Origin of the sequence: Methanomassiliicoccus sp., assembly GCA_033485155.1 — an archaeon.
In the GTDB taxonomy this organism is placed as follows: Archaea; Thermoplasmatota; Thermoplasmata; order Methanomassiliicoccales; family Methanomassiliicoccaceae; genus UBA6.
In genome coordinates this window covers 512,402-568,927 of the sequence record JAWQJJ010000001.1, presented here as the reverse complement: position 1 = coordinate 568,927, position 56,526 = coordinate 512,402, and the positions used below count along the sequence as shown (strand labels likewise).

At 62.4% G+C, this 56,526-nt stretch carries 54 protein-coding genes (1 of these 54 running past the window's edge); 25 read left to right on the top strand and 29 right to left on the bottom strand.

Translation table 11 applies throughout. From position 1 onward, the window contains the following. The 3 genes in view from pdxT to SA339_02875 are tightly spaced (at most 38 nt apart) and all read right to left on the bottom strand, a layout consistent with a single transcriptional unit that may run on beyond the window. A protein-coding gene (gene pdxT, locus SA339_02885; protein ID MDW5562146.1) for a pyridoxal 5'-phosphate synthase glutaminase subunit PdxT crosses the window boundary here: on the bottom strand, positions 1-519 show its 5' portion. 72 nt of this gene lie to the left of the window's left edge; only the first 519 of its 591 coding nucleotides appear in the window; its start codon is at positions 517-519; its stop codon lies off the left edge, out of view. Positions 520-543: 24 nt separating this feature from the next. Further along, positions 544-2,019, bottom strand: coding sequence for an AMP-binding protein (locus tag SA339_02880; protein ID MDW5562145.1), 1,476 nt, complete (start codon positions 2,017-2,019; stop codon positions 544-546). A 38-nt stretch (positions 2,020-2,057) separates the two neighbouring features. Continuing rightward, entirely contained in the window at positions 2,058-6,119 is a 4,062-nt protein-coding gene (locus SA339_02875; protein MDW5562144.1) for an MEDS domain-containing protein, read from the bottom strand. 147 nt (positions 6,120-6,266) lie between these two features. Between SA339_02875 and SA339_02870 the strand changes: the two genes are divergently transcribed. Next, a complete protein-coding gene (locus SA339_02870) occupies positions 6,267-7,043 on the top strand; it encodes a DUF169 domain-containing protein (GenBank protein MDW5562143.1) in 777 nt (258 codons plus the stop codon). Positions 7,044-7,104: 61 nt separating this feature from the next. Continuing rightward, on the top strand, positions 7,105-7,410 hold the full coding sequence (locus SA339_02865; protein MDW5562142.1) for a hypothetical protein: 306 nt from the start codon (positions 7,105-7,107) through the stop codon (positions 7,408-7,410). A gap of 50 nt (positions 7,411-7,460) precedes the next feature. Here the strand turns inward: SA339_02865 and SA339_02860 are convergent, their stop codons facing one another. From SA339_02860 to SA339_02845, 4 genes are all read right to left on the bottom strand, one after another. Next, positions 7,461-8,834 carry a radical SAM protein gene (locus tag SA339_02860; protein ID MDW5562141.1) on the bottom strand — a complete coding sequence of 458 codons (1,374 nt, stop codon included), beginning with the start codon at positions 8,832-8,834 and terminating at the stop codon, positions 7,461-7,463. Between the two features lie 124 nt (positions 8,835-8,958). After that, positions 8,959-9,405: a hypothetical protein gene (locus SA339_02855; GenBank protein MDW5562140.1), complete on the bottom strand. Its 447-nt coding sequence runs from the start codon at positions 9,403-9,405 to the stop codon at positions 8,959-8,961. Between the two features lie 10 nt (positions 9,406-9,415). Next, a complete protein-coding gene (locus tag SA339_02850) occupies positions 9,416-10,498 on the bottom strand; it encodes a uroporphyrinogen decarboxylase family protein (protein ID MDW5562139.1) in 1,083 nt (360 codons plus the stop codon). A gap of 255 nt (positions 10,499-10,753) precedes the next feature. Further along, positions 10,754-12,118 carry a rhodanese-like domain-containing protein gene (locus SA339_02845; protein MDW5562138.1) on the bottom strand — a complete coding sequence of 455 codons (1,365 nt, stop codon included), beginning with the start codon at positions 12,116-12,118 and terminating at the stop codon, positions 10,754-10,756. Between the two features lie 121 nt (positions 12,119-12,239). On the opposite strand from SA339_02845, the gene SA339_02840 reads away from it, so the two are divergent. Further along, the gene (locus tag SA339_02840) at positions 12,240-12,962 is read left to right on the top strand and encodes an HAD-IB family phosphatase (GenBank protein ID MDW5562137.1); all 723 of its coding nucleotides are present in this window, start codon (positions 12,240-12,242) and stop codon (positions 12,960-12,962) included. Here SA339_02840 and msrB read toward each other — a convergent pair. Then, positions 12,917-13,330 (bottom strand): peptide-methionine (R)-S-oxide reductase MsrB, encoded by a 414-nt coding sequence (msrB, locus tag SA339_02835; protein ID MDW5562136.1) that lies wholly within the window; start codon positions 13,328-13,330, stop codon positions 12,917-12,919. The two genes, SA339_02840 and msrB, sit on opposite strands and share 46 nt — an antisense overlap. Before the next feature lie 220 nt (positions 13,331-13,550). Here msrB and SA339_02830 point away from each other — a divergent pair, with 220 nt between their 5' ends. Further along, complete coding sequence (locus SA339_02830) at positions 13,551-13,733, top strand: hypothetical protein (GenBank protein MDW5562135.1); 183 nt, start codon at positions 13,551-13,553, stop codon at positions 13,731-13,733. Between the two features lie 59 nt (positions 13,734-13,792). On the opposite strand, the gene SA339_02825 is transcribed toward SA339_02830, so the two are convergent. Next, a complete protein-coding gene (locus tag SA339_02825; GenBank protein MDW5562134.1) occupies positions 13,793-14,365 on the bottom strand; it encodes a flavin reductase family protein in 573 nt (190 codons plus the stop codon). A 102-nt stretch (positions 14,366-14,467) separates the two neighbouring features. On the opposite strand from SA339_02825, the gene SA339_02820 reads away from it, so the two are divergent. The 6 genes from SA339_02820 to SA339_02795 all read left to right on the top strand — a co-directional run bounded on the left by SA339_02820 (position 14,468) and on the right by SA339_02795 (position 20,412). Further along, on the top strand, positions 14,468-14,710 hold the full coding sequence (locus SA339_02820; protein MDW5562133.1) for a 4Fe-4S dicluster domain-containing protein: 243 nt from the start codon (positions 14,468-14,470) through the stop codon (positions 14,708-14,710). Continuing rightward, on the top strand, positions 14,707-15,762 hold the full coding sequence (vorB, locus tag SA339_02815; GenBank protein ID MDW5562132.1) for a 3-methyl-2-oxobutanoate dehydrogenase subunit VorB: 1,056 nt from the start codon (positions 14,707-14,709) through the stop codon (positions 15,760-15,762). The genes SA339_02820 and vorB overlap by 4 nt, the downstream gene beginning before the upstream one ends. After that, positions 15,759-17,159, top strand: coding sequence for a 2-oxoacid:acceptor oxidoreductase family protein (locus SA339_02810; protein MDW5562131.1), 1,401 nt, complete (start codon positions 15,759-15,761; stop codon positions 17,157-17,159). The genes vorB and SA339_02810 overlap by 4 nt, the downstream gene beginning before the upstream one ends. A gap of 151 nt (positions 17,160-17,310) precedes the next feature. Then, complete coding sequence (locus SA339_02805; GenBank protein MDW5562130.1) at positions 17,311-17,874, top strand: cupin domain-containing protein; 564 nt, start codon at positions 17,311-17,313, stop codon at positions 17,872-17,874. A 9-nt stretch (positions 17,875-17,883) separates the two neighbouring features. Continuing rightward, complete coding sequence (locus SA339_02800; protein MDW5562129.1) at positions 17,884-19,536, top strand: AMP-binding protein; 1,653 nt, start codon at positions 17,884-17,886, stop codon at positions 19,534-19,536. A 45-nt stretch (positions 19,537-19,581) separates the two neighbouring features. After that, positions 19,582-20,412 (top strand): alpha/beta fold hydrolase, encoded by an 831-nt coding sequence (locus SA339_02795; protein MDW5562128.1) that lies wholly within the window; start codon positions 19,582-19,584, stop codon positions 20,410-20,412. Between the two features lie 85 nt (positions 20,413-20,497). Here the strand turns inward: SA339_02795 and SA339_02790 are convergent, their stop codons facing one another. Beyond that, positions 20,498-21,019, bottom strand: coding sequence for a hypothetical protein (locus tag SA339_02790; GenBank protein MDW5562127.1), 522 nt, complete (start codon positions 21,017-21,019; stop codon positions 20,498-20,500). Between the two features lie 339 nt (positions 21,020-21,358). On the opposite strand from SA339_02790, the gene SA339_02785 reads away from it, so the two are divergent. Further along, positions 21,359-22,891: a carboxypeptidase M32 gene (locus SA339_02785; GenBank protein MDW5562126.1), complete on the top strand. Its 1,533-nt coding sequence runs from the start codon at positions 21,359-21,361 to the stop codon at positions 22,889-22,891. Positions 22,892-22,964: 73 nt separating this feature from the next. Next, on the top strand, positions 22,965-24,575 hold the full coding sequence (locus SA339_02780; protein MDW5562125.1) for a hypothetical protein: 1,611 nt from the start codon (positions 22,965-22,967) through the stop codon (positions 24,573-24,575). On the opposite strand, the gene SA339_02775 is transcribed toward SA339_02780, so the two are convergent. Beyond that, positions 24,572-25,717, bottom strand: coding sequence for a hypothetical protein (locus SA339_02775; protein ID MDW5562124.1), 1,146 nt, complete (start codon positions 25,715-25,717; stop codon positions 24,572-24,574). The two genes, SA339_02780 and SA339_02775, sit on opposite strands and share 4 nt — an antisense overlap. 61 nt (positions 25,718-25,778) lie before the next feature. Between SA339_02775 and SA339_02770 the strand changes: the two genes are divergently transcribed. Genes SA339_02770 through SA339_02755 form a run of 4 tightly spaced genes read left to right on the top strand, consistent with a single transcriptional unit; the run spans position 25,779 to position 27,168 of the window. Then, complete coding sequence (locus SA339_02770; protein ID MDW5562123.1) at positions 25,779-25,922, top strand: hypothetical protein; 144 nt, start codon at positions 25,779-25,781, stop codon at positions 25,920-25,922. After that, the gene (locus SA339_02765) at positions 25,915-26,130 is read left to right on the top strand and encodes a hypothetical protein (protein ID MDW5562122.1); all 216 of its coding nucleotides are present in this window, start codon (positions 25,915-25,917) and stop codon (positions 26,128-26,130) included. The genes SA339_02770 and SA339_02765 overlap by 8 nt, the downstream gene beginning before the upstream one ends. Before the next feature lie 26 nt (positions 26,131-26,156). After that, positions 26,157-26,759, top strand: a complete 603-nt coding sequence (locus tag SA339_02760; protein ID MDW5562121.1) for a TetR/AcrR family transcriptional regulator — start codon at positions 26,157-26,159, stop codon at positions 26,757-26,759. A gap of 49 nt (positions 26,760-26,808) precedes the next feature. After that, on the top strand, positions 26,809-27,168 hold the full coding sequence (locus tag SA339_02755) for a hypothetical protein (protein ID MDW5562120.1): 360 nt from the start codon (positions 26,809-26,811) through the stop codon (positions 27,166-27,168). A 55-nt stretch (positions 27,169-27,223) separates the two neighbouring features. Here the strand turns inward: SA339_02755 and SA339_02750 are convergent, their stop codons facing one another. Further along, a complete protein-coding gene (locus SA339_02750) occupies positions 27,224-27,634 on the bottom strand; it encodes a pyridoxamine 5'-phosphate oxidase family protein (protein ID MDW5562119.1) in 411 nt (136 codons plus the stop codon). A 70-nt stretch (positions 27,635-27,704) separates the two neighbouring features. Between SA339_02750 and SA339_02745 the strand changes: the two genes are divergently transcribed. Further along, positions 27,705-28,478, top strand: coding sequence for a winged helix-turn-helix domain-containing protein (locus tag SA339_02745; protein MDW5562118.1), 774 nt, complete (start codon positions 27,705-27,707; stop codon positions 28,476-28,478). Then, a complete protein-coding gene (locus SA339_02740) occupies positions 28,468-29,262 on the top strand; it encodes a DUF1638 domain-containing protein (protein ID MDW5562117.1) in 795 nt (264 codons plus the stop codon). The genes SA339_02745 and SA339_02740 overlap by 11 nt, the downstream gene beginning before the upstream one ends. 22 nt (positions 29,263-29,284) lie before the next feature. On the opposite strand, the gene SA339_02735 is transcribed toward SA339_02740, so the two are convergent. From SA339_02735 to SA339_02720, 4 genes are all read right to left on the bottom strand, one after another. Further along, positions 29,285-29,641 (bottom strand): NifB/NifX family molybdenum-iron cluster-binding protein, encoded by a 357-nt coding sequence (locus SA339_02735; GenBank protein MDW5562116.1) that lies wholly within the window; start codon positions 29,639-29,641, stop codon positions 29,285-29,287. Between the two features lie 97 nt (positions 29,642-29,738). After that, positions 29,739-30,365 (bottom strand): helix-turn-helix domain-containing protein, encoded by a 627-nt coding sequence (locus SA339_02730; protein MDW5562115.1) that lies wholly within the window; start codon positions 30,363-30,365, stop codon positions 29,739-29,741. 51 nt (positions 30,366-30,416) lie between these two features. Then, on the bottom strand, positions 30,417-32,192 hold the full coding sequence (locus SA339_02725; GenBank protein ID MDW5562114.1) for a cation:proton antiporter: 1,776 nt from the start codon (positions 32,190-32,192) through the stop codon (positions 30,417-30,419). A 151-nt stretch (positions 32,193-32,343) separates the two neighbouring features. Continuing rightward, a complete protein-coding gene (locus tag SA339_02720; protein MDW5562113.1) occupies positions 32,344-32,487 on the bottom strand; it encodes a hypothetical protein in 144 nt (47 codons plus the stop codon). A 44-nt stretch (positions 32,488-32,531) separates the two neighbouring features. Here SA339_02720 and SA339_02715 point away from each other — a divergent pair, with 44 nt between their 5' ends. Both SA339_02715 and SA339_02710 read left to right on the top strand, forming a co-directional pair. Then, positions 32,532-33,278 carry a nitroreductase family protein gene (locus SA339_02715; GenBank protein MDW5562112.1) on the top strand — a complete coding sequence of 249 codons (747 nt, stop codon included), beginning with the start codon at positions 32,532-32,534 and terminating at the stop codon, positions 33,276-33,278. Positions 33,279-33,455: 177 nt separating this feature from the next. Then, the gene (locus tag SA339_02710; GenBank protein MDW5562111.1) at positions 33,456-33,596 is read left to right on the top strand and encodes a hypothetical protein; all 141 of its coding nucleotides are present in this window, start codon (positions 33,456-33,458) and stop codon (positions 33,594-33,596) included. A 113-nt stretch (positions 33,597-33,709) separates the two neighbouring features. Here SA339_02710 and cooS read toward each other — a convergent pair whose 3' ends face one another. The 6 genes from cooS to SA339_02680 all read right to left on the bottom strand — a co-directional run bounded on the left by cooS (position 33,710) and on the right by SA339_02680 (position 43,137). Then, positions 33,710-35,647, bottom strand: a complete 1,938-nt coding sequence (cooS, locus tag SA339_02705) for an anaerobic carbon-monoxide dehydrogenase catalytic subunit (GenBank protein ID MDW5562110.1) — start codon at positions 35,645-35,647, stop codon at positions 33,710-33,712. A gap of 51 nt (positions 35,648-35,698) precedes the next feature. Further along, positions 35,699-36,490, bottom strand: a complete 792-nt coding sequence (locus tag SA339_02700) for a P-loop NTPase (GenBank protein ID MDW5562109.1) — start codon at positions 36,488-36,490, stop codon at positions 35,699-35,701. Next, positions 36,491-36,682 carry a CooT family nickel-binding protein gene (locus SA339_02695; GenBank protein ID MDW5562108.1) on the bottom strand — a complete coding sequence of 64 codons (192 nt, stop codon included), beginning with the start codon at positions 36,680-36,682 and terminating at the stop codon, positions 36,491-36,493. 73 nt (positions 36,683-36,755) lie between these two features. Further along, positions 36,756-37,337 carry an NADPH-dependent F420 reductase gene (locus SA339_02690; protein ID MDW5562107.1) on the bottom strand — a complete coding sequence of 194 codons (582 nt, stop codon included), beginning with the start codon at positions 37,335-37,337 and terminating at the stop codon, positions 36,756-36,758. Positions 37,338-37,362: 25 nt separating this feature from the next. Then, the gene (locus SA339_02685; GenBank protein ID MDW5562106.1) at positions 37,363-41,457 is read right to left on the bottom strand and encodes an AAA domain-containing protein; all 4,095 of its coding nucleotides are present in this window, start codon (positions 41,455-41,457) and stop codon (positions 37,363-37,365) included. A gap of 96 nt (positions 41,458-41,553) precedes the next feature. Further along, positions 41,554-43,137, bottom strand: coding sequence for a PKD domain-containing protein (locus SA339_02680; protein MDW5562105.1), 1,584 nt, complete (start codon positions 43,135-43,137; stop codon positions 41,554-41,556). A gap of 639 nt (positions 43,138-43,776) precedes the next feature. Between SA339_02680 and SA339_02675 the strand changes: the two genes are divergently transcribed. Then, entirely contained in the window at positions 43,777-44,742 is a 966-nt protein-coding gene (locus tag SA339_02675; GenBank protein MDW5562104.1) for a zinc-ribbon domain-containing protein, read from the top strand. A gap of 3 nt (positions 44,743-44,745) precedes the next feature. Here SA339_02675 and otsB read toward each other — a convergent pair whose 3' ends face one another. Next, a complete protein-coding gene (gene otsB, locus SA339_02670) occupies positions 44,746-48,741 on the bottom strand; it encodes a trehalose-phosphatase (GenBank protein MDW5562103.1) in 3,996 nt (1,331 codons plus the stop codon). 164 nt (positions 48,742-48,905) lie between these two features. Here otsB and SA339_02665 point away from each other — a divergent pair, with 164 nt between their 5' ends. The 4 genes from SA339_02665 to SA339_02650 all read left to right on the top strand — a co-directional run bounded on the left by SA339_02665 (position 48,906) and on the right by SA339_02650 (position 52,059). Beyond that, positions 48,906-49,085 (top strand): hypothetical protein, encoded by a 180-nt coding sequence (locus SA339_02665; protein MDW5562102.1) that lies wholly within the window; start codon positions 48,906-48,908, stop codon positions 49,083-49,085. Positions 49,086-49,171: 86 nt separating this feature from the next. Then, positions 49,172-49,339: a hypothetical protein gene (locus SA339_02660; protein ID MDW5562101.1), complete on the top strand. Its 168-nt coding sequence runs from the start codon at positions 49,172-49,174 to the stop codon at positions 49,337-49,339. A 165-nt stretch (positions 49,340-49,504) separates the two neighbouring features. Then, the gene (locus tag SA339_02655; GenBank protein ID MDW5562100.1) at positions 49,505-50,653 is read left to right on the top strand and encodes a zinc-binding dehydrogenase; all 1,149 of its coding nucleotides are present in this window, start codon (positions 49,505-49,507) and stop codon (positions 50,651-50,653) included. Between the two features lie 122 nt (positions 50,654-50,775). Continuing rightward, positions 50,776-52,059: a methanogenesis marker 16 metalloprotein gene (locus SA339_02650; protein ID MDW5562099.1), complete on the top strand. Its 1,284-nt coding sequence runs from the start codon at positions 50,776-50,778 to the stop codon at positions 52,057-52,059. Here SA339_02650 and comE read toward each other — a convergent pair. The 6 genes from comE to SA339_02620 are packed head-to-tail and all read right to left on the bottom strand — an operon-like array spanning position 52,028 to position 56,443. Beyond that, positions 52,028-52,585, bottom strand: a complete 558-nt coding sequence (comE, locus tag SA339_02645) for a sulfopyruvate decarboxylase subunit beta (GenBank protein ID MDW5562098.1) — start codon at positions 52,583-52,585, stop codon at positions 52,028-52,030. The two genes, SA339_02650 and comE, sit on opposite strands and share 32 nt — an antisense overlap. Before the next feature lies 1 nt (position 52,586). After that, a complete protein-coding gene (comD, locus tag SA339_02640; GenBank protein MDW5562097.1) occupies positions 52,587-53,081 on the bottom strand; it encodes a sulfopyruvate decarboxylase subunit alpha in 495 nt (164 codons plus the stop codon). A gap of 4 nt (positions 53,082-53,085) precedes the next feature. After that, positions 53,086-53,694 (bottom strand): (Fe-S)-binding protein, encoded by a 609-nt coding sequence (locus SA339_02635; GenBank protein ID MDW5562096.1) that lies wholly within the window; start codon positions 53,692-53,694, stop codon positions 53,086-53,088. A gap of 22 nt (positions 53,695-53,716) precedes the next feature. After that, positions 53,717-54,415 (bottom strand): GTP-binding protein, encoded by a 699-nt coding sequence (locus SA339_02630; GenBank protein ID MDW5562095.1) that lies wholly within the window; start codon positions 54,413-54,415, stop codon positions 53,717-53,719. Continuing rightward, positions 54,412-55,176 carry an ATP-binding cassette domain-containing protein gene (locus SA339_02625; GenBank protein ID MDW5562094.1) on the bottom strand — a complete coding sequence of 255 codons (765 nt, stop codon included), beginning with the start codon at positions 55,174-55,176 and terminating at the stop codon, positions 54,412-54,414. The genes SA339_02630 and SA339_02625 overlap by 4 nt, the downstream gene beginning before the upstream one ends. Position 55,177: 1 nt before the next feature. Then, a complete protein-coding gene (locus tag SA339_02620; protein MDW5562093.1) occupies positions 55,178-56,443 on the bottom strand; it encodes a cysteate synthase in 1,266 nt (421 codons plus the stop codon). Positions 56,444-56,526: the final 83 nt, after the last annotated feature.

Sequence of the window (56,526 nt, the reverse complement as noted above, 5' to 3'; positions counted from 1 at the left end):
CAGGTTGCCCTGCCTTGCCATTATTATACGCTCACCGTAGCGGGCCAGGACCTCACAGTTGCCCCAGACTTTCCTGATCACCGGGCCGCGGATGAAGACGCCGGGGAACGGTGCGCTCATCCCCTTGATGTCCAGAGGAGCTTCGAAGCTCTCCCTCTGCCGACCGAAGGCATTGCGGTCGACCGCCATGTCCATGAGGCCAAGGAGCCTGGTGTCAGTCCTCTCTACCTCGCCATCCCCTTCCTTCGCCAGCAGCACGCACCCGGCACAGGTGCCCAACACCGGCATGCCCTCCTCGGCCCGCTTGATGATGAGATCGTGCAGACCGGAGTGCATCAGCAATTTGGAGATGGTGGTGCTCTCTCCTCCTGGTATGACTGCACAGGACACCTGTTCCAGCTCCTGGGGCCTGCGCACGGTGATTACGCTCCCACTTCTCCCCAGCTCGGCCAACGCGGACTCCAGCGCCCGGACGTGCTCCGGCGCGGCTCCCTGGACGGCTATCACTCCGGCCTTCATCGGTCCCCGCTACTCCCTGACCGGTCAAGAATCTTTCGCCGGGCCAGTCGCCTGATCGTAATTTTGCCGGCGATCCTCGATGACCTTGCTCTTGGGGGCGAAGGGCACGCTGCCGGCCTGTACTATCTCGATCATCGGCTTCGTTATGAGGTCGTTCTCCAGCGGCTCCCTGATCTCGTCCAGCTGCATCAGCGCCTCAAGGATCTTGTCCTGCGCGCCTCCGGTATCGCCCTTCATCTCCACCCTGAAAGTGAGTTTATCGCGATATCCTTCTTTTTCCAGGACCAGATGATATCCCAGTACTCCGGGGATGGAAAGAAGCACCTCGTCGAACAGCACTGGATAGATCTTCTGACCGTAGCCGATCTTGGTTTGGGCATCCATGCGTCCCTGAACCTTGCCCATCTTACCGATGGTGACGAAATCACAGGTGCACGGCGGCTCGATCAGGTGAGTGAGGTCCCGGGTGCGGTATCTCAGCAAGGGGGTTCCCTGCATCCACAGCGAGGTAAAGATTAGCTCTCCCGTGGTCCTCTCCGGGAGGTGCTTCCCGGTCGCCGGGTCGATGACCTCGGCCAGGTAATCGGCTTCATCCATGTGCAGACCGTCGGCGGCCTCGCACTCGATGGCCGTCGCCAGGCCCATCTCGGTCATACCGTACTGACTCAGGATCTTACACCCCCACGCCGAACGCATCTCCCGCCGCATCGCTTCTGGCAAGGGCTCCGCCGAACAGATGATGGCCTTGATGCCGAAGGACCGAAGGTCGTACTTGTCCCTAGCGAGGACGGTGATCCGGTATAAGAAGGAGGTCAGGCCGATCATGACCTTGGTGTTCTGCTCCTTCATCGTCCTAATCTGCTCATCCACGTCCACTGAGCTGCACACCTTGGCCCGCAGTCCGGCGACCTTGCAGGCGCTCTCCAACATGAGCCCCGGATCCCAGGCTGAGACTGCCGGGAACATGATCTGTAGGTTGTCCTGCCCAGACATGCCGACGGAACGGAGGGCGGCGGAGATGGCGTCGACGATGTTGAGGACATCATCCTGCGTGTAGAACAGTCGCTTCCTCGTGCCCGTGGTGCCGGAGGTGGTGAATGCCCGCATCACCTTGCTCTGTGACACGCAGAGGAAGGTCAGCGGTTCGGCCGCCAGGTCTGCGGGGTCGGTCAAGGGGACCTTTTCCAGATCATCGTAGGTCCGGATGTCTTCCGGCCTCACCCCGGCAGCCTCGAACTTCTTCTTGTAGTAATAGGAGTTCTCCATGACGTAGGCCATCTGCTGGCGGAACCGGTGGAGCTGGTACTCCCGGAGGTCCCTCCTGGTTACCGCCCCCAGCTGGTCACGACCGATGGCTTGCCGGAACTCCCTGGAGCTATCGAACTCCTTTCTCACCTTGCCATGGATCCATCCCTCCAGGGGATTGGCGTCCCCCTTGACCTTGAGGGAGGTCAATCTCCTCCTGGCGATCGCGATCTTGACCTTATCGAGCAGAGCCATCAGGTCGGTGCATCACCTGGCGTCCGAAATAGGTTTGCTTAAGCGGAAGGCTGGCTAGCCAGGACCTCGGCGATGGTCTTGGACAGCAGTTCCGCGGAGTAGGGTTTGGATAGGGCGGCGGCGAACCCGTGGGCCTTCGGATCGGCGATCACTGGGTCGGAAATGTAGCCGCTGGTGACGATCAGTGCGATCCGGGGGTTCATCGCCACCAGGCTCTTGCTCGCCTCCAAGCCTCCCATCCCTGAGGAGATGGATAAATCCACCATCGCCAGGTCGTAGGACTGCCATATTTCCTCGGCCTCCTTGCACATGGCCACCGCCTCCTCTCCGTCTCGGGCCACCTCGACGTTGTAGCCAAGGTATCGCAGCAGGTCTCCAGTCGCCTCAAGCACGTTCTCGTCGTCATCCATCAGCAGCAGTCTGCCCTTGCCCCGGGTGAGGTTGGTGGGTACCGAGGACGCATCTAGGTGCACCTCACGGGCCGGGGACATCAGCTGGCTGGCGAGATCGCGGGCGGTCACCGAGGCGCTCTCGATCCGCCTGAGCTTGCTGTACATGCGGCCCTCGGGGATCACGTACTCCTTAGCCAGGGACACGCTGCCCATAATGACCTGGAGCGAATCGTTGAGATCGTGAGCCAAGGCCGCAGGGTTGGGTCCCTTGCTTTCGGCGGCCCTGATCGGCACCGGCTCGCCGAAGGTGAGCACCGTGCCGATGTCTTGCATCCCGTCCCGCAGGGCGGAGGGGAGCACCTTCATCTCCATCAGCTGGCCGTTCTGTTCGATCCGGATCGAGCCCGGCTCGCTGATGTCCAGCCCGGGCCACAGGTCGGCGGTAGCCCTGCCGGCCAGATCCATGGACATTATCTGCTCCATGGCCGGATTGGCAAGTATGATCTTGCCCTCCGGAGATACCATGGCTGCGGGGGACGCCAGGCCCATGAAGGCTTTGCGCAGCCCCATTGCCTCTCCGGTCGCTGCGTTCCTGGACGCCTCGAGTTCCTGCACCCTGGTCCGGAGTAGAACGTTCTCCACCCACCGGGCCCCGGCGAGCTCCCGCTCCCGGGCTGCTGCGGCACAGGCTTGGGCCAACGCGGCCTCGTGCTCCGCCTTCGCCTGGGCCAGATCTTTGCCGCCCCGATGCATAGCTTCCCTCAGGCCGCTGATGACCGTGACGCTGACGTTCTGGTCAGCCTCGAGCTGCCTGGCCTGAACGTCCAATTGGTCGGCCTGGCACCTACGGGCCTCGCTGATCTTGAGAGAAGCGGAGAGTTCCTCCTCCTTGAGTACGAGGATCTTGCTCAGCACATCGACCCGCGATGAGGCTTGGGACAGTTCACGTTCTCTTTCCGACAGCACCGCGCGGACCGTCGCCAGCTCGCCCTCGCGGGCGGCGAGGTCCGAGGTGGTTCGGCCCAGGACGGCGTTGAGATCGGCCAAGGCGACGTCGCGAGCCTCGATCGTGCTCCTTAGCTCGACCTTCTCTTCCTCCACCCGGTCGATGCTCTCGCGGGCGAGTTGCAGCTCCTCGGTGAGGGCGGCGAGGTCGGCTTTAACGCCCTCACAGGCGGCGACGGTCCCGGCGAGCTCCCCGCCGCGGGTCACCAGCGTCTGCTCCAGCCTATCGATGTCTTCCCGGGCTTGAGCGATCTCCTCCAGGCGGGCGTCTCGCTCGGCGGTCCGGGCCTCCAGGTCGCTCTCCCTGGATGACAGCATGGCCTTGAGGCCCTCTACCTCAGCCAGTGATCCGACCAGGGCACCATCCTTCTCCGCGACCCTGCTCTCGGCCGCCGCCAGTTCTGCGGCCTTCTGTTCCAGGGACGCGCTCATCGCTGCCAGCTCCGAGGCCCGCTGCTCCGCGAGCTCGTTGGCGGCAGCCAACTCGGCGGCCTTCTGTTCCAGGGACGCGTTCATCGCTGCTAGCTCGCCGGTCTTGGCCTCGATGGCCTCGTTGGCGGCACCAAGTTCGGAGGTCCTCTGCTCCATCAGCTGCTTGGCGGCGGCGAGGTCCGATGCAGCTCTCTCCAACCACACCTTGGTGGAGGACAGTTCGCTCTGCGTCCGCTCCAGGTCCTCTTTGACCGAGGACAGCTCGGTCGCCCTTCCCTCTGCCAGGGCGGTGACGGCGGCGATCTCGGCTACCTTTTGCTCCAACGATCCGTTGACCGTGACCAGCTCGCCGGTCTTGGCCTCGATGGCCTCGTTGGCGGCCGCCAGCTCACGGGCCCTCTGCTCGGCGAGCTCCTCTGCCCCGGCCAGGTCCTTAACCTTCTGGGCCAGCTCCTCGCTCCCTACCGCCAGTTCACCCTTAACCTGTTCCAGCGACACTTTGGCCTCGGACAGCTCCTGCTGCGCCCTGCCGAACTCCTCGCTCCTCATGGCCAACGATTCCTTGGTGGCCTTGAGGTCCGCTTCCAGGCGGTCGATCTGCTGCCGCATGGCGAAGGATTCCTGCTCCTTGTGAGCCAGGGTCTCCTCGACCCCGGATAGGGAATCCCTCGCTCCCTTGAGCTCCAAGGACTGGGCGTTGAAGCCGGAGGTCAGCTTCTCAAGCTCGGAGGTCTTGCCCAGGACTGCCAGCTGCGCCGCGGCCAGCGCGGCCTGGATACCGCTCAACTCTCCGCCCCGCTCCTCCAGCTGCCGCTTGAGGTCGGCGATCTCATCGGCCTGGGCCTCGAGCGTGGACTGCTTCTCGTCATGAGAGGCCCGCAGAGTCGAGATCTCCGCCTCACGGGCCTGGAGGCTCTCGTTCAGCCGGGCCAGGTTTTCGTTGGCCTCCCTCAGGATGTTCTCCTTTCCGTCGATCTCGCCGCGCAAGGCGGTGAGCGAGGAATCGAACTCGGCCAGAGAGCCTTTGAGCTGGACGATCTCCTGATCCAGGGCGGCGATGCGCTCGTCCCGGGCCTTGATCTCGGCCAGGGACTCCTCTGCCCGCCTCCTGCTCTCCTCGATGGCCTGCTTGGAGGCCTTGCGCCCGCTGATATCCCGGTCCACGCCACGATACCCCTGGAATTTACCATCCTGGTCGAAGCGAGGTGTCCCGTTCATCTCCAGGTACACGACGTGGCCGTCCTTGTGCCTGGCCTCCATCTCCAATGCCGAGATGGGGGCGTGGGAGGACATCGCCGGAGTCAGCAACTTCGCCGTCCGGTCGGCCGCCTCCTTGGACACCAGGTCCATGGGGGTCTTGCCGATGATCTCCTCCGGTTGCATTCCCAAGATGTCCCTGATCCTCGGGGAGGAGTAGATGAACGCTCCCTGCTCGTCCAGCTCCCAGGCCCAGTCGGAGGCCCGCTCAGCGAACTCCTTGAACCGATGGCGGGATTCGTCCAGCGCCGCCTCCAGGCTCTTCCTGGCGGCGTTATCGGCATCAGCCTGCTGGGTCAATCGCTCAATGATGCTGTCACGGTCCTGCAGGGCTGCTTCCGAGCTGTTCAGCTGCCGGATGCTGGCCATCACCATCTCCAGCTCTGCCTCGGCATAGTTGCCCATCAGCAGTCGGTCGGAGGGGATGAAGAAGCTGTTCTTGCTGATCTCCCCGTCCGCCACGATCCGTGGATGGGTCTGGATGGCCGCCATGAGCGCCTCGGGGGAGAATAGCCGCCGGTCGTACTGGCATATGATGCGCAGCGAGATGCCGGGATTTAGGGCGTTCAGCTTGGCCTCGTACTCCGGCCATCGTTCGATGCCCGCCACCATCTCCTGGGTCCACGCCATCTCGGACATGACCCGCATGGCCGTGAAGCCATAGGATCGGGCAAGATCGGCGATGTTGTTGATGACCCGGATCGTCCACTCCGGATCGAACCGCCCCAGCTTGAAGTACATCTCCCGCTTGTTGGTGAGAATCAGGCTGCCGTTGCTGACCGCCTTTTCGACGTCGATGTGCTCGGCTCTCAGCGCCTCCACGATGGCCTGATCGTTCTCCTCGTTGGAGACATACAGACAGAGCTCGCCTTTCTCCAGCCCCACCTTGATCAGGGGGGTTATGGTGGTGAGCCTCTCCTCATCCTTATGGAAAATGAGGGCTATGTGGTCCTCTACGGTGTTCCTCTCTGGCTCTGCGGCAACCAGAGCTTCATCTGCGACTTGGTCGACCATGATGTGCATCCTCCTTCGCCCGGTCCTTCCTCCGGACGTCCCTTTTAAATATCCGGGCCCCCCAGGTGTTTTTCGGGAAATAAACTCTCGCCCATCAACGCTGCTTCCAACAACAATCTAAAGACATGGGAAGGCGATGAAGAGGCGATGCCCGGCCATAATTGGAAGGCCATTACTGAGGAGCTGCGCAACAAGGTGTGCCTGCCGGCCTACCCTGTCGGAGTGAAGCTGCTGGAGAAACCGAGGGAACTGTTGGACTATCGTGATGCCCGGCTGCTCACCGATACCACCCCCTGCCACATGGCCGCCATTGCCCGCTACAACCGCGCGGAGGGTCTGGTGGGCGCGTCGAGCCAGGGGACCAAATGCCTGTGGGGGGCGGCCTGCCTCGGCCTCGTCCGCACGCCGGAACGACTGTCGGAGGGTGACCTCAACCTGCCATTCACCCAGAATGTAGAGGCGGCCAGGCGCCTACACGAGAACATGTACATGCTGGGCAATGCCGGCAAGCGGTTCTCCGGAGTGATCATGGCCCCGCTGGACATTGTGCCCTTCGACCCTGATGTTATCGTGATGTACATGAGCCCGGCGCGGGCGCTTCGTCTGGTCATCGCCTTCGCCTACGCCCGAGGGGAAGTCGTATCGGTACGCATGACCGGACAAGCCTCGCTGTGCTCGGCCATCGCCAGGGCGGTAGACGCGGGGGCGGTCACCGTGGACGTGCCGTGCATGGGCGACCGCGCCTACGGCCTGGTACAGGAGTCCGAGGTCGTGGTGGCGTTCCCCGCCCCCAGGATCGAGGAGCTGATGGAGGGACTAAGGGAGACCGAAGGAACAGCATCCTATCCGTACAAGCCATTCCTGCGGTGGCCGGCGATCTTCCCGCCTTCCATGGAGCCCAGAGAGGTCGAGCTGGACCAATGATGGACGGGGCGACCAGAAAGGCTTTTTACATTCAGACCATATAGGATGGAGAGGCAATGAGATGGTATTGACAGAGCACATGAAGGAGATGGGAGTGACCCCTGCCCTCCTCAAGACCACGAAGAAGATCAAGTGTCCCAACTGCGGCCTCGAGTTCTCCCTCTTCCAGTCGAGGGCCATAGCCTGCAAGGGTTGCCGGAAGGGCGCTTTCGGGTGTCAGCTCGCCCGTTGCCTCAGGTGCGACTCCGAGTTCCCCCTGGAGGGCCCCCTGACCAAGGATTGGGAACGCCAGAAGCTCCTGGCCGACTACATGAATAACATCGTTTCCAACTACAACAAGAGTGTGGGGAAGAAGGGCACGCGGTGAGCCGCCGCCCTCCTTCAAAATTTTAAAAATTCAGGCGTCCTGCCGGACGCCTAAGACGAGCCCCACTTGGCATACTTCTCCAGGATCTCGTGGCGATAGAGGGTCTTGCCATGCACGCTGTTTATGTTGAACAGGCAGAAGGGAATGAGCTTGCCATCCGGGGTCACGGTATGGATGCAGCATCCCTTCAGCCGATCGGTGTCCACATTCCATACGTCCTGGAAGGGCATGCTGGAGATCGTCAGGTAGTTCGTCCGGGCTCTCTGGATGAACTCATCCCAGGACCCTTTGGCCTCGCCCCCATCATTGCCCAGGCTCTCATCGATGTACCGCCATAGGTCGCTGATCTCCTTCCTCGTCTTAGTGGCCACGCAGCAGGTGTCCTTGGGCGGCCCCATGGCTCTGTGAGTAAGGGGGAAGAGGGAGCCGTCCTCCATGATGACTGACATGGATTTCACGTCGCAGTGGACGTTGGTGCAGGAGGTGGGAATGAAGTTGTCCACTCGCAGCTCGCCCTTGGTCTGCTTCTCGATCTCCTTGAGCAGATCAGGAAGCACCGTTCGGTTCTCGTCCTTGGGGACAATGGGATAGCGGCCGAAATAACTGAGAGGTTGGAAGTGAATCCCCTTAACCGTAGGCACGTTCTTCTTGGCGAAGTTGATGATGTCCCCGATCTGATGCAGGTTGATGTCCGGAGAGACCACTGTGACCAGCGTCACCCCGATCCCCAGTTCCTGGCAGTTTTTTATGGCCTGGAGCTTCGTTGCGAGGAGATCCTTTCCGCAGGTCTTCATGTAGACATCAGAAGTGAGGCCGTCGAAGGAGAAATATAGGGAGTCCATTCCCGCCTCCTTGCAGGCCAGGAGGAACTCCTTATCCTGGGCGAAGCGCACCGCGTTGGTGTTGACCTCGATGTAATCGATGCCCATCGACTTGCCCAGCTTGATGATATCGGGCAGGTCGTCGCGGATGGTGGGCTCCCCGCCACTGATCTGGATACAGGTAGGACTGTTCACATAGTCTAGCGTGGTCTGGAACATGCTTCTTATCTGATCCATGGTGGGGTTGAAGTGATAGCGCTCGTTGGCCGAGGCAAAGCAGATGGGGCACTTCAGGTTGCAGTCGTTGGTGACCTCGAGGACCACCAGGCAGGTGTGCTGTGTGTGGTCCTGGCACAGTCCACAGTCAATGGGGCAGGTGGCCTTCTTGGTGACGATATACTTTTCCGGCCTGGACGGCACGCAGGCGTAGGCCTTCATCGACTTATAATCGGCCAATCCCCTCCAGATCAATACCTTATACTTGCCGTGCTCCGGGCAGGTCTTCTCCAGGTACACATTGTCGTTCTCGGCATACTTGACCGCCGGGATGACCTTAAGGCACTCCGGGCACAGGCTGCTGCTCTCCCCTAGGTTCTCTATCATTATCGTCACCGGTCCGCTAACCTCAATCGGTTCTGGCTAATTATGTGTTGCTGAAAATCGCGTGTGGCTTGCTTAGCGTATAAAGAAAAATATTGAAAGGGGCCGCAGTGCGGCCGAAAGAGGTTTACGCCTTCTTCTTCTCGAACAGCCCTTCGGCCGCCGCGATGGTCTTGGTGGCGAGGTATTCCTCGACCCAGGAGTCGCCGCACTTCTGGCAGACGACCGCCGGTCCGGACCTGGTGATGCCCATATAGGTCATGTTGACGGTCCCAGCGATAGCCTTCTCCTTGCAGTGCACGCACTCCCACTTGGTGACCTCGGGCTCGTCGGTGGTCTTCACAGGCTCGCCCAGCACCATGCGGTGAGAGTATGCGGACTCGACGTTGCCGTGGCTGTCGTAGACGGCGTAGATGGTGACCTCGCCGATGCGCTTCTTGGCGATGCTGACCTTACCGTCGGTGATCTTCCTGTGGGAGGTCTCCGCGGTCTTGATGACGTCCGCGACATCGGCCTCCTTCAGGCCCCTCTTCCCCAGCAGGTCCTTGGCGTTAGCAGAGAACTTTGCATCCATTTGGCTCACCTCAGAACTTCCCATACGTCCCGTGGTCCGCAGCCGCCCTGGTCATGGCCAGGATGTTGCCGGGGAGCGTGTACATGGGGCATTCGCAAGCGCAGCCCAGGATGTATCCCCTGGGGCTGTCGCGTCCAGCCTTAACGGAGGCCGCAGCCTGATCGTAAACCGCCTTCGGGTTGGGGTTGATCATCAGCTTGGTGTCGACCGAGCCCATGATGGTGGCCTTGTTCCCGAACTCCTTCTTCAGCAGTTCGGTCGGGAAGACCTCACGGCCCTTGTACCCGATGTGGAACACGGTGAAGGGGGACCAGATAAGGTTGTGGAACTCCTTGTAGTCGGTCTCGTGGTTACCGCAGCAGTGGTAGAAGATCTGCGGGCCAGCGCCTCCCCTGAAGCACTTGTCGATGTAGTACCGCATGTTGTTGACGGAGTACTCACGGACAGCCTCGTCAGAGAAGATATCGTTGTTCGCCAGGACGGAACCCAGGACGAGCATGGCCATGCCATAGTCCTTAGCGGTGCACAGCGCGCCCTCGATGGCGGTGTCGGTGAACTTCTTCAGCAGCTTCTGGGCCGCCTCGGGCTCAGTGAAGGTCCACATGATGAAGTTCTCGACGCCGCAGATGTGGGAGGCCTCTCCGACCGGATCGAAACCGTAAGCGATCGGGACGAAGGTCTGCGGTAGGTTCTTCTGGACGTAAGAGTACAGCCTCTGGTACTGCGGGTAGGTGTAACCGTTCCTGATGGCCTTCTCGTCGGGCACCTCAAGGTCATCCACCTGGCCGGGCTCGCTGATGATGGGAGTCTCGGCGATTGGAGGAAGGGTGTCCTTCTGGGTCAGCTCCATCCCCAGCTCCTTGAGCCAAGGGGTCGAGTAGAACCAGTGAGTGACCGGTAGCAGGTCGTACATCTGGTAGATGTAGGCCAGGCAGTGTATGCCCAGCTCAGGCTTCTCGTAGAAATCCCTAATCGTGTAACCGCATGCGATAGCCGCATGGGACAGCATGACCGGGTCAACATCTACCCTGTCATACTTGTTGTCAACGAAGGGATTCGCAAAGCGCTTGGTGGCATGCGCATGCCACTCCATGTCATATGGCGGAAATATTTCCTCGTAGCCCATATAATCCCTATTTTCTTAACTGGTTTTACAATATTTAATCCTTGTTGTTTAGAAACCGCAACAATGTTACATATTTTGTTTCTAAAGGCTGTTAAATAGAACATTGTTACGAGAATGATGATTATAATGACCAAATATTGCCATTTTTTTTCGATTTTAAGCATGCCCCTTACACTTCATAAATAAACTTAAGTGAAACATGCTAGCTCGGAGCACACTTTCTCATTTCTCCAATGGCAAGCCCGCCTTCTTCCACCCTCCTGTCCCTCCCAGAATATTGAGCACCTCATAGCCGGCATCCTGCAAAATGCCCGCTCCCAGGCTTCCCCTCAGACCGGACGAGCACATCACCGCCACCCTCGTACCCCGAGGGACCTCGTCGATACGGTCCCTGAGGTAACCGGCGAAGATGTGCATCGAACGTTCCACCCGCTCCGCCCTCCACTCCTTCTCCGTGCGCACGTCGAGGACTAGGATGTTCTCTTCCCGGCCAAGCATGCCATGGAGCTCTGTCGGGGTGACAAGGGGGAAGCTTGCTATCGGCAGCCCTCTCTTGGCCCACCCCTCCATCCCCTCCCCCAGGTGACCGATGATATCGTCATAGCCGATGCGTATCAGCATGCGCACGACCTCGGACACCTCCTCCGGACCGTCGGTGACCAGCACGATCGGCCTGCCGTACTCGAGGACCCATCCTGCGTAACTGGGCAGGACCTCCCGGGGGATGCTGACAGAACCTTCAATGTGGCCGCCGGCAAAGGAGGTGGGGGCCCGAACGTCCAGGACCGCCGCTCCGGCGCCAATGAGCCGCTCGAACTCCCCGGGAGACAGCTGGGGTGGACGGGGCAGGGAGCCCAGCACCGGCTGCCCGGCCAGGTTGATCTCCTCCATCCGGGCGAAGTAGTACGGCTTCTCCATCACCTCCGCCTTCTTCATGGCCACGAACGCTTCCCTGCTCCCGATCGTGAGAGCTTTGTTTTGAGCCATCTCCAGGCCGATGGTGCTTTCCTCGCGATCAGATATGCTACCTCCGCAGGCAGAGCCCGCTCCGTGGGCCGGATAGATTATGGTCCCCTCCCCCAGGGAGAGGAGCTTGTCGTGCAGAGAATCGAACAGCAGGGGCGCCATCTGCCCGATGCGCTCCTCGCCGAAGAGATCGGTCCGCCCGACCTCACCCACGAACAGGGCGTCCCCCGTGAACACCCCTACCGGCTGGGGTCCGGCCGAGCGGTCGTAGAGAACATAGGACATGCTGTCGAGAGTATGCCCGGGAGTGGCAAGGGCCTTGAGAACCGCCTGACCGAGGTCGATCGTGTCGCCCTCCCGGACCGGCTGACCGTAGCCGAATGCGTTATCGCCGTGAAGTATGGCCGCTCCGGTCATCGAGGCCAGCTCCCGCGAGCCGGTCACGTAGTCCTCGTTGCGGTGCGTTTCTAGGATGTGCGTGATCCTCAGCTTCTCCCCGTCGGCGATATCCAGGTACACATGGCAATCGCGGCGGGGGTCGATCACCGCGGCCCTACCGTCCGAGCCCACCAGGTACGAGAGGTGAGCCAATCCCTCGGCCTTGACCTTCTTGATCAACAAGCGGATCCCTCGAAGAAATTACTGGTAGAGGTAGTAATTAAGGGTCGTTCGTCCCAGCCCTCGGCCTTCGACCAACCGCAGATGTCCAATCTTTATTAGCGGTGACCTGGATAGGGGGCCGATGGGTTCGGATGGAGGGCCGGGGGATGATCGCCCTGGCGGGATGAGCGTGCTCTGCGACTTCGATGGCACCATCACCCTCATCGACACCGCCGAGTATATCCTGGACCACCACGCCGCAGGAGACTGGAGGGCTGTCGAGCGCCTTCTGGAGCAGGGAAAGGTCACCATCGAGCAGAGCATGGGGATGCAGTTTGAGATGATCTCCATCTCCCGCGACGCCATGCTGACGGAGCTCGACCAGGTGGTCGTCCCCCGCCCCGGGCTCGATGACCTAATCGAGGGGTGCATCGCCCATGATGCCACCTTCACTATCACCAGCGCAGGAATGGACTTCTACATCCGGCACTTCATGGCGGCCGTCGGCTGGAGTTCGGTCGAGATCGTCGCTCCGGAGGTGACCGATGAGGGACACGGCGTTCGCTTCCGCTTCCCTCCCCTGAGGAACCCGGGGGCGAGTAACTTCAAGGAGGACAAAGTGCTGACGGAGCGGGCCCTGGGCCGCCGGGTGGTGTACATCGGCGACGGCACCTCCGATCTGTGGGCCGCGCTATCCGCCGACCTCGCCTTCGCCGTGCGTGGATCGCGTCTCGATACCATGCTCGGGCGCAAGGGACGTCAGCACCGCACCTTCACTGACCTGCGGGAGGTCGCCGGCGCGCTCTTCCCTCCCCCCGGTCACCGCTCTGGCTCGAACTCTAGCGATCCCGAGTTCATGCAGTAGCGAGTGCGGGCAGGAGGTGGACCGTCGTCGAACACGTGGCCGAGATGGCCATCGCACCGCGCGCACTTCACCGCGGTACGCCTCATGCCAAACTTGTTATCCGGCTCGAACTCCACAACGTCATCGGCAAGGGGGCGGGTGAAGCTGGGCCAGCCGGTGCCCGACTCGAACTTGTCCCGAGAAGAGAACAACGGCAGGCCGCAGCCCGCGCACTTGTAAGTCCCCTCCTCATGATTATCCCAGTACTCGTTCTGGAAAGCGGGCTCGGTACCCTCCTTGCGCAGGATCCCGAACTGCACTGGCGTCAGCAGTCTCCGCCATTCGTCCTCCGACCTTACGATCTTGTCGGTTCTCGCCTTGCTCGTCATCGACACGCGTACTCCTCACTTCGATTTGGCGTTACGGGCTATTTAACAGGTGCTCCGGGCGAACTCCAGGACGCATCTTCCCCGCACTGACGCTGGACGCTCATTCCGTTCATGCATTATCAGATTTTTAAAATTTTATCGGCAGACCGAAATGTATTTAGTGGCCCTTTCATTCCCCGGTTTTATGGTAACGCCTCAAGTTGAGAAACTATTCAATTCCATGAAGAACGGGGGCATCGTCTCCGAGGACAAGGCCGTCAGCGCCGAGAAGGTGACCTCCATGTCCAAGCTGCCCAAGGCCCAGTGCATGAACGCGTTGGCGGAATTGGAGAAGATGGGAGTGGCCAAGAAGCACAAGAACAACAATGCCGTGTCCTACTACCTGGTCAAGACCAGCCTGTAAGCATTGTCTTTGCCGGTGAGCCCCCGGCCCCTCTATTACATTATTCCGGGGAGCGCACCCTATGACTTTTCCTTCAAGTACGTTTTCCCGACCTTGAACGCGTCCGCCACCCTTGCCCCCAGCCGGTGATAGGCGGCGGCCGATGACAGGTACATCAGGGGATCCAGGACTATGGGGTCCGGTTCCTGGCCGTGGTACACTCCATCGTCGGCGTAGACCTCGACGATCTCGCCGATGATCAGGTCCGTTCCCTCCAGGTCGACTATCCGCTTCAGCTCGCACTCCATCGTCAAGGGGCATTCCTCCACCATCGGAGCGGTCTTCAGCTTCCCGTAGAACGAGCGGAACACTCTCGATTTGTCCTGCTCCCTGCCGGAGGTGATGCCGACGTAGTCCACCGGAACGGCCATGTCTGCGCTGGGCAGGCTGACGCTGAAGGTACGGTTCTCGATTATGCCGTCCTTCGTTTTCCGGTCCTTGCCAGTCACCAGCCCGATGGTCGGCGGCTCATCGTCCATCATGGTGAACCAAGCGATAGTACAGTAGTTCGGTCGTCCACCGACGTTAGCTCCCAACAGGCAGATGGGCAGAGCGACGGGGGGCATCCCCTTCCCGCGAGCGGTCTTGGTCATGATATCATATCTTAATCGTTCCCCGGGTTACTATTCCTTTCGCCGTCTGGCGGCACCTGTCCGAGGATTTAAGTACGCTGGACCTTTTTCCGGGCGGAGAACATGGCCGCCGACGTCGAGGTCCCCAGACCGGTCATCATCGAGGACGAATGTAAGGGGTGTGGACGCTGCATCGCCGCCTGCCCCAAGAAGGTCCTCCGAAAGGCTCAGCACGTGAACCGCAGAGGCTTCGTGCCCGTCGAGTACGCGGGCGAGGGTTGCACCGGCTGTGCGATCTGCTTCTACAACTGTCCGGAGATCTACGCGATCGAGGTCCACACCGCGGACAAGGGGGAGCGGCGATGAGAAAGTTCGTAAAGGGCAACGAGGCGGTGGTCATCGGGGCACTGTATGCCGGCTGCGACGTCTACTTCGGATACCCTATAACCCCGGCGAGCGAGATCGCCCACGGGGCGGCGGAGCTCTTTCCCCAGATGGGCAAGGAGTTTCTGCAGGCGGAGTGCGAGACGGGGTCCATCAACATGATCTACGGGGCGGCCAGCGCCGGGAAGCTGGCGATGACCGCGTCCTCCGGGCCGGGGATCAGCCTGATGCAGGAGGGCATCTCCTACCTGGCGGGGGCCCAGCTCCCGGCGGTCATCATTAATGTCATGCGCACGGGGCCAGGACTGGGCAATATCGGCCCGGAGCAGGGCGATTACAACCAAGCGGTCAAGGGGGGCGGGCATGGTAACTATAAGTGCCTTGTCCTCGCCCCCGGATCGGTACAGGAGATGTGCGACCTTACAACCAAGGCCTTTGGCCTGGCGTTCAAGTACCGCAGCCCGGTGATCGTGCTCGCTGACGCCGTGCTCGGCCAGATGATGGAGTCTCTCCAGCTGCCGAACGCGATCGTCGAGTCCCCGGACGCTTCCGCCTGGGCGGTGCGGGGGGACCCGGAAACGAGGAACAACCTCATTACCTCCATCTACCTTGAGCCGGACCGCCACGAGGTTCACAACCAGATCCTCCAGGAGAAGTACGAGCGCATGAAGGCCGAGGCCGCCTCAGAGAGCTACCGCACCGAGGATGCGGACATCATCCTGACCGGCTACGGCTCCTCGGCCCGCATCGCTCGCACCGCCGTGGACCGGCTCCGTGCCGATGGCGTGAAGGCAGGCCTCTTCCGTCCGATCACCCTCTCGCCCTTCCCCACCCGGCAGATGAATAAGGCGGTCCAGGACCGCAAGGTGCTGGTGGTGGAGATGAGCAACGGGCAGTATCGCGATGACGTGCTCCTGCACCTTGACCGGTGCAGTAGGTCGGACATCCGCCTGGTCAACCGCATGGGTGGGAACATGGTCAAGGTGGAGGACGTGCTCATCGCTGCCCGCAGCATGATGGAGGCGAAACGATGATCAAGCGAGCAACGGGATTCTACGAGACCTTCGACCGCAAGGACGGCAGCCGGACCACGACGTTCTGCGCCGGCTGCGGACACGGCATCGTCCACAAGCTCATCGGGGAGGCCATGGCCGACCTCGGGCTGCAGGACCGCACGGTGTTCGTGTCCCCGGTGGGGTGCGCGGCGTTCTGCTACTATTACTTCGACTGCGGCAACGTGGCCGCGCCGCACGGGCGGGCCTCGGCGGTCGCCACCGGACTTTCGCGGGTGCTTCCGGACAAGGTCGTCATCGCCTACCAGGGTGACGGCGACCTCGGTGCCATCGGGTTCAACAACGCCTTCCAGGCAGCGAACCGCGGAGATCATTTCGCCTGCTTCTTCATCAACAACTCACTGTACGCCATGACCGGCGGGCAGATGGCCCCCACCACTCTGCCCGGACAGAAGACCACCACCTCGCCGTTCGGCCGGGACGTGGTGAAGAGCGGGTATCCTCTGCGGGTGTGCGAGATCTTTGCCCAGCTCGAGGCTCCGGTGTACATCGAGAGAGTGTCGGTGGCGGACACCAAGCGTATCATGCAGGCCAAGAGGGCGGTCCGCAAGGCCCTGGAAATTCAGCGGGACGGCAAGGGGTACGCGTTCGTCGAGGTCCTGTCTCCCTGCCCCACCAATTGGAGGATGGATGCCCTCAAGGCAGCGGACTTCGTGACCCAGGAGATGGAAAAGACCTTTCCCCTGGGCTGCTTCCGCGACCGCAGCGCGGAAGAATCGTTGAAAGCGTCGGAGATAGAGGTCAAGGACCTCCTCACCCTGGTTCACGGCTCCGAGGGGGGCATGGATCCCAGACCCGATCCCGCCTTCAAGGAGCGCCACTTCAAGTTCTCTGGGTTCGGCGGGCAGGGCGTGCTCAGCCTCGGCCTCGTGGTCGCCGAGGCGGCGGGGAAGGCTGGACGATATGTCTCTTGGTTCCCCAGCTACGGGCCGGAGCAGAGGGGCGGCGCAGCCTCCGCCTCGGTGGTGATGGGGGGCAAAGAGATCGGGTCGCCGGCGGTGGACGCCCCCGACGTCCTGGTGGCGATGAACCAGCCGTCCCTGGAGAAGTTCCTGCCCACGGTGGCCAAGGGTGGCTCGGTGCTGTTCGAGGAGTCGATCCCCCTCCGGCCAGCATCACCTCCCGGGGTCACGGTCAGGCCCTTCCCGGCCATGCAGATCGCCGAGGAGGCGGGCACGCCGAAGGCGGCGAACACCGCGTTCCTGGGGGCGCTAGCGGAGCTCGACCTCCTGGGAGTGCCGGAGGCCTCCGTCCTCGCGGCACTGGACGACAGCTTTGCCGAAAAGCCCGCGCTGGTGGAGCGCAACCGCAAGGTGTATGCGGCTGCCAGGGCCTGGGCCAGGGAGCACCTAGCCTAGGCACGCGGACGCACCTGGCAGGGACGAGTGGCGACCCTTTAGACGAGCGGTGACAAGGTATATTAGCCGATTTGGAGATTTGCCCGGAGACCAGCGGCCATGGTCCCGAGCGACCGTGTCGTCCTGGAACGACCAGCACCCGGAGGATAGCATGTCAGCTTCTGAAAAACTAGGAAACCGCCTCAAGACCTACCGCGAGCGCCTTGGACTCTCCGTTGAGGACCTGGCCAAGAACGCAGGGATCGACGCCGCCCTGGTAAACAACATCGAGAACGGGACCGTGTACCCGGCCATCGGCGTACTGGTCAAGCTGTCCCGGGCCCTGGGCCAGCGACTGGGAACGTTCATGGACGACCAGTTCATTCCCGATCCCCTCATCGTCCGCGCCGCGGGGAGGAAGGAAGCCACCACTCCCCACCACGGGGCGGGTCCAGGCAACTACCACTACTACCCGCTGGGCAAGGGAAAGACAGACCGCCACATGGAGCCCATGTACATCGAGATCGAACCGACCAGCGAAAGCTCACTGTCCTCTCACGAGGGGGAGGAGTTCATCATCGTGGTGAGCGGGGAGATCGAGCTCACCTACGGGAAGGAGATGTACCGGCTGAAGGCCGGAGACTCCATGTACTACAACTCGGTGGTGCCGCACGATGTCCGGGCGGCTGGGAACGCCAAGGCCGCCATCTACGCGGTCATCTATACTCCCTTCTGAGGCCTTGACATGGTAAGGGCCGAGATAACCAGAGAGGTCACCCTGGGCCAGCTGCTGGACGAGACCGTGGCGAAGTGCCCGGACAACGAGGCCATAGTGTATGCGGACCGCGACTACCGCGAGACCTGGCGGGAGTTCTCCGATACCATCGACCGGGTGGCCAAAGGCCTGATGGCGCTGGGCGTCAAGAAAGGGGAAAAGGTGGCGGTGTGGGCGACCAACGTCCCGCACTGGGTGACCTTACAGTATGCCACCGCGCGCATCGGCGCCATCCTGCTCACCATCAATATCAACTACAAAATCTCGGAGATCGAGTACGTGCTCACGCAGTCGGAGACGGAGAACATCTTCGTCATCGACGGCTACCGAGATACCGACTACGTCGCCACCATCTACGAGCTCGTCCCCGAGCTGAAGACCCAGCCGCGGGACAAGCTGCACTCGGAGAGGTTTCCGCACCTGAAGCGGGTGTTGTTCCTGGGGCCGGAGAAGCACCGGGGCATGTACTCGATGAATGAGGTCATGGCCATGAGCGTGGAGACCTCCGATGGCGAGTACAAGGAGAGGCAGGCCGCCCTATCCTGCTACGATGTCGTCAACATGCAGTACACATCGGGCACCACCGGCTTCCCCAAAGGGGTCATGCTCACCCACCACAATATCGGCAACAACGGATATTGGATCGCGGCCAACATGAACTACACCTGCGAGGACCGCATTTGTCTGCCGGTGCCCCTGTTCCACTGCTTCGGCTGCGTGCTGGGGGTGATGGCTTCGCTAAACTCCGGGGCATGCCTGGTCATCCTGGAGAAATATGATCCGGTGAATGTGATGATGGCCGTGGAGAAGGAGAGGTGCACCGCGCTGTACGGCGTGCCGACGATGTTCATCGCCGTCCTCGAGCACCCTCTGTTCAGCAAGTTCGATTTCTCCACCCTGCGTACCGGAATTATGGCCGGATCGCCCTGCCCGGTGAAGAGCATGCATGAGGTCGTGGAGCACATGAACATGCGCGAGATCACCATCGTGTTCGGCCTTACCGAGTCGTCGCCGGGGATGACCCAGACCCGCTTCGACGAGCCGTCCATCGAGAAGAAATGCGCCACCGTGGGCCGCGTTCTGCCGGGGGTGGAGATGAGGCTGTTCAACCCCGATACCGGCCTCGAGTGCGCGGTCGAGGAGCACGGCGAGGTGTGCTGCCGCGGCTACAATGTGATGAAGGGTTACTACAACATGCCTGAGGAGACCGCCAAGGCCATTGATAAGGATGGCTGGCTGCACTCCGGCGACATCGGGAAGGTCGACGCCCTGGGCTATCTGTCTATCACCGGGCGGCTCAAGGACATGATCATTCGCGGCGGGGAGAACGTCTACCCCAAGGAGGTCGAGGACTTTATCCACCACATGGACGGCATCCAGGACGTGCAGGTGGTCGGCGTCCCAAGCCAGAAATACGGGGAGCAGGTCGGCGCGTTCATCATCCTGAAGAAGGGCATTCAGATGACCTCCGAGGATGTCCAGGACTTCTGCCGGGGCAAGATCGCGTGGTACAAGACCCCCAAGTACGTGGCCTTCGTCAATGAGTTTCCCCTGACGGCCTCCGGGAAGATCATGAAGTACAAGCTGAGGGAGGACGCCCATAAGCGGTGGCCTGAGGCGTGAGCCGAAAAAAGCAGTAAATAGTACCTCGCGAATCGGTGCGGTCGGATGCCTAAGATCAAGGTTGGAGACGCCGTCATCCACTACCACGAGAGCGGGGAGGGGGAACCCCTCCTCCTCATAACCGGTTTCTACGGGGACCTGTACAACTGGAAGAAAGCGATACCTCTGCTCAGCAAGTCCTATCGGGTCATCGTCTTCGATAACCGGGGCAGCGGGCACACCGAGGACCCTGGGACACCGTTCACAATGGCCCAGATGGCTGACGACGTCGCCGGCCTCCTGGACGCGCTGGGCATCGAGCGGGCGCACATCCTGGGCTGGTCCATGGGCGGGAACGTGGCCCAGGAGCTGGTCTTTCGCCACCCGGAGAAGGTCGCCAATCTCATCCTGATGTCCACCTACACCTACGAGCCGAACCGTGCCCGGTTCGCCATCGACGCCATGATCCACGCTGTGCGGGAGGGTGCCAGCATGGATACTTTCCAGACGATGATGCAGACCTGGTGCTCGACCGAGGCGTTCTTCCGGGGCAAGGTCTCGGTGTGCGAGCTCGGAGAGGGATGCGACATCAGCGTCCTCAACGGCCTGGACCGGCAAAAAAGGGCCCTAGACGGGTTCGACAGCCGGGAGCGGCTCCACCTCATCACCATGCCCACCCTGGTCGTCCATGGGGACGAGGACATCATGGTCCCCATCGGCTTCGGCGAGAGACTGGCCGCCGGGATATCGAACGCCGAGTTCAACGTAATCGCCAGCGCGGGGCACTTCCTCCCGCCATCTGGATATGCTCCCCTGGTGCTGGACTTCCTGGCCAAGCATCCCATGGAAGAGATGGTCGGCCAGGTGCGGTCGGAAGGCGTGAAGGAAAGGAACTGATCCTGACAGGGCCGCCGGCTCCGCCGAGCCCGATCTTGTCATCCACCGCGGCGCGGGGTTCGCCGACCGGCGACCAGGTGATCGCTTAGAGCGTCCACAGGTCTGGGACGATCGAGTATGCAGCCCCGAGGACCAGGGCGGCGTCGGCGATGATGTGCAGTAAGAACAATGGGACCATGGACCTGGTGCGTTGAAACAGGAGTAGGTACCCCACGGTCATCACGAACTGGGCGGAGAGGAATATCTGGGACAGTGGGAAAACACTCCTAAATCCGGGAAGGAACTCACCCCAGAACAGGGCGTGGATGAGGCCGACGAATATGATCGTCATCAGCACGCCCACCACCGTTCCCGCGACCCTCCCCACCCCCTTCTTCCATCGGGTTTGGAACGCCTCGAAGATGTACACCCACAGCAGCTGCTCGGAGAGGGCGTTGATCGGCACCCACAGCGCGAGGGACACCGCCACGCCCGGCAGGGGATCGTACCCGGCACGATGGTCAACACGGCGAGGGTCTGGGCCACCAGCTGCACGGCGAGAAGGATGAGGAAGAGCGGCCAGGCCCAGGTCCGAGGGCGGACGTACTGCAGCGAACCTTTCCGCCACTTGACGATGCCGACGCAAAAGACGCCGTAGTATAGCGCCAGCGGCAGCAGGGCCCCGGTCCATCGAAAAAGGAGGGCACAGGCCACCGGCAGCAGGAAGGTGGCCACCAGGGCGATGACGATGTCGAGGTTCGTAGCGCGGAACGTATGTTCGGAGGATGCCTCCTCGGAGCTCACACGGCAGTAAATGTCCGTCGGCCTACAAGTCGTCTTCCATGTGCTTTACCAAATCTTCGGACCGACCCTGTCCCACGGAGCCAACGACGGCCGACCATACCAGTTGCTTCGATAATCGTAACTAGAGTTAATAACTCCCTTACACTTCCCCTATCTGATCAACATGGTCTCCCCACTCCAGAAGCACTACGACCAGCTGCTCGAAAGATACAAGGAAATGACCGTCCTCCGCACCGCCGGGGACATCATCTACTGGGACATGGAGACCAAGATGCCGGCCAAGGGCCTGGAACTGAGGAGCGAACAGCTCTCTTTTATTGGGCTGACCACCCACAAGATGGTCACCGACCGCAAGATCGGCACCCACCTGGACGCTATTGAGAAGGACAAGGGATTCTCCGGTCTCAGCGACGAGCAGAAAAGGAACGTCCACCTGCAGCGCAAGATGTACGACGAGGAGTCCAAGCTCCCTGACGCCCTAGTCGCGGAGATGTCCAAGCAGCAGATCTTGGCGGTGGGGGCGTGGAAGAAGGCCAAGGCGGCCAAGGACTATGCGCTGTTCCGCAACGACCTGGCTAAAAACATCGAACTGAAGAGACGGGCCGCCGAGATCCTCATGGAGGCCAAGGGGGCTAAGACGCCCTACGACGCCATGCTGGACCTCTACGAGCCGGGTATGACCGCTGACCGTATCAGCAGGATGTTCGGGGGAATGCGCACCGGCCTCATCAAGATCCTGCAGCGGGTGGACGCAGGGGATCGACCGGACCAATCGTTCCTCTTCAACCGAGTATCTATCGACGCCCAGCGAAAGATTAGCCAGATGGCCATGGACTTTCTGGGCTACCAGACCACCGGCCCCGAGGCCTGGGGCCGGCTTGACGAGACCGAGCACCCGTTCTCTAACGGTTACTACAACGACGTCCGGGTCACGACCCACTACTATGAGGATAACTTCAAGTCCAGCCTGTTCAGCGTCCTCCACGAGTGCGGGCATGCGCTCTATGAGAGTCAGATGCCCGCGGCTTGGATCTACCAGCCCATTGGCAGTGCGGCCAGCTACGGCATCCATGAGTCACAGAGCCGGTTCGTGGAGAACATGGTCGGCCGGAGCCCGGAGTTCCTTGCCTACATCCTCCCCAAGCTGAAGAGGGTAGCCGGGAAGGCGCTGGCCGGGGTAGGTTTGGAAGATTTCGTCAGGGCGGTCAACGTGGCCGAACGGTCGAAGATCAGGATCGAGGCGGACGAGGTTACCTACGGGCTGCACATCATCATCCGCTTCGAGCTGGAGAAGGACATCTTCGCTGGCAAGGTCACCGTGGACGAGCTGCCTCAGGCGTGGAACGACAAGTATGCCAAGTACCTGGGGGTAGAGATCGAGGATGACGCCGAGGGCGTCATGCAGGACACCCACTGGGCGGGCGGGAGCTTCGGCTACTTCCCCAGCTATGCCTTGGGCAACATCTACGGGGGCATGTTCCTGGAGAAGATGGAACGGGACGTCCCCGATTGGAGGTCCGCCGTTGAGCACGGGGACTTCTCTCCGGTGCGGACCTGGCTCCGCGACAACGTGCACGCCAAGGGCAACATGTACGACCCCGCCGACCTGATCAAGGTGGTGACGGGGAAGAGCATCAGCACCTCGCCCTTCCTCAACTACCTGGGCCGCAAGGTGGACATGATATACGGGCAGTAGGCCGGACGAGTGATTGCTCGCCCGTGCCAACCACGTGGCGAGGATTAATATCCAGGCCCTCATGCACCCGTCGATGAACGGCCAGACCGAGGACCGGGTCGCCCTCCGCATCAGGCGGGACGTTATTGTTCCCCCGGGGGAGCGGACCTCTCGGCAGGAGGACATGCTCCGGTCGATCACTTCCCAGCTACAACGTTCGGCCGTATACGCCGGCCGTACCTGGGAGGTTTCCGACCTGGAAGCCTTGTCCGATCTCCCGCTGACTCCTTATTCCATGATCGAGGCGGCGATGGCCGCCGAGGGCCCGGAGCGCTGCCTGCTGACGCCTGCGGACCAGGTCTTCAAGACCTCGGGCTCCACCGGCAGCCCCAAGTGTATGTACTACACCAAAGGGGACGTCGACCGCCTGACCATGGACTTCGCGGTGCTATGCCGCATGGTTGGAGTACGCCAAGGAGACGTGGGATGGAACCTGGGGGGCGCCCGACCGAACGTCTCGGGAGCGATGCTGGAGCTGACCAGCGACCTCGTGGGGCTGGAGAAGCTGACCACCCTGCTGACCCGGGACTCGGACCTCATGGGGGCGCTGCGCCAGGCGTCCCGCGCGGACCGCATCGATGTTTTGTCCTGCCCCTCGCTGGTCCTCTACTTCCTGGCCCGCTCGATCGCGGAGCCCGGCTTCCTGGAGGGAGTGGTAAAGGAGAAGCTGAGGCGCGACTACCATCTGCCCGGGGCTATGGCCGACGTCGCCACTTCGCTGTACCTCTCCCGCATTGATCTGAATCGGCTCCGCCGAACGCTATCCTCCACCCGACTGGCCCTTACCTATGCGGAGCCGCTCACCCCATACGTGCAGGACCTTCGGGCAGCCTTCCCCCACATGATCTTCCACGATGTCCTGGGTAGCACCGAGAACCCCGTCCTGGCGGCTCAGCTGGACCACCGGGACCGGGGGTTATATCTCTTCGTCCATGCAATGGTGCCGGAGCTGGCTGATCCCGCCGAGGTGGTCAGGGGATTGCGGGAGGGTACTTCGGTGAGGGGCGTTCCATGGCCCGCCTGGGAGGCAGGGATGAGGGGTGAGCTGCTGATCACCCGCCCGGGGGAGAGCCTGCCCCTGGTAAGGTACCCCACCGGAGACATGATCGAGGTACTGGACCCCGCCGCGAAGGTCCGCATCGACGTCGATGGCGGGATATGGGCCACAATGCCTCTCATCAAGGTGCTCGGCCGGTCCGTGGAAACTCTCGACTTCGAGGTCCCCGACGAGATGGGGTCCTTCCTGGGCAACAAGATCTACTCTCATCACATCCACGAGGCGCTGCAGAGGCCGAACAACGTGCGATGGTGGGAGCTGTACAACATCAAAGGCGATCCCGGACGGCTGTGCTTCCTGGTCATCCCGGACAAGGACGTCGAGGACCGGGACCGGTTCTCGAAGGATACCCTCCGCCACCTACTCCGGGAGTGTGACGACCCCCACCACACCCTGCAGATCGGCCACGAACTGGGCCGGGTCGAGGTCGTGGTGACCGGGTCGGGCGCGTACAGCGTTGTGCAGCGGGAGATCGATCGCCGGGTCAGGGAGGGCCGGTCCCTGGGTCAGCTCAAGCCGAAGCGCATCTACAAGGTCGAGGGAGAGGCGGAGTTCCGCACCATGGTCAGGGAGAAGCTCGAGGCCTAGCGGGCCCTCTCCTCGGTCATGATCGGAACCTCGGCCGGAACCCACACCCGAAGAAAGCCATCCGGCACCAGACTGGTGGCGAGCATTACCGTGTCGATGTCCTCATGCTCCCGCCACAGGTCATTGTCGCGGTTGCGGAGATCGGACCAGAACGCCTCGATCCGCCTTCCCAGGGGTGCGTGGCTCCGCAGGATGTCGAACTCATCAGCCAGCACCTCGTCCATCCCTCCCGGGCGGGCGTCCAGACGCTCCGCCGCGTGCAGGCCGATGGATAGCCCCAGCTCCCGGAAGGCCAGGCGGTGCGTGGCAGGAATGTCGCAGTCCATCTCCCCGACCGCCGCCATGCTCACGGCAGACTCCGCGGAGATGTGCCGCAGCAAACCGAGGGTGGTGCCGTCCTCCATACTCGCCACCCTCCAGGCATCAATGAGCAGCGACCCCACCCCCAGCGGATCATCGGTCGCCCAGCTGCCTTTCCTGCACATCGCGGTGGCGTCCTCGATGGCCGGCCCCAGATCGGGAAACGAGGCTTCGGGAAACTGCTCCTCGGCCAGCTGGAGCTCGCGGTAGGTAACGAAGGCGTCGAGGGCGTCGTGCTGACCCATGGACAATACGAGGGGGCGGTCGAGGCCGATGCTCATCTTCCAGAACATTCTCCTCCCCCCGCTGGGATGGTTGTAGGCAAACCTCTCCTGGGCCACCGCGGCCAGCTCAATAGCCCACCTCAGATACCGGGGCTCAGCGGCTACCTCACTCACCCGAGCCAGGGCATGCATCCACTTGGTGAGATAATGCAGGTACTGCCCGTCCCGGTCCCATTCCTCCCGTGGATCCATTGATTCCCCGGGGGCACGCTCCGACACTTTCTTCCCGATACGCAGCCCTCCGGCGGTCGGGTGTTCACGGCCCTCATCCTCGGGAAGGCCGCTGATCCATCCCCTCCGCCCGTCGTCCCCTCGGTGGCGACCCAGGACGCGGTGCACCTGGTCCACCAGGCGAAGCGCGAGCCTACGGAACCTGTCCTCCCCGGTTAGGCGGTGGAGTTCGAGAAAGTTGCACACCGCAAAGGAGTCGGTCCACAGGTACCGCCGCGGTCCGGCGCCCTCCGGTTCCAGGCCGGTTCGGGACGCAAACTTAGTCATGAGATCGATGGCCGTCGATAAACCGCCGTTCCTCATACCTCTCGGGCATCCTTCAGCGCGGATGCATATTCAAGGTGCCGGTACCGGCGTCGTCGCCGACCTCGTGGTGCTCGACGACCCGTCCGGGCCGCAATGGCCGTTCGCCCTCCCCGCGTTCGTGTTCATCCACGCCCAGGTCATCTTCAACTGTCTGGTGTATGCATGACGCACACATCACTCTGGCCATCGGAATCATCGGGCGGGCCTTCCTCCTCCACTTTCCCGGCGACGTGGACATAGCCATCCTTCACGACCGATCGGCACGGGGGTTCAGAGCGCATGATCGCCTACCCGACGTCCATGTGGAATACGGCTTTCGGCTGATACCTGATGGCCTCCGCGAGGGGCAGCAGGGCGGCGACAACCACATTTAAATCGAGGCCTCGTCATAGGCGGTCACATGCCTGGGACCAAGAAGAAAGCGGACCCCTCGAAGATCATCAAGCCGGCCATGGAGCTCTTCGCCAGCAAGGGCTTTTCCAATGTCACCCTGACGGATATCGCCAAGGCGTCAGGCGTGCCGGTCGCCGAGGTCAGAGCCCTCTATCCGACCAAGGAGGAGCTCCTGATCGCCGCCTTCCGCATCGGCCAGAGGAAGATGGAAGAGCGTTTCCGGACGATTCACACCGGGGACCTGGAATCCCATATCGAAGAGATGTTCGATGGCATCAAGGACGGGCTGATGCCTTTCGGCCCCGAGCTTCATCTCAACATCATCTATCAGGCCACCGAGGACCGGACGCTGATGGAGATCGTCAAGCGGTCCTCGAAGAACGTCAACTTCGCGGTCAAGGCATACCTCATGCAGATGGTCAACGACTCCATCATCGACGAGGTGGAGGGAGTGGAGAAGGTCAACGAGGACATGGTCACATCATTCATCGAGTACACTGCCCAGCTTCTCCAGGGCAAGAAGCTGCCGGCTGTCAAGAAGGCGTGGGTGGCGGGCGTCCGCGCCAAGCTGAAGCCTTCCACCAAGACCGCCGTCCCTATGCCGTTCTGACGTCCCAACGGGCGCAACCGTTTTATACGGTGGGTTCCGAGGCGCTGGCATGCCCGGAACCACCATCGAAAGGATCGTGGAGGCTCGGCTCAGGATGCTGGAGCACGAGATCCCAGGCACGAAGACCGACTACAACATCTTCCTCGAACGGAGGGGAGAGAGGGGAGAGATAATCGTCTCCGATCTGTGGGACCGCGTCATATACGTGGAGTTCGTGGAGAGCGAGGGGAGCCTCGACCGCCCGGAGGCCCTGGACCAGTTCACCGAGGTCACACTGGCCGGGGGGAAGGCGCTGGTCATCGTTCCGGATGAGGCCCATTCCGCCGCCGCGGACCTCCTGGCCAAGGATGGGAACCCGTCCATCGAACTCGTCAGCTATGGCGTGGTGGGGATCGCCGTCCTCATCTGAGGCGGAAGCATGTTGAAAAAAGAGGGAAGTGGTTTACTGGAGGGATATGCGACCTTCAGACCATCCTCTTGCCCGCATCGTAGGTCGGGCTCTCGTTCCAAACCTCTTCCACCTTCAGCAGCCACAGGCCCTTCAGATCGAACTTCATAGACTTGAACACCCCGGCCATCTTGTCGAACACCGGGCCAGAGGTCATGTAGTCCTTCACCGAGGCCTTGACCTCGTAGGACTTGAAGCCCTGGGACACCAGTACGGAGACCTTGGTCTTCTCCTTCTGGGCCAGCTTCAGGTTCTCGCTGGTCTTGTGCATGAAGATCTCACCGATGAAGATGGTCTCCGGGTCGATGGCCCCAGAGCCACCGACGTTGATTATATGCACATCGTTGTTGGCGCTCCTCGTTCCCAATACCTTCGCTGCCTTCTGCTCGTTCAACAGGGCGAAAACGTCGTCAGGTAATGCAACCATTTTCTCACCGAGTCATAGGAGGGCATACAAAATACTTTAATATTGCCAAACAATACTTTTCTATTCAACCATGACCAGTCAAGACATGATAGAGGAGATAAGGTCCCTGAGGAGCGAGATGGGCACCTTGGGCGACCATATGGTACGTCTGCGCTATGCTGATATAAAGAGCGCGTTCCTGGAACAGATCAGAGTGGCCGTGGGGGAGGAGGGGCGCCGTACCTTCCAGAGCGAGGCTCCCACGCTCACCGCATCCTCCCAGTGCGAGCTGAAGTCGGTATGCCTAGCCAAGCTGGAGGGAGCGGTAGACGCGGCCGCGGACAGGTTCATGAGGGACGACGTCAAGGGCGCCAAGGAGCTCCTGGACGAGGTGGAGGGCCTCATCTCCGGCGAGTGCTCTGCCTGCCAGGACGACGATTGCTCACGGGGGGCCAAGGAGACCGTGCGGAGGGTGAGGGCGGTGCTGCAGGTGTACGATGGACTCATCACCAGGCTCGGGCCGGGACCTTCAGCGGTAAGGGCCGCCGCTCCCCGAGAGCCCGTCCCCGCCGACCGCGCCGAGAGGATCCTCGACCCTCTTGCCAACGCCTGGCGGATCAAAGTCCTCACCACCCTGCGCCGGGGGGAGCGAAGCCTGAGCGAGCTTGGCCGGGCGGTGGAGCTGCGCACAGGCCACTTACAGTTCCACCTCCGGGCACTCATCGAGGCCGGGTACGTGGAGGCAGACCGCCGCAGGCATCTGTACCGCATCACCGAGCGTGGGGTCGTCGCCCTCCAGTGGACCGAGGAGATCGTCCACCGTCTCGGGCCGGGTCCGGATGCGGAGGACGGCGATGCCCGCTGACCAGGTGCTCGGAATCATCGGCTGCCCCATCCTGGAGGACGAGCTTGTCTACGCGGTGCGCGGTGATCGCAGTATCTCTAGATTGTTCGTGGTCGACAACGAGGATTCCAAGAACCTAGTGAGGAAGCTATTAGCCCTGGACCGCCGACCACCGGTCACACTCATCGGCGAGGATGAGATCGAGCACCTGTCCCCGGAAGGGTTCGCTCTCCTGGTGTACATGAAGTCGATGGCCCTGCACGAGCATCCCGAACGGTTGCGAGAGGAGGTCTCGGCTACCGCCGCCGCTATGGCCCTGGTTTGCCGTTCCATCCTCCTCTTCTACGGCCTGTGCGGCAATGCTTTCAGTGACGTGGGCTCCATGTCCCGGACGGTGGGCCGACCGATAACCATCATCTCCGACCAACAGCAGAGACCAGTCGATGACTGCATCGCCGCGGTCCTCGGCGGAACGGACGGGTACCTGCGGCTTCTTAAAAGATACCCAGGCGTATTCTATCTAACCCCGGGCTGGGCCGAGAACTGGCGGACGCTAATGAAAAAGATGGAGATCACCCGGGGCATCGATGGGGACGACCTCGCCACCATCAAGTGGTTGTTCGAAATGGCCGGGTACAAGCTGGCGCTCAAGATCCAGACCGGACTGGGGGACCAGGAGGGGTTCGACGCCCGTATCGACGAGTTCGTCCGCACCTTCGGCTTCCAGCTTAGGGACCTGGAGGCCGAGCATATCAATCTGGATTGCGTGGACCGGTCGTACGCCGAAGCCAAGTCCCGGCTGTGACGGGGAGCGCCGGGACCAATGGTCAATGGCGCTGACATATCAGGCCTGGGTCGGAGGACGATAACCGACCCTCCCTGACCTGCTCCATGACGTCCCTCACCCTTCCCCGGGCCCCGCACAGCACGGTGATCCCCAGCTCAGCACAGCGGTCCGCGGCCTTCGCTCCCAGGTGACCGACGGCCACGGTGTCCGCCCCCGTCGACCTGATCAGCTCGGGCGGGCTCACCGCACCGCCCATATGATCGCTGGTATTGTCGATGATGGTCAATCCTCCGGTCTCCAGGTTCAATAGTGTGAAGGTAGGGGCCTTCCCAAAATGCTCGTACACTCGGTCGTCCATCCCTTTGCTGCCCTGCGTCGGTATGGCTATGATGGTCATGGTCAGCCTCCGGGCATCTCTCAGCCAGGGAACCTGGCCCATGCCCGCAGATGGTCATCCCATTCCCAGGCTTGGGAATTGTTCCGGATATGTCCGGTCAGAGCTCTCGCAGATGTTCCTCGATGACCGTCCGCTCCGCTCTCTTGAGCAGCTCGCCCAGCGAGGACGGGGAGATGCCGAGCCTCTTCGCCAGCTGGGAAAGGTGGACGCGCTTTGGCATGTCGTAATAGCCCTCTCTCAGCGCTAGGGAGAGGACCTCCTCCTGCCTCCTCGTCAATATGGACTTGTCCTTGATCGCTCTCACCCGCTCGATATCGACCCTGCTTCCCGCCCTCCGGAGTTCATCGACCAGCGCCTGCAGGGAGCCCTCTCTTCCCGTGATCAGCTTCCACCTCACCCGCCCCCCGTCGAGGCTTTGCGCCCCCACCATGAAGCAGTCGGACGCGGCCAGAATCTGGCCGGCTCGGCATGTCCGGTTCACCACTGTCGCCGCGACTTTGCCCCCGTCAGTGCGGGTGATCTCCACTCGTTCCACGGCCGGATGCTTCTGGATCTCGCCCACGATCATCCCGGGGTCCTCGCCCTCGTCGATCTCGATGAGGCTGCGTCCGCCCGTCGACCCGTACGGTAGGCATCGCTGGATATGGATGGTGGTTTTATGGCGTCCGCATATGTCGGACATCCAGGTGTCGGGAAGCTCGATGATCAGAGAGGCCTCCATCATGCCTAGGAAATGGACATTGGCTACTTCAAACCATGACCGAAAAGGCAGTGGTCATCGTGCATCCTTGATCTCATCCTCGTCCTCGGGGTTCACGATGTTCAAGTTGATCGTGGAGCGCACCCGTTCATACACTCTCTTGTAGCGGTTCCAGACCAGATAGAGGATGACCATCCAGGTCATGAGGAGGAAAATCAGAGCGGGGTACATCCCGACCCCGAACTCGGTCACGAAGGGGGCGAACAACAGGATCAGCACCATCGCCAGGGCCATATCCCCCAGGTTCCGCACCAGGCGGTAGGTGGCGGTCGGGCTGCCCTTGGCCTCCCCCGGCGCCCCTCGGGTCATCATGGCGGCCATCCGCCGGACGCTCATCATGGTGTTGAACACCGCCGGGGTGATGATGATCAGGCCGACCAGGAAGAGGAGGAGAATCGGCAGGATGTGGAATCCCTGAGCCGCATCCTTCAGCTCCTCGCTCATGGTCGACAGGAGGTTGACCAGCAGCATGACGCTGATGATGACCACCAGGTCCAGGGACAGCAGGAGGAGCTCGGACTTGGCCTTCTTCCTTATCTCCGCCGAGGCTTCGAAGCGCTTCCCCGCTTCATCCTTGAACTTGTTGAACCTCAATAACGAATACATCGCCTTCTGAGGTACACAACGGACGAGGCGGTCGTAGAGGCGGTCGGAGTGGCGGGACAGGACCGGCAGAAGGACCATGGTGATGAGGGCCGCCCCGAACACCGAGGAGTAGAAGCCCTGATCAATCAACCCTGCGTCCAAGGCGGTCTTGGCGATGATGAACGCGAACTCACCCATGGCTACCAGGCTGACTCCGACCCTGAAGCTGGAGCGCATTCCCATCCCGTTGATGTACGAGGCGAGGGTGACGCTCGATATCTTGGCCAGGGTGAAAGTGGAAGCGATGATCAGAGCGAGAGGTAGGCCGGAGAGGACCAGGGTGGGGTCGATCTGCATCCCGATGGAGATGAAGAACACGGCCATGAACAGCTCCTTCATCGGCTCGATCTTTGACTTGAGGACGGAGACGTAGGCGGACTGGGAAACAATCACCCCCATGAGGAACGCTCCGATGGCAATGGATAGTCCGATCGTGCTGGAAGCCAGGGCCATGGCGAAGCACAGGGCCATGGCGACGAGGAGGAGCGTTTCCCCGGAATAGTTTCGGGCGATCCAGTTCAGCAGCCTAGGGATTATGGTAATGCCCAGCACGATGCTCAGGGCGATGAACACCAGGATGACGAGGACCATGCTCAGGGTGGAGCCGAGGGTCGGGGACTCCCCCACCAGCAGGGGCGCCGCCAGGGTCAGGATGATGACCTGGCCGATGTCCTCCAGGACCGTGATACCGATGGCGAGCTTGGACTCCTTGGTCCCCAGCCTGCCCTGGCTCTGCAGCACCCCCACCACCACGGCGGTGGAGGTGCCGGATATTATGGCCCCGAGGAAGATCGAGGTCACCGTGTCCAGCCCCAGGAGCATGGTCCCCACGAGAAAGCCGAACATGACCATGGCGGTCATATTGATCGTCACCACGGCAATGGTGTACGAGCCGATGCGCCGCAGCTCCTTCAGGTTCAGCTCCATCCCGATATAGAACATCAGGAGAACGATGCCCATGTTGGAGAGGATGAAGACGGTGATGTTGTCCACCCATAGGTCCGGCAGCATGGTGGGGCCGAGGACTATGCCCGCCACCAGGTATCCGATGATGGAGGGGAATTTGAGCTTGACCAGCAGAATGGAGCATATGCCGGCGATGGCGGTCAGGAAGGTTATATCGAGAAGCAGCCTTGTCTCTTCCATCTACGTCCCCATCCCTGCCGCCACACCATCCCCGTCGCCATCTGGCCAGGGAGGGCAGGCTACGGGGCCGTGACCGCGCCAGCAGGTGCCGACACTGGTCTTATCCATGACACATCATTACTAATTTGTTTCGACCTGGCTCCACTATTCGCTACTCTCCCCTGGCTGGGACGATCGCGGCGCATCCCGGCCCTAGGGCGAGGTTGCCGGTCTGCGGATCGATATCACGGCCACAGGATACGCCGCATGGCTTCAGCCCGATAGCGGCCGGGTCCTCGCTGCCGCCTACGATCATGCGTTCTTTTGATATTGTACCTCTGATAGTAAGGGGTGAGGGCCATGAGCGAGGAACTGTACGAGGCGATGTTCGTTCGCAAGTCGGTGAGGAAGTTCGACCGGGAGAAGCTGGACGTGGCCACCATGGACCGGGTCGTGGCCTTCACGGCCACCATGAGGCCGCTGTTCCCGGATATCCGGACCGAGCTCAGACTCATGGGGCCCGAGGAGGTCAAGGGGATCTTCAAGGTCGACGCCCCCCATTACCTGGCAGTATTTTCCGAGAAGAAACCGGGCTTCGAAGCCAATGCAGGTTTCCTCCTCCAGCAGGCGGACCTGTTCCTGTCGGCCATCGGCCTTGGCAGCTGCTGGCAGGGAGGCCCCCGACCGGTCCGGGGCATGAGGCAGCTCTCGGGCTTGGACTTCGTGATCATGCTCGCTTTCGGACCTCCCCGGGAGGTGACCCGCCGGGACCGCTCCGGCTTCAAGCGCCGCTCCCTCTCCGAGATAACGGACATAACCGACCACTTCGAGGTCCTGGAGGCAGCGCGTATCGCTCCTTCGGGCATGAACAACCAGTCATGGTACTTCACTGGCGGGGATGGGACGATACATGCTTATGCCGCCCGCTCAGCCGTCACCGACGGCATGAACCGCATCAACGTCGGCATCGCCCTCGCCCACATGTGGCTTGCCGCCGATCACGAAGGAATGACGGCATCCTTCTCGGTCCAACCGGACGGAGGGGAGAGCACGCCCCGGGGGTACGCCTACATCGCATCGATGACCCTCGAGCATCAGCGCCCCTGAGCCCCGTCCCGCTCGAAATATGTCATCATCCAGTATAATATTCTGGGGACGTGGAAAACTTTTTTACAGACCTCCCGGAAAGTGTTCGTAATCGTAAAACGTTGCATTTGATAATAGGAACATCAACTTTGATAACACCCCATTGGCTTTTCCTTTTTCAAATACGGATGGAGCATCGTGGGCGACAAGCACTGCTATTTTTGCCAGTTCCAATTCTCTGGATCGAAGTGCACTGGTTGCGTTGCGTACAGCAACTATAAGAAATCAAGCGCAGCGAGACGCATCCCATCGACCGAGGAAAAGGACAAGAAGGGATGAACCCTCCCCAGGCCTCCGGTCGATCTTCCCGTGGATGATCGGGCCGCAGGCCTGAGATCTCATTTACCAAGATCGCCAAAGCTCAGATAAGATAAGGGGCAGAGCCCCGAGCCTTACAATCCCAGCCCCTTCCGCTTGATCTCGATGTGATCATAGATCAGAGCAGCCGCCTTCTTTGGTTCTGGTTCGACCCAGAACTTGGCCTTGATGCTATCCTCGATTGTGTCGGTCAGCAGCCTGGTGACGACCCTGCTTCCTCCGATGCGGGGCATGATGCCAAGTACCACGCTGACACCGCTTCCGACGAAGTACTCGGCGATGGAAACGGCCTTGGGGGAATACCATTCTGGGGCTGCCCCGGCTACCGGGAGCCGGTCGATGGTTACCCCTGCTTCCCGGGCCAGCTCCGCCACCAGGTTCAGTACCCGGGTGTTGTCGACGCAGGAACCCATGTGCAGGACGGGGGGGATGCCCAGCGAGCCACATACCTCCTTCAGCCCGTCCCCCGCGTACTGGATCGACTCGGGCAGCAACAGTCCGGCCTTGGCGCTGGCGATGGCCGCGCAACCAGTCTCCACGCACAGGATGTCCCGCTTGATCAGCTCCCTGGCCAGGGTGACGTGGGCGTAGTCGTGGCGAATGTGAGGGTTGTTGCATCCGACGATCCCTACGCATCCCCGGACCTTGCCCGCCTTGATCACGTCCAGCAGCGGCCCTAAGCTGCCGCCGAGGGCGTTCTTGATCGCCTCCACCGAGAAACCGACCATGGCTTCCATCGGCCGATCGGGGATGAATACCTTCTCCTTCATGCGGTTGGGGAAGTTGTCGATGGCCTCCTCCAACATGCGGCGGGACTGCTCGAAAGCGTTCTCCGGCCTGATCTCCATGAAGGTGGCCCCGGTGATGTGGGCCTTCGGCGAGGTGGTGAAGACTTTGGTGTGGTAACAGGCGGCGGTGTTGGGAAGGGTTGGGAAGATACATTGGTAGTCCACGACCATTGCCTCCAGCGCCCCTGTGGTGATCGTAAGCTCCTGGTCCAGATGGTTTCCCGCCTGGGGCACGCCCTTGCGCATGAGCAATTCATTGCCGGTGCAGCACAGCCCCACCAGGTTGATGCCCGCCGCCCCCACCCCCCGTGCCCGTTCCACCAGCTCAGGCAGCGCGGCGGCCTTGACCATCATCTCCGACAGCACCGGATTGTGGCCGTGCAGCGCGATGTTTACCTGGTCATGCTTGAGGACCCCCAGGTTCACCCTGGATCGCTTCGGCTCGGGGGTGCCGAACATGACGTCCGATATCTCGGTCCCCATCATGGAGCCTCCCCAGCCGTCGGCCAGGGACGCCCGGAATCCATGCATGACCAGGCCATAGGGATCGTTGCCGACTCCCATGTGGATGCGGTGCATCGCCTCGACCACCTCGCGGTCGATCCCACGGGGCATTATGTCAGTGGCTCTCCACCGCTCGAGGTCACCCGCCGGGACACGGTTGGCCATCTGCAGCTCGCCCTTGCGCATGCCGAACTCGTCCATCATCGCCAGCGCCAGCGACTCGGCGATCTTCTTCACCGGGGCGGATGTGTCGATGCCATACTCCTGAGCTATCCTCCGGAGCTTGGCCTCGTCGGCCACTGCATAATGGGGGGCCTGGTCACGGGAGGTCTTGAGCATCGCCTCCACGACGTCGCGGCCGTGGTCGGAATGGGCCGCCGATCCCATGGCCACCCAGTCCAGAAGGTTTCTGGCCACGATGAGGTTGGCGTCATTGCCGCAGACCCCCCGGACGCGGTCTCCGCCCATGATCCGGCAGGGTCCCATCGCACACCTCTGGCACGATATCCCCTCGGAGCAGAACTTGCAGTGTGGGGTCTGGCGCTCCAGTCGATCCCATACCGTCTCGGTGCCCTCCCGCATGGTCTTCTTGAGAACCTCCTGGGTCGATGGATCCAGCGCCCTATCTTCGGCCTTCTTGTCCACTTCCTCAGGCTTCAGCTGCTTGGTGGGTACGCGCAGACATTCGATGGACAGGATCTCGGGGTACTGGTCGCTCATGCCAAACGATTGACAACGCCCCGTATAACAGGCCTTCGCCCCGGTCCAGTCCTACCGGCGAAGCATCTCGTCCTTGATCACGGCGACTGCGTCCAGAACTCCCCGGGCCCCGCTCTCCATAACTGATCGCCCGGAGAGGTCAGCCTGCACCAGCCGCTCGTCGAACGGGATGGCGGCGAGGCATTCCAGCGATGCCTCTCGTAGAAGGCGACGAAGCTCCACCTCCTGCTGAGGAGCGGAGACCTTGTTGAGCACCGCGTAGATCTGTCGGACCCCCAGCTCCCTAGCCATGGCCGCTACGCGCGAAGCGGTGTCCACCGACCGTCGACCGGGCTCGACCACTACCAGGAGAAGGTCCACCGCTTGCAGGGTCGATCTGCCCAGGTGTTCCAATCCTGCCTCCATGTCCAGCACCAACACGTGCTGGTCATCGAGCACCAGATGGCGCAGCAGGGCTTTGAGCAGCGCACTCTCCGGACAGAAGCAGCCGGCTCCGGGCGCCTTAATGGTACCCAAGACTAGGAGCCTGATCCCGTCGGCGCAGCGCACTGCATATCTATCGGCGAGGTCATCGACCTGGGGGTTCAGCGAGTACAGCCCGCCCGTTCCCGCCCCTGGCCTCATTCCCGTTCTCTCCTCGATGAGTTCGAGCATCTGGGATAAGGGAACGATGGTCTTCCGCTCCCCTTCCGGGATGCCTAACGCCGCTGGCATCGAGGATGCGGGGTCGGCATCGACGGCTATGACATCGCGACCCTCCCTGGCCAGCTGGGATGCCAGCACCACGGCCACGGTAGTCTTTCCCACCCCTCCCTTACCGGAAACGGCGATCTTCAGGGACATTCAAGCCCGCTCCAGGATGATCCGGTGCCTCCGCAGGTCGATCTCCACGACATGGGTTCCATCGAGCGGCAGGGATCGTCCCAGCGGGTCGATGCACACGCAGCCGCGATCATCTATGGCGACCTTGACCGCATCGACCATGACCGAACGCAGACCGCTATCCTCCTTGAGCAGCACCGTCGACTCGCACATGTGACATTATTACGGCGGGGACGCTTATAAACGATGCTCCCAACCTCACGTGGACCAGTCCACGGGCGTGGGTTCATCCCTTGGCCAACTGGTAGCCGATGGCCGTTCCCATTCTCTGTCCGTAGCCCAGGCCGACCAGGTGAAGCCCCATGGCCTCCAGGTGCTGGGACGCCCTGAGCGAGCCACTGTCCACCGGATCGTATCCCAGGTCCTTAAGGAGAGACATGACGGCGGCCTTGGCCTCGGGGTCATCGCCAGCCACGAAGCCGGCCAGCTGTTTTTCCCCGATATGGCCGGTGGCCTGGTTCTGGGCGAACACGGTGTTGAAGGCCTTGACCACCTTGGCCAGGGGCAGCGCCTTCTGCAGTTCCTCGGCCCCCGAGGTGTCGCCGCACGGCACCGGCTCGCCGTTGGGACCGATGCGGTTGGTGGCGTCGATGACAATCTTGTCCTCCATAAGGGAGCCGATGTCCTCTACCAGGTTGCTGATCTGATGGTACGGCACCGCCAGGACGATCAGTTCGCCCCATTCCGCCGCATACTTGGGCCGCTCCCCCGGCTCGCGATGACCGTACCGGACCTCATGCCCGATTCTCGTCACTCCCGCTCCAATCGCCCTGCCCACATGGCCCTTCCCGATGATCGCTATCTTCATTTGTCCATCTCCGTCGTTGGTGTTATCATCGAATCGTTCCCGATTTACCTTTTACCGTGCCCCAGAACCTCCCGGGGACCCGGACATCCACCCGATGCTCGTAACCAGGGACCTCGAGCACGGTGGTGTCGCACACCGCGCGGAGGTGCTTCCACAACCAAGCCGACGCGTAGTCGTCGATGTCCGCGGGCATGCTGTCCAGCAGGTTGCGGGAGCACACCACGATGAGCCGCTCCTGGGCTCGCGAGAAGATGACGTTGGTGCGGTTCAGATCGAGTATGAACTCGGCGTTGTTGCTTATAGTTCCCGTGTCGCTCTGGGTCCCGGACACTATTATGGTCTCGCACTCCCCGCCCTGCAGGCGCTCCACGGTGTCGATGAGCTTAATATGATACCCGAACGCGGGGTTCAAGGTGTTCTTGAGCAAGCCGCGCTGCGCCCGGTGCGGGGTGATGACCGACACTGTCCTGGGACGCACCTCGTGCTCCTCGACCCCTCTCGAGGCCATGATGTCGCGGATCAGCTGGCTTTCGAAATCGTTGCTCTTCTTGGAGCCCGCCTCGTCGTGGACGACGAGGAAGACGCCTCTATTCTTCCAAAGATCTCCAAGCGAGGCGATGTTGCCGGCTTTGGGGTCCTGGCCCTTCCACGACCTCAGGTCGACCCCTTCTCCGCTATACACTCCGGAGATCAGGTGAGTGAGCTCAGGGGTGAGGCGGTAGGTGATGCTGAGAGCGGAGCGCCCTATGGCTCCGGGAGGGGTCCGAGAGGCAAGATCGTTGACGGTCCTGTAGGCACTCTGATGAGGCGTGAGGCGGAGCACCTGCTCCCTGGTCTCGTCCTCCCAGTCGTGGGCGGTGATGGGGGCCAGCTGCATGTGGTCCCCTGCCAGCATCATCTCCCCGTCCTCGGCGACCAGCGTTGTCAGCGCCAGGAAGTCGGCGAAGACCATCATGCTGGCCTCGTCGATTATGAGGCCGTCGGCGAAGGCCCCGGTGCCGACATTGAGCGTCCGGGCGCTCTTCAGGACCTCATTTATGGTGCCGCACAGCACCAGGTCACCGGCCCTCATCGCCCCCTGCATGCGGGCGGCATCCTCAGTGCACACCACTTCGCCCTCCGCCAACCTATCCGAGGTGAGGCGGAGGACTGTGGGAGTGTTGTAATTTATGCCGACCTCGTCCGCCGCCCGGCGGAAGACGGGCAGAACGTCCCTGATCCTCCCGGTGAGCTCGTCGACCGCGGTATGAGTGCTGGCAGATAGGAAGAAAAGCTTCCTCCGAGGGCGGGAGGCCAGGCGGAGCATCACCGCCGCCGCCGTGGTGTTGGTCTTCCCCGTCCCCGGGGGACCGAGGAGAAGCTGGACGGTGCAGGCGAGCCCGTCCAGGCAGGCCTGGACCTGCACATCGTCCAGGTGCCGGTCGTTCAGCAGCAGGCGCTGGAGGACCGCCCGCCAGCGCTCTGCTGCCTCGGGGGACGGGGGAGCGCGCACCGGCACCGACGGAGCCTGGGGGTCGAACCACCGGGCGGTCCTCGAGGCGGAGTGCTCGCTCAGCCACTTGTCGACCCGCGAGTGGACGAAGTCGCTCAGGCTCTCCCCGGCCAGGGCGAACCTTGCGCCATCCATAGATTCCCGGTGGGATGGCAGTATATAATGCTCGGTAGAGGCTCCCCGGGGCGAGTACACGTAGATGCTGGCCTCGAAAACATCGGCGTCGGGGACCAGGACGTCGACCTTGGCCGTCACCCCCCGGCGCAGCAAGTCCCCGATGTTCGGCGCCCGCTCGATGTCGCCGGAGTAGGGCACGATGCGCACGTACCCGCCCTCGTCGATGGTGCTCGAGGCCGAGTATACCTCCTTGTCGATCGAGTACCTCTCCAGGTCGATGAGCCCGCCGACATGCGGTCCGTCCTCGCCGTGGAAGAGGCCAAGGTCCCTCAACGGCAGGCAGGAGCCGTCGGCGACGCGTGACGCGGGGGAGCGCATGGCGTCGATCAGCCACTCGGTCTTGCTCGCGTGGTGATCCAGGCGGAGGAAGTCCAGGCTGGCGTCGACGATATCGTAGCGGGAGGCGAAGCGGGAACCGATCTCCCTCAGACGGCCCAGCGGCACCGGGGGCTTGACGATGCCCGCGGTAGTGAACAAACGCTCCTCCAGCCACCGGAGCGCCTGGCACTTGGCCAGGAGGAATGAGGAGATGAGCGTGGCGGTGCCTCCCCGCCGGTAGTCCTCGAGAGCCCGGGGGAGCATGTTGTCCCGTCCCCTGGCCTCGGGCAGGATGCCCCACATCGCGTACCAGTACGGCGAGCTGACGTCGGAGCTGAAGTGGGCGCGGACCTCGAAGTAGCTGCCCACCGCTCCCGGCTCCCCCCGCCTGCTCCAACCACCCTCGGGCGAGGTGTGGAGCTTGGTCCGGAAGTCGAAGATGTCGCGGCGGAACGACGCCGAGAGGTCAACGATCTCTCCGCCCACCTGCCGGGTCCAGTGGAACCGGGGCCGACCGAACCAGCTGAGAGAGGAGGCGATCACCGGGCTGAGGCCAGTGTAGCCGAGCATGACCTTCTGCTCGATCTCGTCCCGTAGGGGGGTGACGATCGTCTGCTCCAGGTCGGCCCTGCACTCCGCCCGGCAGCCCAGCAACTCGGTGAGGTCATGCAGAGCCCCTCCTCCGGCGCGGGAGCATGCATCGATGAGATGGTCCATATCCCCCATCGACCAGGTGTAGAAGTGAAGCGGACGATCCCCGGCCCCCCCGACCTTCACGATAGCGGCGACGAGGTCTTGGAAGAAGGTCTGCAGCAAGGCTCCCTCCGCCGAGTCATCCGCACCCACGTCGTCCGACCACGGCGAGGTGATCATCCGCACGACCTCCTCCGCCCGCAGCGACCTTTCGACGCCGTCCTCCGACGTCTCCTTGAGCGCGGGGACGGGGACGTGGCCCTCGGTCCTCGGGGTCAGCAGGGCCATGTCGCTGTCGGTGACATGGGCGGCGAGGCCGACCAGCCGATCCTCGATGTAGTCGTACTCCACGTCCAGGAACACCCTCACCAGCCGCAGGCCGTTATGGTCGTGCGAGGGCAGCAGCCCCGGTCCCGAGTGCCGCTTGGCGATGACTTCCCAGTCACCCTCCCGGCGATCCACGAGGGTGGAACGCCGAGCCTTGGCCCGGCCGATGAGGTCGTCGAGGTCGGAGGAAAAGCCGACGGTGCTGCGCAGCCGCCTCGCTTCCCGGCTCCGAGGGTCAAGATCGGCCAGGGCATCGAGGTCGTGTATGCCGGCGTCGCGCATCGAGCGAACCGAGGCAGGATCCAGGCCGATCAGCTCCAGCCGCCGCTGCCTCGCGCTCTCCGGCAGACAGATGGGGGCGTGGACGCAGGCATCGCACTTGGCCTCGAGGCAGTAGCTCAGCGCGTCGAGAGCGGTGGCGTCGATGCGGGCCAGCGGGCCGTCGGCGGCCAATAGGCTGCGGAGATCTCCCATCTCCTGGTCCAGGTCCAGGGACGGCATGGTCAGCGCGTCCTGCACCTCGTTGGTCTCCTCGTCGATGCGGGCCACCACCGACTCTAGAACGACGTCATCGTGCCGCTGTCCCCCCAGAACCAGGCCATCACGTTCCAAGATCTCCCGCACCATGGTGCGGTACGCGGATAGCTGGATGCGGTGGTAGGTCTTGTCCCTCCGGCTGGCCTTGCACTCCACGATGCGCAGGTGGGGGACGCCTCCCTCCCACCGGAGGATGAGGAAGTCCATGCGGCCGAAAAGGGAAAACTCCCCGACCGGACCCTCGATCTCCACCTCCCGGGCGAAGCAGTCAGTGCCCGCCGGAAGGTCAGCTAGGCATTGCAGGAGCGTGGTCCACGCCATGCGGACCTCTTCCTGGTCGCCTCCGGGGTTGAGGAAGCGCATCGACCCGGCGAGGGCGTCCCGCAGTTCGCTCTCCCGCTTCCGTCCACGGGTAGCTAGAATGGGGTTCAGTGGGCTGCGCACCGTTCCGTAGAAGGGGAACCGACGGGCGATCTCCGCCTTGTTGATGCGCAGCTTGAAGCTTCGCTCGCACTCGCGCTGATTGATATACTCACCGATGTCGGTGACGATCACCTGACGTTTCGAGCCGGACATCCCCTCCCTCCGACGCCTGGATGGGGGAAGGCCGGGCCGGCTATTAACTGGTTGTGGCGAGGACGGGGCACCGAGGCCCCGTCCCCTCGGTCCGCTTCACATCCGGCGTCTCATCATCGTGAACGCTACCACGCCCACCACGGCGATGATGGCGCCCGTGGAGCCCCATATCAGTACCCATGCCGGTATGGTGGCCGCCTTTGGTTCGGACACGACTATTGCCAGCGTGTTCGAGATGGTCACGTTCGACAGCGAGTCCTTGACTGACAGGGTCACGCTGTACTCTCCCGCTTCATTGAATAAATGCGTCGCGTTCGCCGATGTGCTGGTGTTCCCATCACCGAAGTTCCAGGTATAGAAGAACGGCCCGGTACCGTCGACGATCGTGCTGTTGAAGTTTACTGTCAGCGGGGACGTGCCTTTCAGGCTCGACGCGCCGATCACCACCTTCATCGTGGTGTCAGAGAGTACGGTGATGGTAAGCTGCTCGGACACGTCCTGCCGGCTGGCAGAGTCGATGGTCGTCAACTGGACAACATAGACGCCTGGCTCGTCATAGGTGTGCGAAGGGTTGGCACTTGAATCGGTCGATCCATCCCCGAAGCTCCACATATAGTTGTATGGATAGGTGCCACCTTCGACCGTGCTGGTGAAATCCACGGTCAGAGGACCGTGGCCACTGCTTACCGATGCGTTGATGCTCGCGATCGGATAGATCGAGGCGCTGACCCTGACGGTCAGGTCCGTTGATACCGCGCTCCGGTTGCGAGAGTCCGTGACCTTGAGATTCACGTTGTAGTTGCCTGCTTTATTGTAAGTATAGGTGGGGGACGATTCAGTGCTGTTCGACCCGTCCCCGAAGTTCCACAGATAGGTCAGTTCATTATCCACCGAGTTGGTGACGGTGTTACTGAACTTGACCTCTAGCGGGAACGGACCGGACAAAGGCTGAGCCGTTATTGTCACCCCGATCCCCGGCGCGATGGTGACCGTGGTGTTCGTATCGGTCGATCTGCCCAGACTGTCGGTCACCGTTACTGTGGCGGTGAACTTCCCGCTCGAATCATATGTGTGAGTGGGAGACTTCTGGGATACGTTCGCCGTCCCATCACCGAAATTCCAAGTGTATGAATACACGCCGTTGCCACCGCTGGCAGTGACGTCGAAGGTGACGTTTTGAGGACTGTAGCCAGTGGTCGGATCGGCGGATGCGACGGCCGAGACAGGGTCACTGATGGAAACATCGCTGGTGAAAGTGTGGGTCACGAGCGTTAACGGGTCGTCGTTGGAATAGGCCCATACGGTTACATTGACGGAATACGCTCCCTTCGCTTGATCGGTGGGCACATGAGTGCTGTTGCTGAATACGACCTGAGCGGGGAAAGCGCCGATTGTACGAGGCTCGCTCGAAGCTAGGATGTCATGGGCCGCGGTCTCCCAACTGTACTTGACCCAGACATTGGAGATCGTCAGTTTGGTAACACCATTGTCGATCGAATTGATATCCAATGTATATTTGGACGTGGTGGTCTCTCCAGGGTACAATTCCGCCGGTGAGATGCTGAGGTTCGCTTGATCGGGCCAAGCGGCCTGCGCGCCGATCGGCACGACCACGACCATGGCCATTAGAACGAGCATCGAAGATATGGCGATGCTTGACAGTGCTTTGTTGGAGTGCAAATCCATCCCTCCACGCCACAGGATACAATCAGTTGAGATAATACTTACCAAAATTATTCTGGACATATAGAAAGGCCTGAACCGGCGGCAAGGTTCCTCGTTTTACATAATGATAAGGTCCTTCGTGGTTTCGGAGCCCCGGACCGCTCGGTCCTACTCGTCTGTGGGAAGGAGAAAAGATCCCCCACCGCCGGCATCGCCGCTGTCCAGCGTGCGCGATCGAGGGGATCGAGAGCCCGCCGGAACAAGGACGAGACCCATCTGCGCCTTGATCACTCCCCTCCGCGGCCGGACCCGAATGATGTTATCATTAACCGAAATATATTTTAATATGTAACTACATATATTTACTCAAGAACGGGGCAGGCCGCCGAACCGGCGGGGACCCTTCGACGCGCGGATCCCTCCATTTCTGCGCGTCCGAACGGCCCGTCGGAACGGCAGCAGCAAGGGGGGCGATTGATACGCTTGCAAACTGCAACCGTCCGGGCCCGAGGACACCGACACGGGGGCCCAAACCCATTCTCTCCTCTTCGGCCAGGCCGATGATGAACGGCCTGGTCCGGGGAATTCATATCTCTTATGCATCCCTGGTTCTCATGACTTATATAATCGGACCTCTTTAGATGTCCCATTACCATGGTCGAACCCGTAGCGGTTAACTGCCCATATTGCGGAAGCGAGCTGGCCATCGGGACCAGGTTCTGTCCGTCGTGCGGTGCGCCCCAGACTGCCCCGGTGCCGGCCCCGCCGGCGATCAGGTTCTGCCCCCACTGCGGCAACCAGAACCCGGCGACCAGTAGCTTCTGCCCGCGCTGCGGGACCAATCTCCAGACGCCATGGACCCCCCCGTATCAGTTGGCGCCCCCCGTTCCGCCAGGCGGGGTGTTCGGCCCGGTCCAGCGACGGAACAACCGGACCGTAGTGGTCATCGTGGCCATCGCCCTCGTGGTGGTGCTGATCCTCGTGGCTGTCATCGCCAGCGGGGTGCTGTACCCGGACTCGTCCGCCAACACCAAGGTCGGGGACGGAAGGTACTCTTGGACATTCAACGGGAAGATCTATACGCTGAGCGTCAACATCTCCGCCGCGGAGTATCAGTACTATCACACCAGCACGGTGCAGCGGTACGCCACCACCATCGATGAGGCGGTGAGCATGTGCGATGAGTATGTCACGCCCAACGACTCGGTGGTCCAGGAGGTCGCCCAGGAGCTGGAGAGTATGTCGGCGAGCTTCTCCGACGTGAACAAGGCGAATTTCGTACTCTCCTTCGTGCAGAACATCAAGTACGTCGAGGACGAGGTGAGCGTTAGCGAGGACGAGTACTGGCGGTTCCCCGTGGAGACGTTGTACGACGAGGCCGGTGACTGCGAGGACAAAGCTTTCCTGTACGCCTCGATCATGGAAGCCATGAACGATGACGCGGTCATCCTGCTGTACGACGGGCACGCCGCGGCCGGCATATCGGTCCTTAAGGCGACCGGGACCTACTACGAGTTCGAGGGCAAGGATTACTTCTACTGCGAGACCACCGCAGTGGGCTGGAAGGTCGGGGAGATACCCGACGAGTACGGCTCGGCGTACATCGCCCAGGTCGGCTGAAACTCAGGTTCCGGCATCGTCGTCCAGCAGGACCTCCAGGGCTCCCCCCGGCTCCAGGGTGAAAGTACGGCCGTGGTAGCCGACAGCGATGGGGGCGATGTCGCTGGTCCGGCTCGACAGGTGCATGCGCTCCCGATCGATCTCCACTGCCACCAGGTGGCGGCGGTACTCCAGTAGGAACTTGAGCCGCTTCAGCTGGGGCGGGAGGCGGGGATCGAAGATGAGGGCATCCCCTCTTGTCTCCAGGCCGGAGTAGCACCTCTGGACGATGTCCACGGTGGAAGCCATGGCCCCGAGGTGGATGCCTTCGTGCGTGGTGCCGCATTGGACGTCGGAAACGTCCGATCTCAGCGCCTCCAGGAACATAGACCATGAGCTCTCCCGGTTGTAGCGGGAGAGCACCCAGGCGTACACTACCCGACTGAGCGTGGAACCATGGGCGGTGCGCTTTGAGTAATATTCGATGGTCTTCCGCACCGCATCTTGGCTTAGGGAGTAACCCATACTGCCCAGCTGCTCCCGGAGCTCGTCCTCCGAGAAGAGGTAGAGGAGCATGAGCGCGTCGGCCTGCTTCGACACCTTGTATCGGCGGACGCTGTCGCCCTCCGCCTCCAGGATGCGATCCATGCGGTGGAGGGAGCAGTACTTGCCCCGGTACTTGCTCATATCCAGTTCCCCGAGGTCATCGTAGCCCTCGAACTGACTCAATATGCCGTCCCCGTGGAACGGCACGAAAATCTTCAAGGCGATCTCCTTCCAGCGATCCAGCTCCTCGTCCTCCAGGGACAGTTCGGCCCGCACGTCGCGGTGGTACTGCAGAGGCAGTTCCCGCAGCGCCTCCATCGCCCGCCCCAGCGTCCATGAGACCATGACGTTGGTGTAGGCATTGTTGTTCACCCCTGGCTCGGGAGCCCCGGGATACCCCTCGTGGAACTCGTCCGGTCCCTCTACTCCCAGGATCACGTACCGTTCGCGGGCCGGGTCGTAGGTACAGCGACTGACCCAGAACCGGGCGATCTCGCACAATAACTCGGTACCGTACAGTGACATAAAGTTCAAGTCGTTGGTCACCTGGTAGTAGTGCCACACGTTGTAGGCGATGGCCAGGCTGACATGCTGCTCCAGGTGGCTATTATCCGGCACCCACCTCCCCGATAGGGGGTTAAGATGTATGGTCTGGGCCTCCTCCCGCCCGTCGCTCCCGCTCTGCCAGGGGAACATCGCTCCCCGGTAGCCTTCCTGCCTCGCCGCCCACCGCGCCCGACGCAGGCGGCGATGGCGATATAACATCAGGCTCCTCGTGATGTCAGGACTGTGCAGGTTCAGGAAGGGAAAGATGAACAGCTCGTCCCACATGACCTGACCGCGGTACGCTTCCCCGGCCAGACCACGGGGGGCGATGCCCGCGTCCATGTCGATGGAATGCAGCGAGGCATTCTCAAGCAGGTGGAAGACATGGAGATTGAGGATCTGGGAAATCCACACGTGCCCGGGGTCCACCTCGATCTGGAACCTGGACCATAGCATGTCCCAGCGCCGTACGTGCTGTTCCAGCAACTGGGCGAAGTTGCCGCAGTGGGCGACTAGGTCGCGGGCCTCGATGGCACTTTCCGATATGGCCGGGTCGCGCGAGGAGTGAACGGCTGCGACCTTCTCCACCCGCAGGGGGCGACCCTCGCTGACGGCGACCTTGATGTCCTGCCCGACTAGGCCCTCATCCTCGAGAGGGACGCTCGCTCCGTTGACCGCGGTCTGTCCTTCGAACACCGCAGTGCGGGCGGCCTCGGCGATGCGCACGTGGGACTGGCTTGTCTCAACCTCCAGCCATACCGTCCCATCTCCCTCGGTCCCCGAGGCCAGGTGCGTCAGGTGCTGGTTGTTCAGCGCCCGGTACCGGGTGACCAGAGTGTTGCCGATCCTGCCGTCCAGCGCCGTGCGCACCGTCACCTGGCCAGACCAATTCTGAGGAACGATGATTGTCTCCAGCGCGGCGAGGTTGGGGATGTCCATGCTCACGAATCGTCGTTGCCGGACCGTTGTCCTGCGCCCTTGCCGATCGGTGAACCGGACCTCCCTGACAAGCACCCCGCTCCGCATGTCCAGCTCCTGACGGAAGCCGTCGATGTCTATCTCATCGACATCGAACCATTCCCCGCCCGCGATGCGGAACGAGAGATAGGACCAGTTGGGAAGGTTGACGATGCTCTCGTTCTCGATGACCCGGCCGGCCACGATGCTCTGCAGCCGGTTGTAGATGCCAGCAATGTAAGTGCCGGGGTAGTGGTGCTCGCCGGCCACGGACTCGGGGGCCGAACCGCGGGTGGCCATGTATCCGTTGCCCAGGGTGCACAGCGCCTCGCGCAGCTGTTCCTTCCCCGGCCGATACTCGTCGTACACCAGCGACCACATATCTGTGGCACCCTCGCTCTCGAAGCCCTCGACAAGACGATCAAGGAACACCTGGACCTCGGCGACGTCATCGAGCAGGTACCGCGCGGCCGTCGGCCGGACGCGGTCGCTGACGAGAATGGTTATCCCCTTGTCCCCGATGGCCCGGAAGGCGTCCTCGTCGGTGAGATCATCACCGATGTACAGCGGAACGACCGGGGACCGCCCGGCACTCAGCCGATCGCTGATCGACAGCACCGCGTTCCCCTTATCCCAGTCCAGGTCAGGACGCAGCTCGAGGACCATCTTACCCGAGGTTCGCCTTAGCTCGGAATGGCTCCGGGCGACCTTGTCGAACGCCGCTTCCACCACCGGGACAATGGGCGGCGAGACGAGGCGGTAATGCAAGGCAAGAGCGTACCGCTTCCTCTCCACGATCGCCCCGTGGATGCTCTCCACCATCGGTCGGAGCTTCCGCTCCGCGTCGTCCAAGGCGGTGAGGTATCCAGCACCCCGCTCCCGATCGGAGTACGAGCCTCCCGGGCCCTCGATCTCGAAGCCATGGCTGCCCGCATACCCCAGCGAATCGAGAGCGACCATCTTCATGACATCGTCGAGACCGCGGCCGCTGACGATGTACACCGGGCACTCCCTAGCCAGCCGCCTCAGGGTCTCCCGGAGATCGTCGGAGAGGGTCGCCAGGTCGGGCCGGGCGACGATGGGGGAGAGCGTACCATCGTAGTCAAGGAAGATCGCCGGTTGGCCCCCGATGAGGCGCTTGAAGATCTCCCGGGAACGGTCGAGAGCGGATGGCAGGCCCTCGGTGCGGAGTTCCACCAGCGAGGATAGATCCTCGATCACCAGATCGGCGCCGTGGGCCATGAGGTCGGCGGCGTGGTGGCCGCGGTCGACCCCGATGACCAGGGCGAAGCCTCCGGCCCGGCCGGCCTCCACCCCGGCGAGGGCGTCCTCGATGACCGCCGCGCGATGCGGGACCACCTCCAGCTGCCTCGCCGCCTCCAGGAAGAGGTCGGGCGCCGGTTTGCCCCTCAGCCGGAGGGCGGCTAGGTCGTTGCCGTCGACAACCGCGTCGAACATTCTGGCCAGGGAGGACATCTTCAGCACCTGCCTGGCGTTCCGGCTGGCGGAGACCAGGGCCAGCCTGGTCCCTCGCTGCCTCCACGAGCGGATGGCCTTCTCCACGAACGGATAGGGCTCCACCCCCCGATCCTCGATAATCGCCAGGAACCTGCGGTTCTTGCGGTTCCCCAGTCCGCAGACGGTGTCATTGTGAGGAGGATCATCTTCCAAGCCCTCGGAGAGGGTAATCCCCCGGGAAGCGAGGAAGTCGCGCACCCCGTCGCACCGGGGCTTTCCGTCAACATAGCTGAGATAGTCCTCCTGGGTGAACGCCTCGTGCCTCTCCCCATAGCGCTCCTCGCGCTGGCGGAGGAACTCGTCGAACGTTTCCTTCCACGCCGCGGAATGCAGGCGCGCGGTATCGGTGACCACTCCGTCCAGGTCCATGATCACAGCGTCGACGTCCTTCAGGCCGGCCGCCGATCGGGCTCGAGGTCTTGGTCCGGACATCCCGCCCTTCATGCCGAGCATGCACTGGACTTCTCTAGCCGTTCCCTCATGAACCTTTCCCCCTGTCGCCCCTTCTCGATCCCATCAGCGCTCGGGGACCTGCCGCCCAGCATGGCGTCCCGACGCCAAGATGAAGATGATTGGTTCACAAACCACTATATCTCAAGCCTTTTTGGGAGCGTGAGGTGAACGAAGTGGCTTTAGGCAGCGAGATGGCACGCATATGGATCGCCTGCATGGCCCTGGTCATGCTGTTCCCCCCGGAGGCGCTGGAGCTGATGACGGCCCAGTGTCGGGACTGCGCCGAACCTGAACCATCATCGAGCGCGGTCTTTGTCTCCATCCTCGTCCCGATGCGCAAATAGCGAGCGCCCTTTTTCCACCGACTCGGGCAGTGAGCGCCCGTCCCATTGCGATGAGAGCGAACGCATTAGCGCATAGGAGGAATATCATGGAAGACTCTGACAACGTGGGCAGCTTGGAGCTGCGAAATCTGATCGGCATTCAGAAGGAGATGCTGGACGAGCATCGCCGGCTGCGGTATTTGACGGTGTGGCTCATCGTCCTGACGGTGCTGCTGCTTTGCACCTCGTGCCTGGCCGCCGCTTATGCCCATTGACCATGCCCGCGAGCAAACCCGACCGGGGCGGCGGCCCCCATCTCACTCTTTATCGATCTGACCGACCCCGCGATGATCGCGGAAGGCCATCCTGACCGCCGAATGCACAGAAGGGTCGCCTAAGTTTGAAATGCTTGGTCCATGCGCTCAACATGCGTGATATGAATGGCTAAAGAGATGGTACTCAGCAAGCAGGGTTCGACCGATTATCTTGAGATGAGAGATTATCCCACGCCCTCGGCGGGGCCCGGTGCGGTCGTGGCTGACGTCGTCCTGTGCGGGGTCTGCGGTACCGATACCCACCAGGTAATGGGTTGGCTCCCTATTCCGGTGCCCCATGCCCTCGGGCACGAGTGGTTCGGGCGGGTCCGTGAGCTGGGGGAGGGAGTGGAGGCCGATGCCACCGGGCAGCCTCTCAGCACCGGAGACCGCATCGCCTCGGGCATCGGGATCAGTCGGCCGGACTGGTACTCGAGGAACCTTCCCGATCGACCGAACGTGTCCAGCGGGTTCGAGGAGGTGGGGATCAGCATGACCCACACCGCCGATGACCCGCCCCACTTCTGGGGCGCTTTCGCCGAGCACGTGTACCTGCCAGGTTATTTTCCCATATACAAGTTGCCTCCGGGCATGGACGACCGGGAGCTGGTGTTGGTGGAGCCCATCGCCGTGGCCACCCGAGCGTTCAAGCGGGCGCAGGGGTCGGCGGCCGGCTACACCAAGACCGGAGTGGGCGTGGACCCCTCCCAGACCGTAGTCGTCCAAGGCATGGGGCCGGTGGGCATGTGCCATGCTCTGGTTTGCAACCTGTTCGGGATGACCAACATCATCGGGATCGATAAGGTGCCAGAACGCTTGGAGAAGGGAAAGCGGATGGGGCTGACCGACGCCATCGACATGAATGAGGTCGATTCGATAGAGGACCGTCAGAAGCAGGTCAAGAAGCTCTCGGGGGGCGAGGGTGCGGATATCGTGTTCGAGACCGCCGGACACCCCAGCGCATTCGAGGAGTCTTTCCAGCTGGTGAGGAAAGGAGGGTGCATCGTCGAGGTCGGCAACGCCGCCGATTCGGGCAAGGCTCAGCTCAGCCCCTTCACCGACGTCTGCCAGAAGGACGTCGACGTTCTCGGCTCCTTCGGCTACTCGGGCCTGGAGTACCGGACGGCCATGGCCACCATGGTGAAGGCCAAGCAGGCGGGGGTCCCGTTCGGAGAGATCGTAGGCGAGGTCCGGCCGCTCGAGGAGCTGCCTGAGCAGATCCAGCGACAGGGCGAAGCCGGGGTGCCAGGGAGGATCGCCATCCAACCTCGGTGATCCGGGACCCGCCTCCTCCCGTTCCGCGCATATGCCGATCGGGGCGATTTTAGGTTCTGGCATTGTCCGGCGGCTAGGGCCCATAAAAAAAAGGATTAGGCTTGAGCCCGATAGTCCCCCGAATGAAGCAGACGATCATGGAGATCGACCGAAAGATCGAGCGCGGGGAAGCCGTCGTGATGACCGTCCAGGAGCTTTATGACCGTATCTCCGGAGGGGACGGGAGGGCGCTCGAGGAGGTGGACGTGGTGACCACCGGGACCCGGGGCATCATGAGCGGTACCTATGCGGTCCTCTCCTTCCCCATCTCCTCCCCCGGCATCTTCGAGAGGGCGACCCGGGTGACCATGAACGGCGTACCGACCAGCGTGGGCCCTTGCCCCAACGAGCGGCTGGGCATCCTCGATCTCATGGTCTTCGGTACCTCCGTCAGCGAGCACGATCCCAAGTACGGGGGCGGGCATCTGCTGCATGATCTGGTCGCCGGAGCTCCCGTTCAGGTGGAAGCGGAGACCGGAGAGGGCCACGCCATCGCCAAGGAGGTTTCGATGGACGACATGAACAGCGCGGTGCTCATGGCCACCAGGCACGCCTTCCGCAACTACCGGGCAATGGTCAACTCTGGGAACGAGGCCGTCCGCACCATCTTCCACGCCGCCGAGCTTAAGCCCCACCTCCGTGAGCTGACCTTCTCCGGATGCGGACACCTCAATCCGATTCAGAACGACCCCGGTCTGAGGACCATCGGGATCGGCACGCGGGTGCTGGTTAACGGCGGCCAGGGCTTCGTCACCGGGCTGGGGACCAGGAGCTCGGCCGGGAGCCCCAATCTGATGATGGCGGCGGACATGAGAGGCATGGACGCCGAGCTCATCGGCGGGTTCATCACTTCCGCCGGTCCGGAATGTGCGGTCTCCTGGGCCGTACCCATCCCCGTCCTGGATGACGATATCCGGTCCGGCCTGGCCAGGCCTGATGACGAGATACCCATGCCGGTGGCGGACATCAAGGACCGCCACCCCATCGCCGTGGCCGACTACGGCCAGGTGTGGAAAGATGTCAGCGCCACCGTCAGGGTGGACCGTGCCTCGTGTGCAAGATGCCAGTGCTGCGAGGCGGAGCGGCGTTGCCCGACCGAGGCCATCAGCTTCCCCCACGGGAAGCCGACCATAGACCGCTACCGCTGCTACAACTGCGGACTATGTTCGACGCTGTGCGAGAACAAGGTGTTCAGGGCGGACCTGGGCGAGGTGCGGTTCACCGTGGACGGCCGGGAGGTCACCGTGCCGGTCACCTGTCGCCAGTCCGACCGCGTCCGCGCCCTCCGAACGGCCAGGACGCTCCGCGACCGCATCCTCGACCGGTCCTTCCGCATCACCGAAGCCGTGGGGAAGCTGACGCCATGAACCGCTCTATGACATTATGAGGGGTCAGGTCGATCAGGGGCACCTCCGCATTCCCCGCCTCCACCTTGATCAGCATCACACCGTGGTCCATGTCTCCGAGGGCTGTTACCAGGTCCGTCTCTCCGACCGCCGTCCGGACGTTCTCCACTCCTGCGGCCGAGGCCACCCTGGCGAGGTCGGTTCGGGGGCAGACCGGGGTCGGCTGTGAGCCAGTCGAGCCGTACACGCCGTTGTCCAGTATGATCACCAGGAGGTTCTCCGGCGCCCGGCAGGCGAGGGTGGAGAGGCTTCCCAGGTTCATAAGCACCGAACCGTCCCCGTCCAGCACGATAACCCTGCGCTCGGGCCGGGCCAGGGCCAACCCTAGACCGATGGATGACGCGAGGCCCATGGAGCCGAGCATGTAGAAGTTACCCGGCCGATCCCCCACTGCATACAGCTCCCTCGCCGGGTAACCGAGATTGCAGACCACCAGCGCATCTCCGGCCTTCCCGACGATCAGTTCCAGGGCCTCGATCCGCTTCATCCTACCTCCACACCTCCGGACGTACCAGCACCGTCGAGGGACAGCCCCTCCGCTCCGCCTCCTCCCATGCCTGGGCGATGGACTGCTCCACCCCACCCGCTTCCGGCACGATGCAGGGCAGGCCCATCGCCTCCAGCAGGGGTACGGTCAGCTGGCCCATGGGCACCTGGGCCGAGACCTGCTCGCCCTCCACCCCGCGGTGGCTGATGATCATGAGCAGGGGGATGCCGTACAGCATGTCCAGCGATGCCAGCGCATTGATCGAGTTGCCCAGACCGGAGTTTTGCATGAGGATCGCCGCCCGCCTGCCGCCGAGATGATACCCGGCGCAGATGCCGACCCCCTCCTCCTCTCTCGTAACGGCCAGGTGCTCGATCTGCGGGTCCGCCCGCACCAGATCGATGAGCTCACGCATGTTAATGCACGGCACACTGGCGACCAGCCCGATCCCGCAGCCCTTCAGCCCCTGGTAGGCGTCCATGGCTCCGCTGGACATTTCATCACCACACCTTGAGGTCGATCCCCTCGATCCTCAGCTTGCTGCCCTCGATGCCGACCACGACGCCGGAATGCACCTTCCCCATCATACAATGTTGGGGCAGGAACCTCACCGTCTGCCCGACCCGGGGCATCTTTCCTTGGCCGATGACTCCCTCGAAGGCGGCCACCATGCACATCCCGATATCCTTGGGCTCCTCTGCAGCATCCAGTACGATCCTGCGAGGGCCGACGATGTGTACGCTCAGTATGCCGTGCGATTCATTGAGGACACGGGCGAAGTGGACGATGGGACAGCCCAGGGGGCGGTACTGGATGAGATCGCCCTTCTCCACCCGGGCGGCGCGGTCGAAGGGGTAAAGGTCCTCCCGGCAGGAAGGCTCCCCGTCCAGAGGGAGGAGGGAGAACTGGGCCTCCAGGCCATCGATGATGCCTATTATTTTCTTTCCCCGGCCCTCGGACGCGAGCGTCCTCTCCAGCTCGGCCCTCGGCCCCAGGAACCGCTCCTGGGACATGAACGGACACTGGTCCACGCTCTCGCCGTCCATGAGGGCGTCGCCTAGCTCCGTGCACGTCCGGTGACCGCACCGGCCGCAGTTGAAGCCCGGCAGCAGCGCCTCAAGGCGGGCCAGCTCACTCCCCCCTGTACTCGGTGAAGCCGTCGATGCGGCGCAGCAGGCCGTGATGATGCTGCTTGCCGACCCGGGACTCCCCGGCGCATAGCGTGCAGATGGAGAAAGGGGGGTTGTTGCGCAGCGTCATCTCCTGGTCGACGGGGCGCGCGGACATCAGGATGTCCGCGAGCTCTGCCGAGCCCTTGCCGGTGAGGCCGTTGGCGTCGATGGCCCGGCAGCCGGGATTCGCCTCCAGCACCCGCTCCCGGAACACCTCCCTCTCCGCCTGGGAGACTATGTCTCCCTTGGTCATCATCACCACGTCCGCGGCGGTCAGCAAGGGGCCGACCTTCAGAGGGTTGTTGGGCCCCGAGGTCACGTCGATCACGCACACCGCCAGGCACCGGTCAGTGTACGGGGCGCAGCGGAGACAAAGGCCGGCGGTCTCATTGAGCAGGGTGTCCGCGCCGGTCCCCTTGGCCCAGGAGAACATTTCCTCTATGTTGTAGATGGCGAAGTGGTCCGGGCACATGTCCTTGGAGAGGGCGGTCTTCACCGGCACCCCCAGACGGGCGATGCGCTTGTCGTCTTCCGTCCATAGGCAGTCGACCTTGACCACCGCCGGGCTCGCTCCCCGCTCCTTAATCGTCTGGATGAGGTTGATGAGCACCGAAGTCTTCCCTGACCCCGGGGTTCCCGCGAAGACGACGTATCTCACAGGTGGCCCTCCACCATCTCCCCGTTGCGGATGACCTCGCGGAGCGAGATGAGCATGTCGTCCATCTCTGCCAAGCGAGAGCAAACCGATCGCTCGCCCTCCGACCGCTCGATGATGCTGGACATGCCCCCGCTGCGCATGACGATCCTCCGGGAGGTGGAAAGCGCGAGCACGGGGTCGTGGGTCACCACGATGACGATCTTGCCCTCCCCGGACAGCAGGCGCAGTGCCTCCTGCTTGCGGATGCCGGCGTTCTCGATCTCGTCGATCAACACGATGGGGGAGTCGCTGATGAGCGCGATGTCCGCGGTCATGAGGGCCCTGGACTGCCCGCCGCTGAGCGCGGTGAGGTGGTGGTCGGCGGCCAGGGGCTCGCCGCACATGGTGTTGGCCAGATCGATGGCATCCTCGACCACCTCAGTCCTCCTACCCCTGCTTTTGGCGTGCATCTTGAGGAACTCCCCGACGTTCATGTCCGAGAGGAAGTGCATGTTCTGGGAGAGCTGGGCCACCAGCTTCTTCCTCGGGTCGGTGCGGATGATGCTGTCGGGCACCGCCCCGTTGATGAGGATCGTGCGACGAGAGGGGGTGTCGGCCTGAGCCAGCTGCTCGATGTCGCTGATGAGGGTGGACTTGCCGGAACCGGTCGGTCCCACGATGCCGACGATGTCACCGCCGTCGATGTCGATCCTCCTGATGCGTTCCTCGATGCCGTTCTTCCCCACCCCGCCGTTGATCGTCAGGCTAAGCTTCGGTCCCATGTCACATGACCTCCCTTAAGTTCTCAAAGATGTTGCTCGTGATCGCTTCAATGTCCTGGTCCTGCCCCTTCACCGTCAGGTCAGGGATGAGGTCCTTGGTACCCTCTTCCCGGCGAAATCTCTCCGCCCCGCCCCCGGTGATGTTCAGCAGCACCGTCTCGTTCCTTCCCACCGCTCCTTCCTTGACCCGCTGGACGAGGGCGGCCACGGCCACCGAGGCAGCGGGCATGATGTCGATGCCCTCGGACTCGAGGAACAGTGCCTTGGCCTCGTCCGACTGCTGATTGGTCATGCCCAGCACCTCCCCGCCCGTGGCGCGCAGGGCGTCAGCGACCCCACCGGCGACGGAGAACGGCGGGCGGCGGTTGAACAGCACCTCGTCCACCATTCCATGGGGGCACGATGGATCGAAGCTCCCGCCGTGCACCTTGTCGTAGATGGGTGCGCAGGGCAGGTTCTGCCCCAGGTGCAGGATCGGCATGGTGGTCCCGAACCGGCCGTCGGCGATGAGGCGAATGGACGCCTCCCAGGCGGCGATGCCCCCGGTCCCGCTCCCGATCGCCTGGAAGTAGTGGGATGGCAGCTCTCCGATCGTCCGCACCGCGTCCAGCATAACCACGCCCATGCCGTCCCGTCTGGCCACGTTCCTGGCCCCGCCCTCCGGTACGAACCCCGGGCGGCGGGCGATGGCGTCGCCGAGGACGATGGCGTCGCTGTAGTCGCCCCCGACCGCCAGGACGAAGATCGAGCCGGCGGTGTTCGCCCCAGACGGTAGCCACAGCCGGCCGAGGGCAGAGGAGGGTACCAGCAGCACCAGCGGGTGGCGGGTGATCGAGGACAGGTTGGCGAAAGCCCGGGCGGTGTTGCCGGCGGAGGCCACCACCAGCACGTCGCCGCGTCCCTGGTCCATCAACCTTTGTACCGTGGGTGGGGCCTCTAGATCCTTGAAGCTGCAGGTCGGCAGCGACGCCCCTCGCTCCGGCCAATAACCATTGAAGGAAATGTACAACCGGTCGAGTCCCAGCTCCCGGGCCAGGCCCTCGCTCCGGTAGGTGACCGGGCCGCCGGTGAAGCCCTTGATGATGCCGTGCACAGGCAGCCATTCGCAGTACTGCCAGATGCCCTTGTAAGGCGAGATCGTCAGGCTCCTCTGCTCGTATACCGGGCGAAGGAGCGCGTCATGGTCCGGACACGCGTTCGCGCGCTCGTCGAGCCTCGAACGACAGCCCGTGCACTCGAGCATGTAGTTGCCCATGGTGCCGCCCATCCGAGAAAGAAGAATATAATATTTTTTCTTTCGAGGATAATTATTACCTACTTGTGACACATGAGACGGCATTCTGTACATCA

What these genes read in the sequence shown, in the direction of transcription:
- SA339_02880 (MDW5562145.1), bottom strand. Translation starts at nt 2,019, where the DNA reads ATGGCTCTGCTCGATAAGGTCAAGATCGCGATCGCCAGGAGGAGATTG.
- SA339_02875 (MDW5562144.1), bottom strand. Translation starts at nt 6,119, where the DNA reads ATGGTCGACCAAGTCGCAGATGAAGCTCTGGTTGCCGCAGAGCCAGAG.
- SA339_02870 (MDW5562143.1), top strand. Translation starts at nt 6,267, where the DNA reads ATGCCCGGCCATAATTGGAAGGCCATTACTGAGGAGCTGCGCAACAAG.
- SA339_02865 (MDW5562142.1), top strand. Translation starts at nt 7,105, where the DNA reads ATGGTATTGACAGAGCACATGAAGGAGATGGGAGTGACCCCTGCCCTC.
- SA339_02860 (MDW5562141.1), bottom strand. Translation starts at nt 8,834, where the DNA reads ATGATAGAGAACCTAGGGGAGAGCAGCAGCCTGTGCCCGGAGTGCCTT.
- SA339_02855 (MDW5562140.1), bottom strand. Translation starts at nt 9,405, where the DNA reads ATGGATGCAAAGTTCTCTGCTAACGCCAAGGACCTGCTGGGGAAGAGG.
- SA339_02850 (MDW5562139.1), bottom strand. Translation starts at nt 10,498, where the DNA reads ATGGAGTGGCATGCGCATGCCACCAAGCGCTTTGCGAATCCCTTCGTT.
- SA339_02840 (MDW5562137.1), top strand. Translation starts at nt 12,240, where the DNA reads ATGGGTTCGGATGGAGGGCCGGGGGATGATCGCCCTGGCGGGATGAGC.
- msrB (MDW5562136.1), bottom strand. Translation starts at nt 13,330, where the DNA reads ATGACGAGCAAGGCGAGAACCGACAAGATCGTAAGGTCGGAGGACGAA.
- SA339_02830 (MDW5562135.1), top strand. Translation starts at nt 13,551, where the DNA reads ATGAAGAACGGGGGCATCGTCTCCGAGGACAAGGCCGTCAGCGCCGAG.
- SA339_02825 (MDW5562134.1), bottom strand. Translation starts at nt 14,365, where the DNA reads ATGACCAAGACCGCTCGCGGGAAGGGGATGCCCCCCGTCGCTCTGCCC.
- SA339_02820 (MDW5562133.1), top strand. Translation starts at nt 14,468, where the DNA reads ATGGCCGCCGACGTCGAGGTCCCCAGACCGGTCATCATCGAGGACGAA.
- vorB (MDW5562132.1), top strand. Translation starts at nt 14,707, where the DNA reads ATGAGAAAGTTCGTAAAGGGCAACGAGGCGGTGGTCATCGGGGCACTG.
- SA339_02810 (MDW5562131.1), top strand. Translation starts at nt 15,759, where the DNA reads ATGATCAAGCGAGCAACGGGATTCTACGAGACCTTCGACCGCAAGGAC.
- SA339_02805 (MDW5562130.1), top strand. Translation starts at nt 17,311, where the DNA reads ATGTCAGCTTCTGAAAAACTAGGAAACCGCCTCAAGACCTACCGCGAG.
- SA339_02800 (MDW5562129.1), top strand. Translation starts at nt 17,884, where the DNA reads ATGGTAAGGGCCGAGATAACCAGAGAGGTCACCCTGGGCCAGCTGCTG.
- SA339_02795 (MDW5562128.1), top strand. Translation starts at nt 19,582, where the DNA reads ATGCCTAAGATCAAGGTTGGAGACGCCGTCATCCACTACCACGAGAGC.
- SA339_02785 (MDW5562126.1), top strand. Translation starts at nt 21,359, where the DNA reads ATGGTCTCCCCACTCCAGAAGCACTACGACCAGCTGCTCGAAAGATAC.
- SA339_02780 (MDW5562125.1), top strand. Translation starts at nt 22,965, where the DNA reads ATGAACGGCCAGACCGAGGACCGGGTCGCCCTCCGCATCAGGCGGGAC.
- SA339_02775 (MDW5562124.1), bottom strand. Translation starts at nt 25,717, where the DNA reads ATGACTAAGTTTGCGTCCCGAACCGGCCTGGAACCGGAGGGCGCCGGA.
- SA339_02770 (MDW5562123.1), top strand. Translation starts at nt 25,779, where the DNA reads ATGCATATTCAAGGTGCCGGTACCGGCGTCGTCGCCGACCTCGTGGTG.
- SA339_02765 (MDW5562122.1), top strand. Translation starts at nt 25,915, where the DNA reads ATGCATGACGCACACATCACTCTGGCCATCGGAATCATCGGGCGGGCC.
- SA339_02760 (MDW5562121.1), top strand. Translation starts at nt 26,157, where the DNA reads ATGCCTGGGACCAAGAAGAAAGCGGACCCCTCGAAGATCATCAAGCCG.
- SA339_02755 (MDW5562120.1), top strand. Translation starts at nt 26,809, where the DNA reads ATGCCCGGAACCACCATCGAAAGGATCGTGGAGGCTCGGCTCAGGATG.
- SA339_02750 (MDW5562119.1), bottom strand. Translation starts at nt 27,634, where the DNA reads ATGGTTGCATTACCTGACGACGTTTTCGCCCTGTTGAACGAGCAGAAG.
- SA339_02745 (MDW5562118.1), top strand. Translation starts at nt 27,705, where the DNA reads ATGACCAGTCAAGACATGATAGAGGAGATAAGGTCCCTGAGGAGCGAG.
- SA339_02740 (MDW5562117.1), top strand. Translation starts at nt 28,468, where the DNA reads ATGCCCGCTGACCAGGTGCTCGGAATCATCGGCTGCCCCATCCTGGAG.
- SA339_02735 (MDW5562116.1), bottom strand. Translation starts at nt 29,641, where the DNA reads ATGACCATCATAGCCATACCGACGCAGGGCAGCAAAGGGATGGACGAC.
- SA339_02730 (MDW5562115.1), bottom strand. Translation starts at nt 30,365, where the DNA reads ATGATGGAGGCCTCTCTGATCATCGAGCTTCCCGACACCTGGATGTCC.
- SA339_02725 (MDW5562114.1), bottom strand. Translation starts at nt 32,192, where the DNA reads ATGGAAGAGACAAGGCTGCTTCTCGATATAACCTTCCTGACCGCCATC.
- SA339_02720 (MDW5562113.1), bottom strand. Translation starts at nt 32,487, where the DNA reads ATGATCGTAGGCGGCAGCGAGGACCCGGCCGCTATCGGGCTGAAGCCA.
- SA339_02715 (MDW5562112.1), top strand. Translation starts at nt 32,532, where the DNA reads ATGAGCGAGGAACTGTACGAGGCGATGTTCGTTCGCAAGTCGGTGAGG.
- cooS (MDW5562110.1), bottom strand. Translation starts at nt 35,647, where the DNA reads ATGAGCGACCAGTACCCCGAGATCCTGTCCATCGAATGTCTGCGCGTA.
- SA339_02700 (MDW5562109.1), bottom strand. Translation starts at nt 36,490, where the DNA reads ATGTCCCTGAAGATCGCCGTTTCCGGTAAGGGAGGGGTGGGAAAGACT.
- SA339_02695 (MDW5562108.1), bottom strand. Translation starts at nt 36,682, where the DNA reads ATGTGCGAGTCGACGGTGCTGCTCAAGGAGGATAGCGGTCTGCGTTCG.
- SA339_02690 (MDW5562107.1), bottom strand. Translation starts at nt 37,337, where the DNA reads ATGAAGATAGCGATCATCGGGAAGGGCCATGTGGGCAGGGCGATTGGA.
- SA339_02685 (MDW5562106.1), bottom strand. Translation starts at nt 41,457, where the DNA reads ATGTCCGGCTCGAAACGTCAGGTGATCGTCACCGACATCGGTGAGTAT.
- SA339_02675 (MDW5562104.1), top strand. Translation starts at nt 43,777, where the DNA reads ATGGTCGAACCCGTAGCGGTTAACTGCCCATATTGCGGAAGCGAGCTG.
- otsB (MDW5562103.1), bottom strand. Translation starts at nt 48,741, where the DNA reads ATGCTCGGCATGAAGGGCGGGATGTCCGGACCAAGACCTCGAGCCCGA.
- SA339_02660 (MDW5562101.1), top strand. Translation starts at nt 49,172, where the DNA reads ATGGAAGACTCTGACAACGTGGGCAGCTTGGAGCTGCGAAATCTGATC.
- SA339_02655 (MDW5562100.1), top strand. Translation starts at nt 49,505, where the DNA reads ATGGCTAAAGAGATGGTACTCAGCAAGCAGGGTTCGACCGATTATCTT.
- SA339_02650 (MDW5562099.1), top strand. Translation starts at nt 50,776, where the DNA reads ATGAAGCAGACGATCATGGAGATCGACCGAAAGATCGAGCGCGGGGAA.
- comE (MDW5562098.1), bottom strand. Translation starts at nt 52,585, where the DNA reads ATGAAGCGGATCGAGGCCCTGGAACTGATCGTCGGGAAGGCCGGAGAT.
- comD (MDW5562097.1), bottom strand. Translation starts at nt 53,081, where the DNA reads ATGTCCAGCGGAGCCATGGACGCCTACCAGGGGCTGAAGGGCTGCGGG.
- SA339_02625 (MDW5562094.1), bottom strand. Translation starts at nt 55,176, where the DNA reads ATGGGACCGAAGCTTAGCCTGACGATCAACGGCGGGGTGGGGAAGAAC.
- SA339_02620 (MDW5562093.1), bottom strand. Translation starts at nt 56,443, where the DNA reads ATGGGCGGCACCATGGGCAACTACATGCTCGAGTGCACGGGCTGTCGT.